The 56,314-nt window shown below is 74.1% G+C and carries 52 protein-coding genes; 26 read left to right on the top strand and 26 right to left on the bottom strand.

All coding sequences use genetic code 11. The annotated features are described in order from the left end of the window. The first annotated feature begins 183 nt into the window (after positions 1–183). The 3 genes from KLI87_RS26600 to KLI87_RS26610 all read left to right on the top strand — a co-directional run bounded on the left by KLI87_RS26600 (position 184) and on the right by KLI87_RS26610 (position 2,787). Positions 184–912: a carboxymuconolactone decarboxylase family protein gene (locus KLI87_RS26600; RefSeq protein WP_214619159.1), complete on the top strand. Its 729-nt coding sequence runs from the start codon at positions 184–186 to the stop codon at positions 910–912. After that, positions 905–1,582, top strand: a complete 678-nt coding sequence (locus KLI87_RS26605; protein WP_156216878.1) for a GNAT family N-acetyltransferase — start codon at positions 905–907, stop codon at positions 1,580–1,582. The genes KLI87_RS26600 and KLI87_RS26605 overlap by 8 nt, the downstream gene beginning before the upstream one ends. A gap of 104 nt (positions 1,583–1,686) precedes the next feature. Then, the gene (locus KLI87_RS26610; protein WP_214619160.1) at positions 1,687–2,787 is read left to right on the top strand and encodes a hypothetical protein; all 1,101 of its coding nucleotides are present in this window, start codon (positions 1,687–1,689) and stop codon (positions 2,785–2,787) included. 399 nt (positions 2,788–3,186) lie between these two features. Here the strand turns inward: KLI87_RS26610 and KLI87_RS26615 are convergent, their stop codons facing one another. Together KLI87_RS26615 and KLI87_RS26620 are read right to left on the bottom strand one after the other, a co-directional pair. Then, the gene (locus KLI87_RS26615) at positions 3,187–4,020 is read right to left on the bottom strand and encodes an isocitrate lyase/phosphoenolpyruvate mutase family protein (protein WP_214619161.1); all 834 of its coding nucleotides are present in this window, start codon (positions 4,018–4,020) and stop codon (positions 3,187–3,189) included. Between the two features lie 29 nt (positions 4,021–4,049). Continuing rightward, positions 4,050–4,550 (bottom strand): MarR family winged helix-turn-helix transcriptional regulator, encoded by a 501-nt coding sequence (locus KLI87_RS26620; RefSeq protein ID WP_214619162.1) that lies wholly within the window; start codon positions 4,548–4,550, stop codon positions 4,050–4,052. Positions 4,551–4,641: 91 nt separating this feature from the next. On the opposite strand from KLI87_RS26620, the gene KLI87_RS26625 reads away from it, so the two are divergent. Then, on the top strand, positions 4,642–5,733 hold the full coding sequence (locus KLI87_RS26625) for an amidohydrolase family protein (protein WP_214619163.1): 1,092 nt from the start codon (positions 4,642–4,644) through the stop codon (positions 5,731–5,733). A gap of 81 nt (positions 5,734–5,814) precedes the next feature. Here the strand turns inward: KLI87_RS26625 and KLI87_RS26630 are convergent, their stop codons facing one another. Beyond that, entirely contained in the window at positions 5,815–6,597 is a 783-nt protein-coding gene (locus tag KLI87_RS26630) for a phosphodiesterase (RefSeq protein ID WP_214619164.1), read from the bottom strand. A gap of 152 nt (positions 6,598–6,749) precedes the next feature. On the opposite strand from KLI87_RS26630, the gene bioB reads away from it, so the two are divergent. Further along, positions 6,750–7,883 (top strand): biotin synthase BioB, encoded by a 1,134-nt coding sequence (gene bioB / locus KLI87_RS26635; protein WP_156216873.1) that lies wholly within the window; start codon positions 6,750–6,752, stop codon positions 7,881–7,883. A 75-nt stretch (positions 7,884–7,958) separates the two neighbouring features. Here bioB and KLI87_RS26640 read toward each other — a convergent pair whose 3' ends face one another. After that, complete coding sequence (locus KLI87_RS26640) at positions 7,959–8,408, bottom strand: hypothetical protein (protein WP_214619165.1); 450 nt, start codon at positions 8,406–8,408, stop codon at positions 7,959–7,961. 134 nt (positions 8,409–8,542) lie between these two features. Here KLI87_RS26640 and KLI87_RS41125 point away from each other — a divergent pair, with 134 nt between their 5' ends. Continuing rightward, positions 8,543–8,668, top strand: a complete 126-nt coding sequence (locus tag KLI87_RS41125; protein WP_284734201.1) for a hypothetical protein — start codon at positions 8,543–8,545, stop codon at positions 8,666–8,668. Positions 8,669–8,715: 47 nt separating this feature from the next. Here the strand turns inward: KLI87_RS41125 and KLI87_RS26645 are convergent, their stop codons facing one another. Beyond that, on the bottom strand, positions 8,716–9,552 hold the full coding sequence (locus KLI87_RS26645) for an oxidoreductase (protein WP_214619166.1): 837 nt from the start codon (positions 9,550–9,552) through the stop codon (positions 8,716–8,718). Positions 9,553–9,685: 133 nt separating this feature from the next. Here KLI87_RS26645 and KLI87_RS26650 point away from each other — a divergent pair, with 133 nt between their 5' ends. After that, entirely contained in the window at positions 9,686–10,375 is a 690-nt protein-coding gene (locus KLI87_RS26650; protein ID WP_214619167.1) for a TetR/AcrR family transcriptional regulator, read from the top strand. On the opposite strand, the gene KLI87_RS26655 is transcribed toward KLI87_RS26650, so the two are convergent. The 3 genes from KLI87_RS26655 to KLI87_RS26665 form a co-directional block, all read right to left on the bottom strand. Then, positions 10,355–11,728 (bottom strand): carotenoid oxygenase family protein, encoded by a 1,374-nt coding sequence (locus KLI87_RS26655; protein ID WP_308166187.1) that lies wholly within the window; start codon positions 11,726–11,728, stop codon positions 10,355–10,357. The genes KLI87_RS26650 and KLI87_RS26655 overlap by 21 nt on opposite strands. A 121-nt stretch (positions 11,729–11,849) precedes the next feature. Beyond that, positions 11,850–12,527, bottom strand: coding sequence for a permease prefix domain 1-containing protein (locus KLI87_RS26660; protein WP_214619168.1), 678 nt, complete (start codon positions 12,525–12,527; stop codon positions 11,850–11,852). Next, on the bottom strand, positions 12,524–12,847 hold the full coding sequence (locus tag KLI87_RS26665; protein ID WP_156216868.1) for a PadR family transcriptional regulator: 324 nt from the start codon (positions 12,845–12,847) through the stop codon (positions 12,524–12,526). Before KLI87_RS26665 ends, KLI87_RS26660 begins: the two co-directional genes overlap by 4 nt. Positions 12,848–12,919: 72 nt before the next feature. Here KLI87_RS26665 and KLI87_RS26670 point away from each other — a divergent pair, with 72 nt between their 5' ends. Beyond that, complete coding sequence (locus tag KLI87_RS26670; protein WP_214619169.1) at positions 12,920–13,354, top strand: hypothetical protein; 435 nt, start codon at positions 12,920–12,922, stop codon at positions 13,352–13,354. Then, on the top strand, positions 13,351–13,623 hold the full coding sequence (locus KLI87_RS26675; protein ID WP_214619170.1) for a DUF3817 domain-containing protein: 273 nt from the start codon (positions 13,351–13,353) through the stop codon (positions 13,621–13,623). The genes KLI87_RS26670 and KLI87_RS26675 overlap by 4 nt, the downstream gene beginning before the upstream one ends. On the opposite strand, the gene KLI87_RS26680 is transcribed toward KLI87_RS26675, so the two are convergent. After that, on the bottom strand, positions 13,611–14,093 hold the full coding sequence (locus KLI87_RS26680) for a MarR family winged helix-turn-helix transcriptional regulator (protein ID WP_214619171.1): 483 nt from the start codon (positions 14,091–14,093) through the stop codon (positions 13,611–13,613). The two genes, KLI87_RS26675 and KLI87_RS26680, sit on opposite strands and share 13 nt — an antisense overlap. A gap of 85 nt (positions 14,094–14,178) precedes the next feature. Between KLI87_RS26680 and KLI87_RS26685 the strand changes: the two genes are divergently transcribed. Beyond that, positions 14,179–15,672 carry an MDR family MFS transporter gene (locus KLI87_RS26685; RefSeq protein ID WP_214619172.1) on the top strand — a complete coding sequence of 498 codons (1,494 nt, stop codon included), beginning with the start codon at positions 14,179–14,181 and terminating at the stop codon, positions 15,670–15,672. A 464-nt stretch (positions 15,673–16,136) separates the two neighbouring features. On the opposite strand, the gene KLI87_RS26690 is transcribed toward KLI87_RS26685, so the two are convergent. The 4 genes from KLI87_RS26690 to KLI87_RS41645 all read right to left on the bottom strand — a co-directional run bounded on the left by KLI87_RS26690 (position 16,137) and on the right by KLI87_RS41645 (position 19,913). Further along, on the bottom strand, positions 16,137–16,904 hold the full coding sequence (locus tag KLI87_RS26690; RefSeq protein WP_214619173.1) for an ABC transporter permease: 768 nt from the start codon (positions 16,902–16,904) through the stop codon (positions 16,137–16,139). Beyond that, positions 16,901–17,839 carry an ABC transporter ATP-binding protein gene (locus KLI87_RS26695; RefSeq protein ID WP_156216864.1) on the bottom strand — a complete coding sequence of 313 codons (939 nt, stop codon included), beginning with the start codon at positions 17,837–17,839 and terminating at the stop codon, positions 16,901–16,903. Before KLI87_RS26695 ends, KLI87_RS26690 begins: the two co-directional genes overlap by 4 nt. Positions 17,840–17,974: 135 nt before the next feature. Beyond that, positions 17,975–18,649, bottom strand: coding sequence for a response regulator transcription factor (locus tag KLI87_RS26700; RefSeq protein WP_156216863.1), 675 nt, complete (start codon positions 18,647–18,649; stop codon positions 17,975–17,977). An 82-nt stretch (positions 18,650–18,731) separates the two neighbouring features. Next, positions 18,732–19,913: a histidine kinase gene (locus tag KLI87_RS41645; RefSeq protein ID WP_308166189.1), complete on the bottom strand. Its 1,182-nt coding sequence runs from the start codon at positions 19,911–19,913 to the stop codon at positions 18,732–18,734. Between the two features lie 267 nt (positions 19,914–20,180). On the opposite strand from KLI87_RS41645, the gene KLI87_RS26710 reads away from it, so the two are divergent. Next, entirely contained in the window at positions 20,181–21,731 is a 1,551-nt protein-coding gene (locus KLI87_RS26710; RefSeq protein WP_308166190.1) for an alpha/beta hydrolase, read from the top strand. 46 nt (positions 21,732–21,777) lie between these two features. Here the strand turns inward: KLI87_RS26710 and KLI87_RS26715 are convergent, their stop codons facing one another. From KLI87_RS26715 to tkt, 8 genes are all read right to left on the bottom strand, one after another. Next, complete coding sequence (locus KLI87_RS26715; RefSeq protein ID WP_308166191.1) at positions 21,778–22,992, bottom strand: Ig-like domain-containing protein; 1,215 nt, start codon at positions 22,990–22,992, stop codon at positions 21,778–21,780. Between the two features lie 276 nt (positions 22,993–23,268). Continuing rightward, positions 23,269–24,372 carry a glucose-6-phosphate dehydrogenase assembly protein OpcA gene (locus KLI87_RS26720; RefSeq protein WP_156216859.1) on the bottom strand — a complete coding sequence of 368 codons (1,104 nt, stop codon included), beginning with the start codon at positions 24,370–24,372 and terminating at the stop codon, positions 23,269–23,271. 2 nt (positions 24,373–24,374) lie between these two features. Then, entirely contained in the window at positions 24,375–25,901 is a 1,527-nt protein-coding gene (gene zwf / locus KLI87_RS26725; RefSeq protein ID WP_214619176.1) for a glucose-6-phosphate dehydrogenase, read from the bottom strand. A 301-nt stretch (positions 25,902–26,202) separates the two neighbouring features. Next, positions 26,203–27,834, bottom strand: coding sequence for a glucose-6-phosphate isomerase (locus KLI87_RS26730; protein ID WP_214619177.1), 1,632 nt, complete (start codon positions 27,832–27,834; stop codon positions 26,203–26,205). Next, a complete protein-coding gene (locus KLI87_RS26735) occupies positions 27,831–29,498 on the bottom strand; it encodes a phosphoheptose isomerase (protein WP_214619178.1) in 1,668 nt (555 codons plus the stop codon). The genes KLI87_RS26730 and KLI87_RS26735 overlap by 4 nt, the downstream gene beginning before the upstream one ends. Before the next feature lie 86 nt (positions 29,499–29,584). Next, a complete protein-coding gene (locus KLI87_RS26740) occupies positions 29,585–31,240 on the bottom strand; it encodes a glucose-6-phosphate isomerase (protein ID WP_214619179.1) in 1,656 nt (551 codons plus the stop codon). Beyond that, a complete protein-coding gene (gene tal, locus KLI87_RS26745) occupies positions 31,237–32,352 on the bottom strand; it encodes a transaldolase (protein ID WP_156216857.1) in 1,116 nt (371 codons plus the stop codon). The genes KLI87_RS26740 and tal overlap by 4 nt, the downstream gene beginning before the upstream one ends. Positions 32,353–32,441: 89 nt before the next feature. Next, complete coding sequence (tkt, locus tag KLI87_RS26750) at positions 32,442–34,532, bottom strand: transketolase (protein WP_250904327.1); 2,091 nt, start codon at positions 34,530–34,532, stop codon at positions 32,442–32,444. A 722-nt stretch (positions 34,533–35,254) separates the two neighbouring features. Here tkt and KLI87_RS26755 point away from each other — a divergent pair. The 3 genes from KLI87_RS26755 (at position 35,255) to KLI87_RS26765 (ending at position 38,619) form a co-directional block, all read left to right on the top strand. Continuing rightward, positions 35,255–36,250, top strand: coding sequence for a heme o synthase (locus KLI87_RS26755; protein ID WP_374225485.1), 996 nt, complete (start codon positions 35,255–35,257; stop codon positions 36,248–36,250). Positions 36,251–36,332: 82 nt separating this feature from the next. After that, positions 36,333–37,544 carry a PrsW family intramembrane metalloprotease gene (locus tag KLI87_RS26760; RefSeq protein WP_156216855.1) on the top strand — a complete coding sequence of 404 codons (1,212 nt, stop codon included), beginning with the start codon at positions 36,333–36,335 and terminating at the stop codon, positions 37,542–37,544. Between the two features lie 73 nt (positions 37,545–37,617). Further along, positions 37,618–38,619, top strand: a complete 1,002-nt coding sequence (locus KLI87_RS26765; RefSeq protein WP_214619181.1) for a COX15/CtaA family protein — start codon at positions 37,618–37,620, stop codon at positions 38,617–38,619. 863 nt (positions 38,620–39,482) lie between these two features. On the opposite strand, the gene polX is transcribed toward KLI87_RS26765, so the two are convergent. The 5 genes from polX to KLI87_RS26790 form a co-directional block, all read right to left on the bottom strand. Beyond that, positions 39,483–41,201, bottom strand: coding sequence for a DNA polymerase/3'-5' exonuclease PolX (gene polX / locus KLI87_RS26770; protein ID WP_214619182.1), 1,719 nt, complete (start codon positions 41,199–41,201; stop codon positions 39,483–39,485). 39 nt (positions 41,202–41,240) lie between these two features. Beyond that, positions 41,241–42,080, bottom strand: coding sequence for a proteasome subunit beta (gene prcB, locus KLI87_RS26775; protein ID WP_214619183.1), 840 nt, complete (start codon positions 42,078–42,080; stop codon positions 41,241–41,243). Positions 42,081–42,197: 117 nt separating this feature from the next. Beyond that, positions 42,198–43,148, bottom strand: coding sequence for a DMT family transporter (locus KLI87_RS26780; protein WP_374225480.1), 951 nt, complete (start codon positions 43,146–43,148; stop codon positions 42,198–42,200). A 4-nt stretch (positions 43,149–43,152) separates the two neighbouring features. After that, a complete protein-coding gene (locus KLI87_RS26785; protein WP_156216852.1) occupies positions 43,153–43,947 on the bottom strand; it encodes an ABC transporter permease in 795 nt (264 codons plus the stop codon). Next, positions 43,944–44,870: an ABC transporter ATP-binding protein gene (locus tag KLI87_RS26790; RefSeq protein WP_214619184.1), complete on the bottom strand. Its 927-nt coding sequence runs from the start codon at positions 44,868–44,870 to the stop codon at positions 43,944–43,946. Before KLI87_RS26790 ends, KLI87_RS26785 begins: the two co-directional genes overlap by 4 nt. A 197-nt stretch (positions 44,871–45,067) precedes the next feature. Between KLI87_RS26790 and argF the strand changes: the two genes are divergently transcribed. From argF to KLI87_RS26850, 12 genes are all read left to right on the top strand, one after another. Then, on the top strand, positions 45,068–46,069 hold the full coding sequence (gene argF / locus KLI87_RS26795; RefSeq protein WP_214619185.1) for an ornithine carbamoyltransferase: 1,002 nt from the start codon (positions 45,068–45,070) through the stop codon (positions 46,067–46,069). A 47-nt stretch (positions 46,070–46,116) separates the two neighbouring features. Beyond that, positions 46,117–47,055, top strand: coding sequence for a carbamate kinase (gene arcC, locus KLI87_RS26800; RefSeq protein WP_214619186.1), 939 nt, complete (start codon positions 46,117–46,119; stop codon positions 47,053–47,055). Continuing rightward, positions 47,052–48,533: an amino acid permease gene (locus tag KLI87_RS26805; protein ID WP_214619187.1), complete on the top strand. Its 1,482-nt coding sequence runs from the start codon at positions 47,052–47,054 to the stop codon at positions 48,531–48,533. Before arcC ends, KLI87_RS26805 begins: the two co-directional genes overlap by 4 nt. Beyond that, positions 48,530–49,510: a universal stress protein gene (locus tag KLI87_RS26810; RefSeq protein WP_156216848.1), complete on the top strand. Its 981-nt coding sequence runs from the start codon at positions 48,530–48,532 to the stop codon at positions 49,508–49,510. Before KLI87_RS26805 ends, KLI87_RS26810 begins: the two co-directional genes overlap by 4 nt. 134 nt (positions 49,511–49,644) lie before the next feature. After that, positions 49,645–50,535: a metalloregulator ArsR/SmtB family transcription factor gene (locus KLI87_RS26815; protein ID WP_214619188.1), complete on the top strand. Its 891-nt coding sequence runs from the start codon at positions 49,645–49,647 to the stop codon at positions 50,533–50,535. Next, a complete protein-coding gene (sufB, locus tag KLI87_RS26820) occupies positions 50,532–51,944 on the top strand; it encodes a Fe-S cluster assembly protein SufB (protein ID WP_156216847.1) in 1,413 nt (470 codons plus the stop codon). The genes KLI87_RS26815 and sufB overlap by 4 nt, the downstream gene beginning before the upstream one ends. After that, positions 51,944–53,080, top strand: a complete 1,137-nt coding sequence (sufD, locus tag KLI87_RS26825; protein WP_214619189.1) for a Fe-S cluster assembly protein SufD — start codon at positions 51,944–51,946, stop codon at positions 53,078–53,080. Before sufB ends, sufD begins: the two co-directional genes overlap by 1 nt. Continuing rightward, positions 53,077–53,394, top strand: coding sequence for a bifunctional 3-phenylpropionate/cinnamic acid dioxygenase ferredoxin subunit (locus KLI87_RS26830; protein WP_156216845.1), 318 nt, complete (start codon positions 53,077–53,079; stop codon positions 53,392–53,394). The genes sufD and KLI87_RS26830 overlap by 4 nt, the downstream gene beginning before the upstream one ends. 15 nt (positions 53,395–53,409) lie before the next feature. Further along, positions 53,410–54,177: a Fe-S cluster assembly ATPase SufC gene (sufC, locus tag KLI87_RS26835; protein ID WP_156216844.1), complete on the top strand. Its 768-nt coding sequence runs from the start codon at positions 53,410–53,412 to the stop codon at positions 54,175–54,177. Further along, positions 54,174–55,436, top strand: coding sequence for a cysteine desulfurase (locus tag KLI87_RS26840; RefSeq protein ID WP_214619190.1), 1,263 nt, complete (start codon positions 54,174–54,176; stop codon positions 55,434–55,436). Before sufC ends, KLI87_RS26840 begins: the two co-directional genes overlap by 4 nt. 53 nt (positions 55,437–55,489) lie before the next feature. After that, the gene (gene sufU / locus KLI87_RS26845; protein ID WP_214619191.1) at positions 55,490–55,948 is read left to right on the top strand and encodes a Fe-S cluster assembly sulfur transfer protein SufU; all 459 of its coding nucleotides are present in this window, start codon (positions 55,490–55,492) and stop codon (positions 55,946–55,948) included. Further along, on the top strand, positions 55,945–56,274 hold the full coding sequence (locus KLI87_RS26850; RefSeq protein ID WP_156216841.1) for a metal-sulfur cluster assembly factor: 330 nt from the start codon (positions 55,945–55,947) through the stop codon (positions 56,272–56,274). Before sufU ends, KLI87_RS26850 begins: the two co-directional genes overlap by 4 nt. Positions 56,275–56,314: the final 40 nt, after the last annotated feature.

Here is a 56,314-nt window from a genome sequence, read left to right on the forward strand (position 1 = left end):
CGCCCACAAGAGACCGGACCGTTCCGGGCGGCGACGCGGTTCGGCCGGTTCGGATTCACCTGCCATTTCACCTGTCGTCGGAAGCGGCGCGCTGTTACGTAACCGCCATGTCCTCGTGTGCGCGGGGTTTCACATTCCGGACGGGGGTTGAGGCGACCGCGCCGACGGCCTAGCGTGCGGTAAGTGATCGACCCCGCGAACGGTGAGCACGTCAACGATCGACGCCCGGCCGGCCGGCGCGGGCGCGAGCCGGTCGCGACGCGCCTGCCGCTGTTGTTCCCCGGCTCGCTCGGCGACGAGCAGCGGGCCGTCTACGAGGCCGTGACCGGCGGTCCCCGCGCGGCCCGCCGTCCGGCGTTCCGGTTCATCGACGACGCGGGCCGGCTCCTCGGCCCCTTCAACGCGATGCTCTACAGCCCCTCGGTCGGCCTGCCGCTCCAGGACCTCGGCGCCGCGCTGCGCTTCCGCACCGCGTTCACCGGGCGGGAGCGGGAGATCGCGACGCTGGTCGTCGCCGCGCACCTGCGCTCGGACTTCGAGTGGTACGCCCACGAGCGCACCGGCCGCCGCGCCGGCCTCGGCGAGGACGAGATGGCCGCGCTGCGCGAGGGCCGCGCGCCGCTGTTCGCCGACGTCCGCGAGCGGGTGGTGTACGAGGCGGTCCGCCAGCTCGCCGCCGAGCGCGACCTCGGCGACGCCGTGTTCACCGAGGCGGTGGCGACGCTCGGCCGCGCCGCCGTCGTCGAGCTGGTCACGCTCGTCGGCTACTACTCGGCGCTGGCGCTCCAGCTGCGGGTCTTCCGGGTGGGTCTGCCGGACGGGGAGCCCGAGCCCCAGTGGCCGCCCGAGCCCGAGGCCGGGTGGCGACCGGGGGCCGGGTCGGGGTTCGCGTCGGAGGACGGGCATGAGTGAGCCGCTGCGGGCCGGGAGCGCCGTGCTGGGCCCCGGGAGCGCGGCGCCACGGGCCAGGAACGCGGTGCTGCGGACCGGACGGCTGGTCCTGCACCCGGTCGCCATGAGCGACCACCGCGCCCTGCACACGCACTGGACGGGCCCTCTCGTCCGGCGCCACCTGTTCGGCGACCAGGTGATCTCACCCGTGCAGGTCACCGGCATCATCGCCGCGAGCCAGCGGGACTTCGCGGTCGAGGGCTACGGGCTGTGGGCCCTGCGGCCGAGCGCGCCCGGCCTGTCCGGCCCGCACGGCCTCGGCGACCCGCACCGCCTGTCCGAGCCGCACGGCGCCCGGCTGGTCGGCGTGGCGGGCCTGCGCCGCCACGACGGCCCCGCGGGCGGCGCCGTCGACGTCGAGATCCTCTACAGCCTGGAGCCCGACCGCTGGGGCCAGGGCCTCGCGGTCGAGGCGTCCCGCGCGGTGCTCGGCTACGCGTTCGAGGTCGTCGGCCTGCGCCGCATCACCGCCGAGATCGACGTGAGCAGCGCCTCCTCGGCCGCCGTCGCCGAGCAGCTCGGCATGCGCCCCTGGCACGAGGGCTCCGACGGGCCGGACGGCGCGTCCTACGTCGCGGCCGAACGCACCCACTGGCTCCGGTCCCGCCGGGGGATCGACGCCGTCCCCTAGGGGCGTCGGCGCCGGCTCGGCACGTTGCGGGCCGGAGCGCAACGGGTTGGACGCGGCGGGCGGAAACGCGGCGGAATGTCGGAGGGACCTGGCATGATCCGGGCATGGTCAACACGACGTACCGGGGCCTGGCAGGCCGGCTGGTGGAGCTCGGCATGGCGTCCGAGGACGAGACCGCCGCGGCGCTCGCCGCGCTCGGCGAGCCGCCGCCCGGCCCCGACGACGAGCCGGAGGAGGCGGACGTCCTCGACGTCCTCGACGGGTGCGGCCTGGTCGTGTGGGCGCACGCGGGCGGCGTCGACGACCTGGAGGACGGCTACCGCGAGATCCTGGAGAGCGCCGCCGAGTGCGGCGGCAGCGTGCGGATCGCCGACGTCGAGCTGGTCGAGGACGAGGACGGCGAGGAGAGCCTGCACTTCCTGCGCGACGGCGAGCCGGTGTGGTGGGTCGTCGAGCACGAGTCGGGGGAGCACCTCGACCTGCTGACCGTGATGGAGTGCATCGACGACCTCGAACCCGGCGGCGCCGACCCCCGGATGTTCTACGCGCTGCCCGGCGAGGACGCCGAGGACGACGACGTGTACGTGCTCGCGACGCCCGCGCAGGCGCGCGTCCTGCACGACGAGTTCGGCCTCGACCTGGAGGGCCTCGACCGCGTGAAGCCGCCGCGCGCCGACCCGCCGACGGCCGAGGCCGGCACCCCCGACTGGTACATGCAGAGCGACCGCGCCCGCATGACCGGCCCCGCCCGCGAGTACCTCGACGACTGGACGTCGGGCATGGCCGAGGCGCTCGACCGGTGGCGCGCCGAGTTCCTGCCCGAGGCGTTCCCCTTCGACTTCTCGCCCGCCTCGCTGGACGCCCTGGAGCCGCTCGTCCTGGAGCGCCACACCGACTGGGACTCGGTCATCGTCGCGGGAACCGACCCGTTCGTGTCCGGCGCCGTCCGCTACCTGGGCGAGTCGATGCTGCGCGAGGTGCCGAGCCGCTGGGGCTACCAGGACCTCGGCCTGTCCGACTCCTACGACCGGATCCCGATGATCCGGTCGAACACGCCGCTCGGCTTCACCCAGACCGTCGTCCCGCTCCACCGCCTGGCCGCGCTGGCGAAGGAACGGGAACGCGGCATGCTCGCCGAGTCGTCCCGCTTCCTGCAGGACGCCGTCGACTCCCACAGCAAGGCCGTCGCCGCCCGCCGCGACTGACCGCGCTCCCGCCGCCCCGCGTTTCGGAAAGACCGAACCTGCCCCAACGAGCAGGCTCGGCGGTGATGCGCCGCCCGGTCGCGAGAGCGTCGCTGGTCGGAGGCGATACGGCTGTCGCGGTCGCTGGACGGACCGCGCGTGCCTCAAGGCGGCAGGGATCGGGCTGTCGGCCTCCAGGACGTCGTCGTCGTGAGGATCGTTCTCGGCACCCGCCGGCGACGACCTCGCGGGGCGTGGTGACTCATGGCGGCAGGGATCGGCTGTCGGCCTCCAGGACGTCGTCGTCGTGAGGATCGTTCTCGGCACCCACCGGCGACGACCTCGCGGGGCGTGGGCCTCAAGGCGTTGCAGGAGGTCGGTGCCACCGGCGCCGGTCCTTGAGGGCCTCGCCGACCCTTGTCACGGCGCCAGGAGGTCCTGGATCTCCTGGTAGGACGGGACGGGAAACTCCGTCCCGCTCCTGCCGTCCTCGCCCGCGCCGGGCGGGCCGGAGGCGTCCAGGACGGATGGGGCCGCGGCGACGGTCTCCAGAGCCGCGGCGACCGTGGCCTGGAGCGCCCTGCGGAACAGCAGCGACCCGAGGCTCACCCGGTGCACGCCGAGTTCCGCGAGCCGCGCGTACTCGGCCTTGCCCGGAATGAGCAGGACGTTGAGCGGCACGTCCACGGCGTCCAGCACGGCGCGGATGTCGCCGTCGGCGACGACGGACGGGACGAACACGCCGTCGGCGCCCGCGTCCGCGTACCCGCGCACCCGGCGCAGCGTCTCCGGGCGGTCGGGGTCGCCCTCGCCCAGCCAGAACGTGTCCGTGCGCGCGTTGAGGAACACCTCGGGCGCGGCCTCCTTCACCGCCTGGATGGTCTCGATCTGGTGGCCGAGCGGCGTGAGCGTCCCGTCCGCGCGCCCGTCCTCCAGGTTGACCCCGGCGACCCCGTATCCGGCGAGTTCGGCGACCAGCCTTCCGACCTCCTCGGGACGGGAGGAGAAACCGCCCTCGATGTCGACGGTGACCGGCACCGGGAGCCGGGCGAGCGACCGGGCCAGCGCGAGCGTCTCGGCGCGGGTGCCGCCCGCCGCGTCGGGCTTCCCGGCCGCGGCCGCGACCCCGAGGCTCGTCGTGCCGACCGCGGGGAAGCCCGCCCGCGCCAGCGCGGCGCCGGTCGCGAAGTCCCACGCGTTGGGCAGCAGCAGCGTGCGGTCCGCGCGGTGCAGACTCCTGAACCGGTCGTTCATCCGGTGCCCCCTCGTCTCCACGTCCCAGGCTAGGGGCGATTCGTTTCGGTGCCGGTCGAAGCGTCGTCCGCGCGGGACAGAATGCCCGTGAGCAGCGTGACGAGGCGCTCCCGGTCGGCGGGGGAGAGCCAGCCGAACAGGCGGGCGCTCAGCTCGTCCGCCGTCGCCGCCGACACGCGCGCGTGGTGGCGGCCCTCGGCGGTCAGCTCGATCGCGTAGGCGCGCCGGTCGTGCTCCGCGCGCCTGCGGACGGCGAGGCCCAGCCGCTCCAGCTCGTCCATGATCCGGACGACGGCGGACTTGTCCAGGCCGAGCAGCGCCCCGAGCCCGCGCTGGCTGGTCGGCCCCGCCCGGTCGAGGGCGACCAGGACGCCGAAGTGCCGGGTCTCGATGCCGAGCGGGCGCAGTTCGGCGTTCAGCGCGGACCGCGCCGCGTCGTGCGCGGAGGCGAGCAGCAGCCCCAGCGCCTTGTCGTCGGACCGGGGATCGCCCAGCGCCGTCGGCGCGGGTCCCGGAGGTTCGGTGGCCACGCCCCAAGTTTAGGGCGGAACGATATGGTCTCAGTCGAGACAGTCTCATATACTCCCTTTCGGGCGGCTGTCATCGACACCGAGGAGAGACATGCATGCCGAGGAAAGCGACCGGACGTCCACCGGGCCGAGCCGTCGAGGTGTGATCCGGACGACCGCCCTGGCCTCCGCGACCGCCGCCGTCACCGGCCTGGGCCCGGCGCGGGCCGCCTTCGCCGGAAACGGGCCGCGCGGGGGGCGGATCGACACCCACCACCACGCGCTCCCGCCCGCGATGCGGCGATGGGCCGTCGACCACGGCCTCCTGCCGCCCGAGGGCGGCCCGCGCTGGGGGGACTGGGACCTCTCGAAGACCCTCGACACGATGGACGCCGTCGGCATGCAGGCGGGCGTGGCCTCGGCCCCCGCGCCGCCCACGGCGTTCCGCGACCGGGAACTCGCCGTCGCCGGCACGCGCGTGTTCAACGAATCGCTGGCCGACCTGGTGCGGGACCATCCCACCCGGTTCGGGTTCTTCGCCTACCTCCCGCTGCTCCACGTGGACGTGGCGCTCAAGGAGGCCGCGTACGCGCTGGACGAGCTGGGCGCCGACGGCGTCCTGATGATGGACAACGCCGACGGCCGCTACCTGGGCGACCCGGCGTTCGAGCCGCTGTTCGCCGAGCTGGACAGGCGGGGCGCCGTCGTGTTCACCCATCCCGTCGGGCTCGCGGACGCGCGTCCCGTGCCGGGGATCGAGGAGTGGGTCGCCGACTTCATGCTGGACACCACCCGGACGGCCCTCAGCCTCATCGCCGCGGGGACCCTCGACCGCTACAAGCGGCTGTCGGTGATCCTCTCCCACGCGGGCGGCTTCCTGCCCTACATCGGCGGACGCGTCGAGCACGCCGGACGGCAGGGCGAGGGGCCGAGCCCCGAGGCGTTCCGGCGGGCGGTCCGGCGGTTCTACTACGACACCGCGACGCCCGTCTCGCCGTACTCGACCCCGACCCTGCTGGCCGCCGCCGGGCACGGGCGGCTGCTCTTCGGTACCGACTGGCCCCAGGTCCTCGCCCCCGAGGTCGCCCTGGCCACCGAGACGCTCGACCGGGACCCCGCCCTGAACGGCAAGGCGCACGCCGCCGTCAACCGCGGCAACGCCCTCCGCCTGCTGCCGACCCTGGCCAAGCGCCTGGGGGCCTGACCCGCGGAACCGCTCGACGGGACCGCCGCGCCGGGACGGCGCGGCGCGGCGGTCCGCCGCCCGGCGGTGTGCGCGGGCCGGTCAGACGGTCCGGTAGTGGGTGGTCAGCCGCAGGTCGTCGTGCAGGACGTGCAGCGCGAAGCCCGGCGGCGCCTCAAGGTCGACGATGCCCTCCTCGCCCGGCAGCCGGAGCGTGGACACGACGCCGGGCGCGACGAGCAGGGGCCGTCCGGCGAACATGGTCGCCGCGGACGTGTGCGCGTGCCCGCACAGGACGGCCACGACCTGCGGATGCCGTGCGAGGACGTCGGCCAGCCCGTGCTCGCCGAACTGCCGGATGGCGTCCACATAGGGGATGTGCAGCGGGACGGGCGGGTGGTGGAAGCAGACGAACGCCGGGACGCCGGGCCGTTCGCCGAGCGCCGCGTCCAGCCAGGCGAGCGTCTCCTCGTCCAGGAGACCGCGGTCCTCGCCGGGGACCGTCGAGTCGCACATCGCGAACACCGCGCCCGCGACCTCGTGCACCTGGTTGACAGGGCCGTTCCGGGGGGTGTGGGGGGTCGGCCCCCCACGAGAGACGGGCCCGGTCTCCGGAAGGCCGTCCATGGATTCTCCTAGCAGCACCTCCCGGTAGGGGCGCCGCCGGTCGTGGTTGCCGGGGCACATCAGCATCGGATGCGGCGATGCCAGCACCTCGCGGGCCCGCTCGTACTCCGCCGGTTCGCCGTGGTCGGCGATGTCCCCGGTCAGCAGGACGGCGTCGAGCGGCAGCGTGTCCAGGTGGGCCATGACGCGCCGGGCGCGCTCGTCCGCGCGGTCCCCGCCGTCCAGATGGGTGTCGCTGAGCTGGGCGAAAACAATCATGTCGCGAACCTAGGCCGCGCCCCGTCCCGGCTGAAGATCCACTTCCGGGGGAAAACGGCGGGGCCACTTCCAACCTCCTACAAAGCCGCCCGTCCGGGTTTGTCGGCCGTACGCCTTGGCCGGGCGCCGGGGCCCGGCGAGGATCGTCCACCATGAGCCTTCTGGAGACGATGGCCGACAAGGGACTGCGGCGCGAGCCGCCGACGCGTGCCGAGGCGCTGGCGGTGCTGGCGACCTCCGACGACGACCTGCTCGACGTGGTGGCCGCGGCGGGCCGCGTCCGGCGCCACTGGTTCGGGCGCCGTGTCAAGCTGAACTACCTGGTCAACCTGAAGTCCGGGCTGTGCCCCGAGGACTGCACCTACTGCTCACAGCGGCTCGGCTCCAAGGCCGACATCCTCACCTACACCTGGTTGAAGCCCGAGCAGGCCGCCGACGCCGCGGCGGCCGGGATGGCGGCGGGCGCCAAGCGCGTGTGCCTCGTCGCGAGCGGGCGCGGCCCGACCGACCGCGACGTCGGCCGCGTCGCCGACACGATCGCCGCGATCAAGGACCGCAGCCCGGACGTCGAGATCTGCGCGTGCCTCGGCTTCCTCGGGGAGGGCCAGGGCGAGCGGCTGCGCGAGGCTGGCGCCCACGCCTACAACCACAACCTGAACACCTCCGACGCCCAGTACGCCGACATCTGCACCACGCACGACTTCAGCGACCGCGCCGACACGGTCCAGCGGGCGCAGGCGGCGGGGCTGTCGCCCTGCTCGGGCCTCATCGCCGGGATGGGCGAGACCGACGAGGACCTGGTGGACGTCGCCTTCGCCCTCCGCGGCCTGGACGTCGACTCCGTCCCCGTCAACTTCCTCATCCCGTTCGAGGGGACCCCGCTGGCCGGGCGGTGGTCGCTGACCCCGCAGCGCTGCCTGCGCATCCTCGCGATGGTCCGGTTCGTCTGCCCGGACGTGGAGGTGCGGCTCGCCGGCGGCCGCGAGATCCACCTGCGCAGCCTGCAGCCGCTCGCCCTGCACATCGTCAACTCGATCTTCCTCGGCGACTACCTCACCAGCGAGGGCCAGGCCGGGAAGGCCGACCTCGACATGATCGCCGACGCGGGCTTCGAGGTGGAGGGCGCGGACGTGCCCACCATGCCCGGGCACCGCCGCGAGGGATCCGCCGCGCCCGAGGCCGAGGCCGAGCCGGTGTCCGACGCGGAACCGGCGCCGGCCGGTCACGCCGACCTCGTCGCCGTGCGCCGCCGCGGCGCCGGAACCGACCTGCCCCCGAACGCCTGACCGACCCCCGCGCGCCGACCGCTCGCGAACACCTGAGCCCCGGGCCGGACCCCCTCCCGCCCGGGGCTGCTTCGGTCAGCGGTTGGCGGCGATCGCGCCCGGTTGCCACCAGGTGAAGGAATGGATGTACCGGATGCCGTCGCGCGCGGGACGGCGCCCGTAGGTGAGGGCGATGATCCCGTGGCCGTCCCCGCCGGGCGCCCCCCGCTCACCGGAGCCCGGCAGCGAGGGGGCGGCGTCGCGGACCTCGGTCAGGAGCAGGCGCGCGGACGCGCGGAGCTCCAGCCGCAGCTCGATCGGTCCCCACCCCCGGACGTTCGCGCGTGCGAGGACGTCGTGGACGAGGGCCGTCAGGTGATCGGTGAGGTCGCCGGCGGCCGAGCCGACGCCCCAGCTCTGCAGGGTGTGGTGGATCGCCTGGCGGGTGTGCTTGGTCATCGCCCGCCCGCTCGGCAGGCGCCAGCGGCCCGTGTGCAGGGCCGCTCCCGGATCGGCTTCGGCACGGTCAGGCGTGGACGGGGTCACGGCGGCCATCCGTTTCGAACGGGCCCGGCCCGCGACGGGCCTGCCGGCCGGTGTCGCGGGACCGTGTGCGAGGTGGTCGTGTCGCCCCTGTTTTGCCCGGTGTCGGCATGGTCATGCGGGCAAATCCCCCGGACATGCGACGCCAGGACGAACGGCATCGAACGGCGTCGGGGCCGCGCGACGCCGGCACCGTCCGGAGCCAGGGCGGCGAGGCGCTCCGCGAGGCCGGGGCCGTGGGCGGTGGGCACGGCTCCGAGTGAGGTGACGTCCCCCTGGGCCGGGGTGACACCTGCCGGGGTGGCAGGCGTCACCCCGGCAGGCGGACACCGCGCTTCATGAGCGCGTCGTAGGCGCGGTCGCGCAGCAGCCTGCGGGTCATGATCATCGAGCCGGACCCGCGGCCGACGCGGTAGCGGGTCTTCGGGCGCCGGGCGGTCGCCGCCTCGGCGATGGCGTCGCCGACCACGGCGGGCCGCGAGGAGATGACGCCGCCCGGCCGCGAGCTTGTTTCCAGGATCCTGGCCATCGCCTCGGCCTGCTCGGCGTAGGCGCCCCGGCCGGAGGTGGCGCGCAGCCTCCCGGCCGCGATCGCGCCCCACTCGCTGCGGATGGAGGCGGGCTCGATGACGACGACGTCGATGCCGAACCGCGCCGCCTCCAGGCGCAGCGCGTCGCTGAGGCCCTCCACGGCGTACTTGCTGGCGTGGTACCACGCGCCCAGGGGCGTGGCCAGGCGGCCGCCGACCGAGCTGACGTTCACGATGGTGCCGGCGCGCCGGGCGCGCATGTGCGGCAGCACGAGCCGGGTCATGCGGGCCAGGCCGAACAGGTTCACGTCGAGCTGGGCGCGGGCCTCGTCCGGGGGGACGTCCTCCAGCGCACCGTAGGAGCCGTAGCCCGCGTTGTTGACCAGCACGTCGACGCGGCCCTCCGCCGCGACGATCTCGGCGACCGCCCGCTCGGCCGAGGTCTCGCTGGTGACGTCGAGGGAGAGCGTGCGCACGCCCGAGGCCGCCAGGCGCTCCATCCGGTCGGTGCGCCGGGCCGCGCCGAAGACGGTGAAGCCCTTCCGGTGGAGCCGGTACGCCGCCGCCTCGCCGATGCCGGAGGAGGCGCCGGTGACCAGGGCTACCTTGTTCGCCATCCCACTTCCGTCCGTCGCCGTGCTCCGCGCGGCCCGTCGCGCCGCCGGGGCGCGGACCGCCGAACAGACCGCCGGTCTCTTGCACCCTATCCCCGGGCGCATGCAAGAGACCACTAGTCTGTAATGTGGTGCTATGGCCACCTTTCAGCGCGCCAGGACCCAGGAGCAGCGCGAGGTCCGGCGGCGGAGCATCCTCGCGACGGCGGCGGCGATGCTGGGGGAGATGCCGGTCTCGGCGGTGAGCCTGAACGAGCTGAGCCGCCGCGTGGGCCTGGCCAAGTCGAACGTCCTGCGCTACTTCGAGTCGCGCGAGGCGATCCTGCTCGACCTGCTCGCCGCCCAGACCCGCGACCTGCTGGCGGAGCTGGACGACCGGCTCCCCGCGCGCATCGACCGGGCGGGGGCCGTCGGCACGCGTGCCGAGGCGCTCGCCTCAGGTCTGGCCACCTCGTTCGCGTCGCACGAGATGCTCTGCGAACTGCTCGGCGCCCAGGCCGGGATCCTTGAGCGCAACATCTCCACCGAGGCGGCGGTGCGGTGCAGACGGGAAACGCGCGAGGTTCTCGCCGATCTGGCCGCGCTGTCGCGGCGGGTTCTGCCCGAACTCGGTGACCGGCAGGCCACCGAGGCGGCCGCCATGACGCTCGTCCTCGTCGCCGCGCTGTGGACGCACACCCGTCCGGCGCCCGCCGTGCGCGCCGCCTGCGACGCCGACCCGAGCCTGGCCGTCCTCGTTCCGTCCTTCACCGCGGCGCTCGAACGCTCGCTCACGGTCTTCTTCACCGGCCTGCTCTCCGACCCCTCAGCCGTCCTCGGGGGCTGAGGCGATCCAGGAGCCGTGGAAGCCCGCCGGGACGCCTCGCGGGAGGTCCACGGCGGCGACGGGGCGGACGTCCGCCGCGTCCAGGACGAGGAGCCGGGAGGCCGCGCCGTCGCGGGCGGTGGCGATGGCCATCAGCCAGCCGTCGTCCTCGCCGCCCGGGTCGTCCCTGGGGACGAAGACCGCCTCGCCGATCATGGTGTCCGGGCCGAGGCCGTGGGAGACGGCCGCGCCCGTGGCGGTGTCGTACTTGACGATCGCGCACTCGTCCCGGCTGAGGGGCTCGGTGCCGGTGACGGCGTAGAGGTGGCGGGCGGGGCGGCCGGTCCGCCCGTCGTTCAGGGTGGGGAACTCGACGGCGCGGTCGTCGAGGGGATGTTCGGTCACGGTGCCGCGGCGGGGGTCGAGCGTCCAGCGGTGGAGGTGGGCGCGCCCGACCGGGGGAGCGTCCAGGGCCGGCATCACGGTCCGGGAGAGGACGTCCCACATGGCCGTGAACTCGGCGGGGGAGTAGCGGACGGCGTCGAGGACGATCCGTCCGTCCCGCTCGTGGGCGTTGCCGACGTGGAAGACGAAGCAGGGGTCGATGTCGAACCACTGGACCGCCGCGTCCGGGACGTCGTGCCGCATGACGCCGAGCCGCGCGCCGTACGCCTCGTCCCAGCCGTAGGGGATGGCGCGGTCGAGCAGGGCACGCTGGAAGGTCATCGGCAGGTCGAGCCAGACGACGTGGTGCTCGGTGACGGCGAAGTCGTGCATCAGCGTCGGGCCCGGCACCGCGACCTCGCGGCTGTGGACGAGGCGTCCCGACGCGTCGAGCCGATGGTAGGTGAGCAGCGGCGGGCGCATCCCGTAGCCGAAGAAGTGCAGGTCGCCGGTGGCCGGGTCCTGCTTGGGGTGCGCGGTCATCGCGGTGGACAGCGCGCCGCCGAAGTCGCAGGGGCCGACGGTGGACAGGTCGGGCGCGACCTCGTAGGGCAGGCCGATCTCCACGAGCGCGAGGATCCGGTCGGCGTGGTGGATCACGTGCGTGTTGGCGGACGGCGCGGTGAGGTCGAACGTGCCGTCCGGACGGACGAGCGAGCGCCCCTCGAAGGAACCCGTCCGCACCCAGCGGTTGCGGTACCACTCGGCGCGGCCGTCGCGCAGGCGCACGCCGTGCAGCATCCCCGGACCCACCTGGAAGTGCCTGCTGGTCGTCCCGGGCAGGGCGTTGGGGCCGTTGCGGATGTAGCGGCCGTCCAGCTCGGGCGGCAGCGTGCCGGTGACGGGCAGGTCGCGGGCCTCGATCTCGTCGGGGACGGACCTGAGGTAGCCGGGCAGTTCGAACCTCGCGACCGTTTCGGCGTCGATCACCGCAGACCCCCGTGGTCCGGTGGGACGGCGCCCCGTACGTCGTCGAGGCCACCCAGCCTCCGCCTCCGCGCGGCGGTTGTCACCAGGTTTTCGCGGCGGCGCGGCGCTCGGAGGACGGAGGCTAGGCGCGTGCGCAGTGGCGGCAGGTCCGGGCGGAGGCCGTCACCCCGGCGTGGGACACGGCGGTGAGGGCGCCCGCGACCGCCATCAAGGGCCAGTTCGCGGCCGGCGCGGCGGCGGTGAGCAGGGCGAGGGCCCCGATCCCCATCGCGACTCCGGCGGCGGTGCCGGACCAGGCGACGGCGAGGGGCAGCCGCCGGGGCGTCGGCAGCCGGCGGGCGAGCGGGCCGGTCGCGGTCAGCGCGACGGCGGCCAGCAGCGCGGCGGCGGCCGCGACGCAGCCGAGGTGCACCGACAGCAGCCGCAGCGGCCAGCCGCCGCCCGGCCCGGACGTCCAGGTCAGGAACCAGCAGCCGGCCAGGAACGGGACGGTCAGCGCCGCGACCCGGCCGGTGTGCCTGGCCTGCGCGATCGTCAGCTCCCGCTGGCAGCCGGGGACCAGCTCGTCGGCCGTGCCGAACTCCTGGACCGCCCTGCGCACGGCGTCCGGGTAGGGGACGCCCTCGCCGGTGTGCGCGGCGACCGTGTCGGCGAGGCCGTCCCGGATCTCCTCGACCATGCGGGCCTTGAGGCGGGACGGGCCGCGCAGCGCGCCCGTGAGGGCCGCCGCGTAGTCCTCGATCGGGTCGCGGGCCTCGGCGGGTCGCGCGCCCGGTGCCGTAGGGCCGGGGGCGGTCATGTCGCCGGGTTCAGGACGGAGCCGATCGCGGCCGTGAACTCGTTCCACGCGGTCCGCTCGGTGGCGAGGGCGCGGGCGCCCGCGTCGGTGAGCGCGTAGCGGCGGCGCCGCCGCTCGCCGACCGCGTCCCAGCTGCTGCTCAGCAGGCCGAGCCGCTCCAGCCGCTGCAGCGCGGGGTAGATCGTGCCCGTGCGCAGCTCCAGCGCGCCGCCGCTGCGCCGCTGCACGGCGGTGATGATCGCGTAGCCGTGCAGCGGGCCCGGTTCGAGCACGGCCAGCAGCAGCCCGTCCAGATGTCCTCGTACGGCGTCCGCCCTCATAGGTAGGCAGCCTACACAAGTTTCGCGTAGGCGTGGTATGTATTGGCAGCCAACACATATGGGGGTTCGCTGATGACCAAACTGCTGCTGTCGGTGCACGTCCTCGCGGCGATCCTGGCGATCGGGCCGATCGCCGTCGCCGCCTCGCTGTTCCCGCGGCTCGTCCGCACCGCCGCGCCCGGGGAGGGGACGCCGGCGTTCCTGCACCGGATCTGCCGCGCCTACACCGCCGTCGGGGTGGCGGTCCCGGCCTTCGGGGTCGCGACCGGCGCGCGGCTCGGCGTGCTCACCGACGCCTGGCTGATCACCTCGATCGTGCTGACCGTGATCGCGGCGGGCGTTCTCGGGCTGGCGATCCTGCCGGGGCAGCGGCGGCTGCTGGCGGTGGAGGCGCCGGACCCCGCCGCGGCGGTCCGGCTCGCCGCCGTCACCGGCGTGTTCAACCTGCTGTGGGCGGTCGTCGTCGTGCTGATGATCGTCCGCCCCGGCTCGACGACGGGGGCGTGACCGCCGTGCGCGCACTGCGGATCGCGGCCCTGGTCGAGGCCGCCTCGCTCGCCGTCCTGCTCGTCAACCTCGTCACCGTCCACCTGGGGGCGATCAGCTCGGCCACCGGCCCGCTGCACGGGACGGCCTACCTGGCGGTCATCGTGCTCACGCTGATGACACCGCCGCCCAGCGGGCGCTGGTGGTCCCTGGTGCCGGGGATCGGGGGGCTGCTCGTCCTGCGGAAGTTCCCGGACCCCCGGGAGGCCGCCGAGGGTCAGCCCTCGTAGGTCTGGACGAAGCGGGCCAGCAGGCGCGCGAACTCGGACCGCTCCGTGTCCGTCCAGCCGGACATGGCCCTGGCGAAATGATCCTGGCGGGTGCGGCGCGTGGCCTCGACGATCGAGCGGCCCGCCGCGGTGAGCTCCAGGTGGATGCGGCGGCCGTCCTCCTGGGACGCGACGCGGCGGACGTAGCCGAGCTTGACGGACTCGGCGACGATGCGGCTGCCTCGGGAGGCGTCGACGCCGAGCCGGGAGGCGACCAGGCCGACGCTCATTTCCTGGCACGCGTCGTCGGGGCCCTCGTCGATCACGTCGACGACATGCAGGACCTGCACGTCCACCGGGAGGTTGTGCTCCCGGATCGCCGCCCTGCCGAGCCGCTGGCGCGACATGCCCCGGCGCAGCTTCACCATGCTCCGCTCGACCGCGTCGAGCGGCTCGGCCGTCCCGGGTGACTCGTCCCCCTTCTCGTTCATGGAGGCAGTCTAGCGCTCCGCTTGCGCATCTCATCTATATGCTCTTAGCATCTACCTGCCTTGAGCAGGTAGATGAGGGGTGCATATGATGGTCTCCGACGAGATGGGCCACCGGGACCGGCTGGTGGTGTTCTGGGGGCTGATGCTCGCCGGGCTGATGTCCTCGCTGGACGCGACCGTGCTCGGCACCGCGCTGCCGGCGATCGTGGGCGACCTCGGCGGCCGGGACGGGCTCGCGTGGGTGTCGACCGCGTACGTGCTGGCCACGAGCGTGGCCGTCCCGCTGTCGGGACGGCTCGGCGACCTGTTCGGGCGCAGGGTCGTGCTGCTGACCGGGCTGCTGGCGTTCCTCGCCGGTTCGGCGGCGTGCGGCGCGGCGCCGTCCATGGGGTGGCTGATCGCGTTCCGCGCGGTCCAGGGCGTGGGCGGCGGATGCCTGATGAGCTCGATGTTCGCGCTGACCGGCGAGCTGTTCGAGCCCCGGGAGCGGGCCCGCTACCAGGGCTACTCGGCGCTGGTCTTCGCGGTGTCGAGCGTCGCGGGGCCGCTGGCGGGCGGGTTCCTCACCGACCACGCCTCCTGGCGGTGGGTGTTCTACGTGAACCTGCCGCTCGGCGTGGCCGCGCTCGCGACGACGGTGCTGTTCCTGCGGCTCCCCAGGCCGGAGCGGGCGCCGCGGATCGACTACCTCGGGATCGTGCTGCTCGGCGCCGCCGTCACCTGCTTCACGCTGTTCACGAGCTGGGCCGGGACGCGGTACGCGTGGGGCTCACCGGTCGTCCTCGCGCTCGGGGCCGGCGCGGTGGCGCTGTTCGCGGTGTGGGTGCTCGCGGAGCGGCGCGCGGCCGAGCCGGTCGTCCCGCCGAGGCTGTTCCGCGACCGGTCCTTCGCCGTGGCGTGCGCCGTCGCGGCCGTGGGCGGCGCGACCGGCTTCGGGCTGGCCACCTACCTGCCGATGTTCTTCCAGGTTGTCGGAGGAGCGGGGGCCACCGAGTCAGGGCTGTTGCTGCTGCCCATGATGCTCGGCCTGCTCGCCTCCTCGATGGGCGCCGGGCGCTACATCGCCCGGACGGGCCGCTACCACCGGCTGCCCGCCGCGAGCATGGTCGTCAGCGCGGCCGGGGTGGCGCTGCTGGCCACGATGGACACCGGTACCACTCCGGCCACCGCCGGGGTCTACATGGCGGTGCTGGGGTTCGGCGCCGGGCTGTCGCAGCAGGTCGTGCTGCTCGTCGCGCAGAACGCCGCGCCGCGCGCCGACCTCGGCGCGGCGAGCGCGGGCGTGTTCGCGACCCGGATGCTCGGGACGGCGGCGGGCATGGCGGTGTTCGGCGGCATCGTGTCCAGCCGGTTCGCCGAGGAGATCGGCCGCCGCGTCCCGGCCGGGGGCGCCCCGCCGTTCGAGGACGCCGTCCGGCCCGGGGTGCTGGACACGCTCCCCGGACCGGTCCGCGACGGCGTCGCCGAGGCGTTCGCGGCCGCGTTCTCCGACCTGTTCCTCACCGCCCTGCCGCTGCTCGCGCTGGGCACCGCCGCCGCGACGCTCCTCCGACACGTCCCCCTGACCCCCCACAAATGAAGCCCCCACAGATCCCGCGCCCCCCGCAGGTCCCCCTCCGCCCCGCGTTCCGCGTCGACCGCCGGTTCCCCCTCCGCCCCGCGTTCCGCGTCGACCGCCGGTCCCTCTCCGCCCCGCGTTCCGCGTCGACCGCCGGTTCCGCCTCCACCGCGGGTTCGGCGCCGGCCACGGATCCGGCGTCCACCGCGAGTTCCGCCTGAGTCGCGAGGTCTGCGCTCTCCGCTGGTTCTGCGTCCCCTGCGGGTGCGGCGTCGACCGCGGGTTCCGCCTCCGTCACGAGTTCTCCGGCCGCTACGGGTTTCGCGCCCCCGCGGGTTCTGCCTCCGTCGCGGGTTCCGCGCTCACCGTGCGTTCGTGTCCGTCGCGTGATCGGCATCCAGCGCCGGCTCTGGGTCCACCGCAGGGCCTGCGGGCGCCGTGTGCGCTGCGGGTGCCGTGGGGTTCGTGTCTGGTAGGGGGTGGTGCTACTTCACCTCTCGGCGGGTCAGGCGGAGCATCCCGATGGCCAGCGGGATCGCCAGCCACACCGTCACGGACGTGGCGACGCGGGCCCAGGCGCCGCCGCTGACGTCCGGGTCCAGCAGGGCGATGAGGGTCTTGTTGGTGTCGAGCCAGCCCGCCGGGCCCCGGAGCTTGGCGACCATCTCGCCGAGCGTCGACCAGAGCGTCGGCAGCAGGAAGAACATGACGATCGCCAGCGGGGTGTTCATCAGGAGCGTTCCGAACGCCACGCCCATCGACACCCAGATCGCCGCGAGCAGCAGCGCGGTGCCGAGGAGGGACATCGGCATCGTCCACGACCCGGACGAGCGGCCGAGGACGGCCCCCGCGGCGCGTCCGGCGAAGGAGAGCAGCACGCCCGCGCACGCGAACGCCACGCCGAGCGCCACGCCGCCGAGCAGCTTGGCCGCCAGGACCCGGCCGCGCCCCGGGACGAGGGCGAACGTCGCGAGGGCCGTGCGCTGCGACCACTCGCTCGTCACCGACAGGATCCCGAGGACGGGCAGCAGCAGCGCCACGCCCGTCTGGGACGCGACGAACATCTCGGGGACGCCCCGCTCGTCCTTCGGCGCCGCGAACAGCACCACCGGGACCATCGCGAGGGCGGCGACCCCGATGAGGACGAGCAGCCAGCGGCCCGCGCGGGTGTCGACCGTCTTGCGCAGCTCCACGGCGGTCAGCCGGGCCAGGGACGGGCGCGCGGGCTCCAGCAGGGCGGTGGCGGCGGTCACAGCGACGCTCCTTCGAGACCATGGGGGGAGGGGACCGGCGTGCCCGATGGCCTGCCGCCGGACGCGGTGAGGGACAGGAACAGCTCCTCCAGGCCGCCCCCGCCCGCCTCGCGGAGCTCCAGCAGCACGACCCCGGCGGACGCGGCGGCGCGTCCCACGGCCTCCGCCGGGGCCTCCACCAGGAACGCGCCGCCGGTGTCCGGGCGCGGCCGGAGGCCGGCCCCCGCCAGCGCGGCCCCCAGCGCGGCCCCGTCCACGCCCCGGACGAGCGTCCGGCCGGGCGCGGCGAGCAGTTCCTCCTTGGTGCCCCGCGCGGCGATCCGCCCGCCGGCGATGACGACGAAGCGGTCGGCCACGGCCTCGACCTCGCGCAGCAGGTGGGAGGACAGCAGGACGGTCCCGCCGCGGTCGGCGAAGTCGCGCAGCAGGCCGCGCATCCAGAAGATGCCCTCCGGGTCGAGGCCGTTGGCGGGCTCGTCCAGGATCAGCACGCTCGGGTCGCCGACCAGCGCCTGCGCGATGCCGAGCCGCTGGCGCATGCCGAGGGAGTAGCCCGCGACGCGGCGCCGCGCGGGGCGGCCCGACAGCCCGACGAGGTCGAGCATCGCGCCGGCGCGGTCCCGGCCGACGCCGGTGAGCATCGCGGTGAGCGCGAGGGTCTCGCGGCCGGTGCGCCCCGCGTGCTGGGCGGCGGCGTCCAGCAGCACCCCGACATGCCGCCCGGGGTTCGCGATGCGGCCGTAGGGGACGCCCTGCACCGTCGCCGTCCCCGACGACGGCGGGGTCAGCCCGCAGATCATCCGCATCGTGGTGGACTTTCCGGCGCCGTTGGGCCCGAGGAATCCGGTGACGGTGCCCGGCGCGCAGTGGAACGAGACGTCCTCCACGGCCGGGACGTCCCCGTAGCGCTTGGTCAGACCTTCAACACTGATCATGCGTCCAGCCTCGCGGGCGGGACGGGGGTGCGGCAGCGGCCTAAGGTCCACGGTGCGGGCTACCGAAGTCGGTGCCCGATCAGCCGCCTGGCCGGGCGAGATGGCCGTCCGGCCATCCCGCGCCGGCCGTCCGGCTCAGCCGGCGGGGTCGGTGATGCCCGCGTCGTGGACGAGCAGCGCGATCTGCACCCGGTTGTTCAGCTCCAGCTTGGTCAGCAGCCGCGACACGTACGCCTTCACGGTCGCGACGCTCAGCGACAGCTCGCGGCCGATCTCGCTGTTGGTGCGGCCGCGGCCGACCAGGGCCGCGACGGCGCGCTCGCCCTCGCTGAGCCGGGCGAGCAGCTCGCGGGCCCGGTCGCGGCGCGGGTCGACCCCCGAGTCGGCGACGTAGGACATCATCTTGCGCATCACCGCCGGGGAGACCATCGGCTCGCCCGCCGCGACCTGCCGGATGGCCCGGACGATGTCGGGCGGCGGGGTGTGCTTGAGCAGGAACCCGCTCGCCCCGGCGCGCATCGCCCGCAGGATGTGGTCGTCGGTGTCGAACGTCGTCAGGATGATGATCTCGGGCGGCTCGCGGCGGGAGCGCAGCAGCTCGGTGGCCGCGAGGCCGTCCAGCCGGGGCATCCGGATGTCCATCAGGACGACGTCGGGGCGGTGCTCGTTCACCGCCGGCACGACCTCCGCGCCGTCGGCGACGTCCCCCACCACCTCCAGGTCCTCGGCGCTCGCCAGCATCATCGACAGGCCCGCCCGGACGAGGGCGTCGTCGTCCACGATGAGCACGCGGACGGGTGGTGAGTCCATCCCGCCACTCTACGGGGCCGCGGGTCCGCGGACCGACCGGTTCGGGCGCCCCGGCGGCCCTGTCGCGGGGGCGCCGCCGGGGTCAGGCGGGCAGCGGCAGGCGGGCCCGCAGGCGGAAGCGGCCGTCGCCGGTCCGGCCGTGCTCCAGCGTCCCGCCGAGGGTGTGGACCCGCTCGCCCAGTCCGACCAGCCCGGCCCCGGCGCCGGGCAGCGGACGCGGCGGCGGGCCCGGCGGCAGCGGGTTGGAGACCTCGATGGCCAGCGCCGTGCCGCCGGGGAGGTCCAGCGCGACCCGCACGTGGGCGCCGGGGGCGTGCTTGCGGGCGTTGGTCAGCCCCTCCTGGACGATCCGGTAGGCGTGCCTGCCCACCCGCGCCGGGACGGCCTCCGGGTCGGGGACGCGGTCCTCCAGCGTGACGTGGGCGCCGGCCCGCCGCGACTCCTCGACCAGCGCCGCGACGTCCTTCAGCGTGGGCTGCGGGCGCTCGGGTCCGGGGCCGCCGGCGTCGCCGGCGGCGGCGTCCCCGGCGACGCCGCCGCGCAGGACGCCGATGACCTCGCGCAGGTCCTCCATCGCCTCGTAGGCGCTGGCCCGGATGATCCCGGCGGCCTCACGCTGGTCGGCGGGCGCGTCCGGGCGGAACTCCAGCGCGCCCGCGTGCACCGCCAGCAGGGAGATCCGGTGGGCGAGGACGTCGTGCATCTCGCGGGCGATCCGCTCGCGCTCCAGCAGCCGGGCCTCCTCGACGCGCAGCCGCTGCTCGGACTCGGCGACGCGGGCGCGCTCCTTCAGCGACGCGATGAGCATCCGCCGGGACCGCACGAGCATGCCCGAGCTCAGCAGCACCGCGTACAGCAGCCCGAACACGACGAGCCCCTCGCGGAAGTCCGGCTCCGAGAGCGGCGCGATCCAGAACTGCGCGACGACCACGGCCATGTTCAGCGCGCCGAGGCACAGGCTCGTCCGCCAGGGCCGCAGCACCGCGACCGAGAACAGCGCGACGGCGGCGGTGCCGAGCACGGTCGAGGCCGCGACCTGCGCGAGGGTCATCGCGAGCATGACGGCGACCGGATGGCGGCGGCGCCACAGCAGCAGGACGGCCCAGGAGGCCGCGCCGATCGCGAGGTCCCGGGGGATCGAGATGTCCTCGCCGTTGGGGAGGTCCTCCACCGAAGCCTTGAGCATGAGCAGGCCGAGCAGCACCGCCGCCGCGGTGACGCCCGCGTCACCGAGCCGGTCACGCCATGATCGCCGGAGGTCCACCGTTCAACGCTACCGACCCGGGGCGCGTCCGGCAGCGGACGCAGGTCGCCGCCGCCCCGACTTTGGTCGCCTCCGCCCACCACCGAGGTCGGCCGAACGCCGAGGTGAGGCCGCCGGACGCCCGCCTCCAGGGGGCCAGCCCCACCAGGCGCCCCCCAGCCTGCCCCACCCCGGCTCGGGTGAGCGCCGCACTGTGCCCGCCGGTCGCGGAACCTAGCGTTGGAGAACATGACACAGGAGGACGTGACACGGACACGATGGCGGCGCGTGGCCGCCAGACGGGCCGTCGCGGTGCTCGCGACGGGCGCCGCGGTCGCGGGCGCCGCCGCCGTCCCGGCGCCCGCGCGGGCGGACGGGCGGACCCCCGGGGCGCACGCGGGCGGCGGGCTCGCGCGCTTCTACGCCCAGCATCTCCGCTGGAAGGCGTGCGCGCTCGGCCCGGACGACGAGGTGGGGAAGCAACTGGACAAGGCGGGCGCGCGGTGCGCGGACGTGACGGTCCCGCTCGACTACGCCAGGCCGGGCGGCCGCACGATCAAGATCGCGATCTCGCGGCTCCCCGCCTCCGACCGCGCGCACCGGATCGGCACGATGATCCTCAACGGCGGCGGCCCCGGGCCCGCCATCGACATGCCGCCCTTCATGCGCGAGGTCATGGGCGAGGCGGGGCCGCGCTACGACCTGGTCGGCATGGACCCCCGCGCCCTCGGACGCAGCGCGCCCGTCGACTGCGGCTGGCCCAGCGGCACCTGGATCACCTCGGCGGGGCAGAGCAGGGCCTCCTTCGAGCGCTCCGCCGCGTTCGCCGAGGACCTCGCGGGACGCTGCGCGCGCGCCGGCGCCGGCGTCCTGCCGCACATCAGCACCCGCAACATCGCCCGCGACATGGACGTCGTCCGCGGCGCGCTCGGCGAGAAGAAGGTGTCCTACAACGGCGCGTCCTACGGCACCTACCTCGGTTCGGTCTACGCGACGATGTTCCCCGGACGGCTCGACCGCGCCGTGCTGGACAGCTCGGTCGACCCCGCGGCCTGGGGACCCCGCCTGCTCGGCGGCACCGAGGTCGCCAACGACCACGCCCTCGTGGGCTGGGCGGACTGGGCGGCCGAGCGCGACGCGACCTACGGGCTCGGCGGGAGCCGCGCCGCGGTGCTGGGCACCGTCGGCGAGATCATCGCGGCGTCCGCGCGCGAGCCGCTGCGCGTGGGCCGGTTCAGGGTCGACGACCGGACGGTGCCGCTCGTGCTGTTCGACAACCTCGGCACCGACGAGGAGCGGCCCCGGGCCGAGTTCGCCACCTCCGTCCAGGTGCTGAAGAAGGCCGCCGAGCAGGGGTCCGCCGAGCCCACCGGGCCGCTGGAGGAGGAGCTGACCTTCCTGCTGACCGGCGGCGAGTCCGCCTACGGCAGCGGGCAGAGCGCGATCGTCTGCGGCGACGCCGCGGCGCCCCGCGACCCGGAGGCGTACTGGCGCGAGATCGAGCGGAACCGGCCGGGCAGCCCGGTGTTCGCGCCGCTCACCCACAACATCAACCCGTGCGCGTTCTGGCCGGCGCGTCCGGCCGAGCGGCCCACCAAGGTCGGCGGGCACGTCCCCGTGCTGATGGTCGCGGCGACCGGTGACACCCGCACCGACTACCCGTCCAACCTCGCCCTGCACCGGCTGCTGGACGGCTCCCGCATGATCACCCTGCCCGCCGACGTCCACGCGCCCTACCAGCGCGGCTACCCCAACACGTGCGTGAACCGGAAGGTCAACGCCTACCTGGTGACCGGGCGGCTGCCCGCACGCGACGAGACCTGCCCCCCGGAGTCGTGACGGACGAGGGCGGCGCCCCGGCCGGGGCGCCGCCCGCGCGGAGCCGTCAGTTCAGGGGCTTGCCGGTGACGGGGGCGCCGAGGGCGCTGCCCTGGAGCCAGGCGTCCCAGGACTTGGCCCACGGCGTCGGGCCGTTCCCGAACTGGAGCCGCCGCGTCGTCCCGGTCACCTTGATGACGTCGCCGCGGTTGGTGAACTCGTAGAACCACTTCGCGTCGCCGGGGGAGGCGTTCACGCAGCCGTGGCTGACGTTGTCGTTGCCCTGCGAGTCCGTCGACCACGGCGCCGAGTGCACGAACGTCCCGCTGTAGGTCATCCGGACGTTCCACTTGGTGGGGATCCGGTACTCGCCGGGGTCGCCGGTGGTCGCGGAGTCCATGACGATGTGCGCCGCCTTCTCCTGCGCGATCATGGTGCCGCTGTAGCTGTCGTGGCCGGGCTTGCCGAGGCTGACCTTCATCGTCCGGACGGTGGCGCCGCCGTTGGTCACGGTCGCGCGGTGCCGCTTGGCGTCGATCGTGGTGATGTGGCTCGGGCCGACGGTGAAGTTCAGCGTCCGGTCCTTCATGCCGTACATGTCGGCGCCCACCTTGAGGCCCGCGAGGTGCGCGACGACCCGCACCTTCTCGCCGGACGGCCAGTACTCGCGGGGCCGGAAGTCGACCTCCCGGTCGCTGATCCAGTACCAGGCGCCCTCCACCGGCCTGGACATCCGCACCTCAAGGGCCTTCTCGACGGTGGCCCGGTCCTGCTTGGTCGGCACCGGCTTGGACAGCAGCACCTGCACCGGCATCCCGACGCCGACGGTCTCGCCCTCCAGCGGCGACATGCCCGTCTCCAGCTTCTTCCGCGGCGTCAGCGTGGTGAAGGTGGAGGTCGCGGTGACCGGCTTGCCGTCCTTCCCGCTGCCGCGCGCCGTCACCGTGTAGGTGGTGGCCGGACGCAGGTTCGACACCGACCGCCACGAGTGCCCGTCGGGCGAGAGGGCGCCCGCCGCCTTCCCGTTCTTGCCGTAGGTGAGGGCGACGTCCGTGAGCTTGCCCTTGTCGGCCGTGACGGTGACGGGCTGCTCGGGCCTGACCTGCCTGGTCCCGGTCGCGGGCGCGATGGCGAGCCGCGCGGCGTCCGGCGCGGCGCCGCCCGCCTTCCCGCCGTCCTTGGCTGCGCCGCCGTCCCCGTCGCCGGACGAGCACCCCGCGGCGGCGACCGCCACCGCCGCGACGGTCACGACGAACGCCGATCCTGCCCGGGTCTTGAGCACCTCGGAACTCCTCATCGCTCGACACGGGTTCTTCCGTCGCCAGGGTATGCACGCTTTCGCGGAAGAGATGCGCGAGTCCGGGGACAGATCGCCGTTCGGGCGTCCGGCGGCGCCGCGCGGCACGGGGCCCATCCGTCGGCTGACGTGGGCATGTGCGCCGCGCGGCGCTCACACTGATCCGGGGGGATCGGGCTCAGAGAATCCGGCCCCCGGAGAGGCCGATCTCACACCGCGGCCGTCCGGGGGGCGGAGGTCCGAGTGCCGCGCCGGACGGTGTCACGCGTCCCCGGCGGACTTGCCCCGGGACGGCTTCTTCGCCGGGGCCTTGCGCGTCCCCGACGACTTGGAGGGGGTCTTCGACGCGGCGGGGCGTTTCGACTCGGCCGCCTCCTTGCCGGCGGCCTCGGTCTTCGCCGCGTCCGCCGTCGCCGACACCGGCTCGGTCGCGAGGCCCTCGCCGGTCGTGCCGCCCGCCAGGTCCTTGGCGAACCGGGCCGCCGCCTCCTGGTAGACCTCGTCGGGGTCGAGCCGCCGCAGCTCCTCGGCCAGCAGCTCCGACATCGGGCGCCGCATCAGCGACACCTGCCGGTCGGGCTGCTCGGGGCGGCACAGCGTCGCGACCCGCCCGTCGGGGCGGTCCACGACGATGTCGCCGCCGGTCGTGGTCAGCTTCACGCCGGTGATGCCGGGGCCCTCGGAGACCGTCCGGTCGACGGCGACGCCGAGCCGGATCGACAGCCACGCCGCCAGCAGCTCCGCGCTCGGGCTGTCGGGCTCGGCGACGACCTCGCCGGACACGATCTCGTCGTGGTCCTGGTCGAGCGCCGCCGCCAGCAGCGACCGCCACGAGGTGAGCCGCGTCCAGGTGAAGTCGGTGTCGCCCGGCCGGTAGCCGTCGGCGAGCTGCGCGAGCGTGCCCAGCCGGTCGCGGGCCGCGTAGGAGTCGGTGACGCGGCGCTGCGCGAGCTGGCCGAGCGGGTCTTTGGCGGGCACCTTGGGCACCTTGCCGCCCGGCCACCACGTCACCACCGGGGTGTCGGGCATCAGCAGCGGGACCACGACCGAGTCGGCGTGCTCGGCGAGCGGCCCGTACATGCGCAGCAGCACGGTCTCGCCGGGCCCGGTCTCGCCGATCCGGATCTCGGCGTCCAGCCGGGAGGAGCTGCCGCGCGGGTCGCGGGAGATGACGGTCAGCACCCGGCACGGGTGCTCGCGCGCCGCCTCGGTGGCCGCGCGGACCGCGTCGTACTGCGCCGACTCGTCGGTCACGATGATCAGGGTGAGCACCATGCCGACGGCGGGGCCGCCCATCAGGTGCCGCGCCTGCGTCAGCGCTTCCTGTATCCGGCGCGTGGAGGTGCCGGTGAGATCGATGTTCATCGTCAGAGTCGCCTCCAGGTACGCCCGTCGCGGGCCATCAGCTCGTCGGCGCTGTCGGGGCCGTAGCCGCCGGACTTGTACTGGTCGAGGCTGCCCCGGCTCGCCCAGTACTCCTCGATCGGGTCGAGGATCTTCCAGGACAGCTCGACCTCCTCCTGGCGCGGGAACAGCGGGGGGTCGCCGATCAGCACGTCCAGCAGGAGCCGCTCGTAGGCCTCGGGGGAGGCCTCGGTGAACGACTCGCCGTAGGCGAAGTCCATGTTGACGTCGCGGATCTCCATCGAGGTGCCGGGCACCTTCGAGCCGAACCTGACCGTGATGCCCTCGTCCGGCTGCACCCGCATGACCAGCGCGTTCTGCCCGAGCTCCTCGGTGTCGGTGTGCGAGAACGGCAGGTGCGGCGCCTGCTGGAACACCATCGCCACCTCGGTCACCCGGCGGCTGAGCCGCTTGCCGGTGCGCAGGTAGAACGGGACGCCCGCCCAGCGGCGGTTGTCGATGTCCAGCTTGACCGCCGCGTAGGTCTCGGTGCGGGAGTCGGCGGGGATGCCGTCCTCCTCCAGGTAGCCCTTGACGCTCACGCCGCCCTGCCAGCCCGCGGCGTACTGGCCGCGCGCGGTGGACTGCGCGAGGTCGCCGGGCACCCGCACCGAGGAGAGGATCTTCGCCTTCTCCGCGCGGACGGCCTCGGCGCTGAAGGACGTCGGCTCCTCCATCGCCGTCAGCGCGAGCAGCTGGAGCAGGTGGTTCTGGATGACGTCGCGGGCCGCGCCGATGCCGTCGTAGTAGCCGGCGCGCCCGCCGATGCCGATGTCCTCGGCCATCGTGATCTGCACGTGGTCGACGAACGAGCGGTTCCAGATCGGCTCGAACATCGCGTTGGCGAACCGCAGCGCGAGGATGTTCTGCACCGTCTCCTTGCCGAGGTAGTGGTCGATCCGGAAGATCGACTCCTCGGGGAACACCCGGTGGACGGTGTCGTTCAGCTCCTTGGCGCTCGCCAGGTCGTGCCCGAACGGCTTCTCGATGACGACCCGCCGCCACGAGCCGTTGTCGCGGTCGGCGAGCCCGCTGCGCTGGAGCTGCTCGACGACCTGCGGGAAGAACTTCGGCGGTATCGACAGGTAGAAGGCGTAGTTGCCGCCCGTCCCGCGGGTGCCGTCCAGCTCCTTGACCGCCATCGCGAGCGCGTCGAACGCGCCCGGGTCGCTGAACTCGCCGGGGACGAAGTGCATGCCCTCCGACAGGTGCGTCCACACGTCCTCGCGGAACGGCGTCCGCGCGTGCGCCTTCACCGCCTCGTAGGCGATCTGCCGGAAGTCCTCGTTCTCCCAGTCGCGGCGGGCGAACCCGACGAGGGAGAACCCCGGCGGCAGCAGCCCCCGGTTCGACAGGTCGTAGATCGCCGGGAGCAGCTTCTTGCGCGCGAGGTCCCCGGTGACGCCGAACAGCACGAGCACGCACGGCCCGGCCACCTGCGGCAGGCGCTTGTCGCGCGGGTCCCGGAGCGGATTGGCTGTGGTGGTCACCTGGCGGCCCCCTCTGTCGCTACGTGGACCGTTCTTGCCCACTGTCCCGTCCTCGTATCGCGGCCCGCCCCGGGGGGACGGCCCGCCCTGTGTTCCTTGATATGGCCGTGCTCACTCATAAGACCGTGCTCACTCATAAGACCCGGCATACCGCTCGGGCCGGTCATATCGATAAGGCCGTGCATCGTGATCTGACCACGCATCCTGTGTTGACCCGTGTCCGTGACACATGTCCGTGGCGCCGTCGCGGGAGGTCGACGGCGTCGGGCGCGAGGCGGGTGGCCTCGCCGGCGGCGCGCGCTCATGCCCCTCCTCGGGCGCGGTCGAGCAGCCGGGCGAACCCCGCCCAGCGGTTCTGCAGATGCAGCCGGACCACCGGACGGCCGTTCCCGCGCGCCGCGCGGGCGTCGCCGAGGGCCTGCGCGAGTTGCAGCATGCCCAGCCGGTGGTGCCGGTCCGGGACCGGAACGTCGCGGTCGACGCTTCCGGTCACCATCAGGTATACGCCCTTCTCCTGAAGATCATTCCCGAACGCGGGGTAACGGAAGCCCCAACTGACGGTGACGGGACGCGCGCACCGCGCGGCCAGCAGCGCCGCCAGCCGCCGGACCCGCGCGCCCTGCCCGTCCCCGGCGTCCGCGTCGAGGTAGGCGACCAGGGACAGGTGCTCGTCGGGGCCGACCCGCGCGGCCAGCGCGTCCAGCAGCGGCGCCAGCCCGCGCGCCTCGCCGAGCGCCGGGTCGGCGGTGTGGGCCTCGACGGCGCGGCCCTGCTCGCCGTCGGTGAACAGCGGCTCGCCCGTCCCGTCGTCGAGGGTCGGCGCGGCGGCGCGGGCGGGCGGCGCCGTCGGGTCCAGGCCCAGCAGGTAGGCGGCGACGGCGGCGGCGTACTCCCACACGGCGAGCTGCGCGGCCAGCGGCCCGGAGACGGTCGCGTCGTCCTGGTGCGGACGGCCGTCCAGCGTCACCAGGAACATGTCGTCGGCGGGCACCAGCGGGAGCCCGCCCTCCTGGACGACCGGCACGAGCCGCCCCTGGACGGCCTCGTTCAGCAGCACCGCGATCCAGTCGGCGAGCCCCGTCGCCTGCGTGGCGTAGCCGCCGAGCACGACCGTCCCGCGCCCGGCGCGCACGGCGCCGCCGAGGATCGCGCCGAGGATCAGCCCCGGGTTGTGCTCGGGCCGGGTGAGCGAGGGCAGGACGGTCGCGGCCTCGTCCAGCAGCGCCGAGGTGTCGGCCCCCGCGAGCGCGGCGGGCACCAGCGCGTAGGGCGACAGCGCCCCGAACGCGGTCGGCGCGGGCGCCTCGATCAGCGTGTGCCCGGCCTCGGCGGCGAACTTGGCCGGAGCCGTGCCCGGCGCCGCCACCGTGACGCACCGCCGCGCGATCTCGGTGGGGGACAGCCCGGCGTCCGCCAGCATCCCGAGCAGGACGCGGCGCAGCGCCTCGGTGCCGGGATCGTCGCCGGTGATCACGATCAGCGTCCGGGCCAGCCGGTCGGGGTCGCCGGCGGCGCGCAGCAGCGGGCCGGGGTCGGGGCCGTCCAGGACGGTCAGCGGACCGGCCTCGGCGGAGTGCCGGACGATCACGTCGGCGGCCCGCGCCGGGGCGCCCCGGCCGAGCAGCACCACGTCGGTCAGCCCGCTCTCCAGGGCGTGCGCGCGCATCTCGCCGACGCGCACCAGCACCGCCCGCGCCGGGCCCGGCTGGCCGGGCCAGCACACCGCCCGGCCGTCCTCCGGCGCGCGGTCCTCCTCGTCGTGGCCCGCCGCTCCGGCGGGGGCGGGCGACCACAGGCTCGCGTCCTCGGACGCGAGCCGGACGGGCACCTGGTCGATCCACAGGCGGCCGAGCGCGCGCTCGGCCACCTCCCGGAGCATCCCCCGGGCGGTGATCGCCGTCTCCCCCGAGACGACCCTCGTGAAGCCTGTCACCTGCCGCGTCCCGCTCCCGCCACCGCGCGCACGGCCTCGGTCAGCAGCCCGGCGCCCTCCACCGGATCGCGCAGGTGCATCCGGAGGGTGGGCAGCCCGCGGGCGCGCAGCGACCGCACCTCGGCGAGGGCGCGCGCGAGCCGCAGCTTCGCCAGGCCGTAGGGACGGCCGGGGACGGGGTGCGCGGCGAGCGCGTCGCCCGGCGCGGGGTCACCGGTGATGACCAGGAACGCGCCGTTGCCCGGCCCCTCCTTGTGGATCGGTCCCGTGGCGTGCGGGTAGGCCGGCCCCGGCCCGTAGACCACCGGGCGCCCCGACGCGCGCGCGAACGACGGCGCCAGGTAGCGGCCGGAGAAGTCCCCCGACAGGTACGTCACCACCGACAGGTAGCCGTCCGCCGGGACCGCCGCCGTCAGCCCGCCGAGGACCGTCCGCAGGTCCGCGCCGGGCGGCCACGGGAAGTCGGCGTGCACCTCGATGCCGTCCTCGACGTAGACCGGCGGCTCGTCGGGCAGCGGGCCCCGGCCCGCCGCGCGCAGCAGCGTCGCGGCGTCGTCCTCCGCCTCCTGGACGGACGTGCCGCCCGGCTCGAACGGGTTGACGCCGAGCAGCCAGCCCGCCACCGCCGTCGCGTACTCCCAGAGCAGGAACTGCGCGCCGAGCGGCGCCAGCACGGAGGTGTCGGCCTCCTCCTTCCCCGGGGACGGCGGGTTCAGCGCCACGCCGTGCACGTCCGGGAACGCGCCCCTGGCCCCGGGCGGCTCCACCGCCAGCAGCCCGCCGCCCTGCTTGCCGGTGCCGACCGCGAGGAGCTGGGAGATCCACGCGCTGAGCGCGCCCTGCCCGCCGGGCTCGCGCAGCATCACCTTGTCGCGCGCGACGCCGCCGGTGCCCTGCTGCGCGCAGCCGCCGAGGATCGCGCCGAGCAGCAGGCCGGGGTTGTCGTCGTCCTTGGACAGCGAGGGCGCCAGCGCCGCCGCGTCCTCCAGCAGGCGCCGCGCGTCGGCGCCCGCGAGCACCGCCGGGACGAGCCCGTAGGCCGACAGCGCGCCGAAGTGGCCCGGCAGGTACGGGTCGGTCAGCCCGAGCCGGTACCCGCACTGGCGGGCGAAGTCGTGCAGCGGGCTGCCGTGGTCGGTGACGACCAGGAACCGGCCCGCGATCTCCCGCTCGGACAGGCCCCGCTCCCGGAACGCGCCCGCGAAGATCCGCCGGTAGGCGTCGCCCTCAAGCGACACCCCGACCTTGCTGGCCAGCACGACGAGGGTCCGGTCGAGCCGCTCCAGCGCGAACGCGAGCGGGGCGGTGTCGCTGCCGTCCAGGACGGTCAGCTCCCCGGTCGGCCGGTCGGCGCCCGCCCGCCCCTGCGCCTCCATGACCGCCTGCGCGGCGAGGCTCTCCGCGCCGACCCCGATCAGCACGATGTGGTCGAGGCCCGAGTAGCGCGCCTCGGCCACCAGCGCGTCCACCTGGCTCAGCAGCCCGCGCGAGGCGAACGGCAGGTCGAGCCAGCCGAGCCTGCCGTGGTCGGCGGCGCTGTGCCCCCACAGCCGCGGGTCCTTGGCGGCCAGCGCGCCGGGGACGCCGCCGCTCACAAGGTGCTCCCTCGCGCGCAGCGCCGTGTCCAGCACGTCGCCGCGCGTCAGTACGTCGAATCCGGCCACCGATCCCTCCCGCCCCCATCGTTCCAGGAGAGAAAGGGCATTCGCGACCATCTCCGGCGATCACTTTCGTTCGGTCAGGCGTTCGGTCAGGTGAGGGCGCCGACGAGCTGGGAGAGTCCCTCCGCGCGGTCGCGCAGATGGACCCGGACGGCGGGTCGCGGCAGCGACCGCAGCACCCGCAGGTCCCCGAACGCCTGCGCCAGTTGCAGCTCGCCCAGCGTGTACGGGCGGCCGGGGACCGGCACGTCGCCGGACACCGCCCCCGTGATCTGGAGGAACGCGCCGTTCGGCGGGCCGCCCTTGTGGTACTGGCCGGTCGCGTGCAGGTGGCGCGGGCCCCAGCCGAACGTCACCGGCGCCGCCCGCTTGCGCAGCCGGCCGCCGCGCTCGGCGAGCAGCGGGCGCAGGTCCGCCGCGCGCGCGTCGCCGGAACGGTCCAGGTAGGCGAGGACGGCGAGGTAGCCGTGCTCCGGGACGGCCTCCAGGAGCGCCTCCAGGACCTCCGTGAGCGTCCGGGCGCCCTTCAGCAGCTCCTCCGGCGCGTGGACCTCCACCGCGTCCGAGACGAGCGCGGGCGGCCGGTGCACGACGGTCGGCGCCGCGCCCTCCTCCGAGCGCAGCAGCGCGGCGGTGCTGTCGAGCGACTCGCCGACGTCGGGCTCGGCGAACGGGTCGACGCCGATCACCCGGGCCGCGACCACCGCCGCGTATTCCCACAGCAGGAACTGGGCGCCGAGCGGACCCGCGACGCTGACCCCCGCCTCGCGGCCGGGGCCCGGCTCGTCCGGACGGCGGCCGAGGATGACCCGGCGCAGCTCGTCGGTCAGCTCGAAGCCGGGGGAGTCGACGCCCTCCACCACGATCGGCAGCAGGCCCTTGCCCTGCTTGCCGGTCACGCCCGCCACGAGCTGCTCCGCCCATCCGGCGAAGCCCGCGAGCCCCGAGCCGTGGTCGGCGATCACCAGCTTGTCGCGGTGCCCGAGCGCCGAGGCGCCGAGCGCCGCGCCGAACGCCAGCGCCGGGTTGTCGTAGGGCTGGCGGAGCGCGCCCGCCAGCCGGTACGCCTCGTCCAGCAGCGCGTCGACGTCCGCGCCCGCGAGCGCGGCGGGCACGAGCGCCGCGGCGCCCAGCGCGCCGAACCGGTCGCCCACGTCCGGCTCGGACGGGACGACCTCCCAGCCCGCCTCGCGCGCGGCACCCTCCAGCGCCGACCCGGCCTCCGCGACGGCGACGAAGCGCCGCGCCGCCGCCTCGCCCTCGACGCCCGCCTCGGCGAACGCCCGCGCGAGGACGCGCCGCAGCGCGTCCGCCTCCAGGCTCTCGCCCGCCGTGACGACCAGCGTCCGCTCCAGGCCCGCGGCGAGGACCCGCGCGACCTCATGCGGGTCGGCGGTGTCCAGCACGGTCAGCTCCACGCCCGCCGTGCGGCAGATCGCCTCGGCCGCCGGCGCGGTGCCGCCCGCCCCGGCCAGCACGACCCGGTCGAGCCCGTCGTCGCGGGCCCGCGCCGCGAGCCCGGCCAGCCGGGGCAGCAGCGACCGCGAGGTCTCCGGCAGCCCCAGCCAGCCCAGCCTGCGGGCGGCGAGCGGGGCCGCGTCCGGCCCCCACAGCTTCGCGTTGCGCGAGGCCAGCGCCCCCGGGACCCCGTCGTAGACGAGCCGGTCCAGCACCGTCTCGCTCTCGTCGAGGACGGGCCCGCGGATGGTGACCGAGATCCCCCCGGCGGTCACCACCGAGGTCACGCGCCGGCCCTCTTGGACTCCAGCTCGCCGGAGATGGAGCCGAGCAGCTCCGTCCAGGACGCCTCGAACTTCTCGACGCCCTCGTCCTCCAGCACCTGGACCACGTCGTCGTAGTCGACGCCGACGGCCTTCAGCGCCGCCATGTGCGCGCGGGCGTCGTCGTAGGCGCCGCGGACGGTGTCGCCGCGGACCTCGCCGTGGTCGGCCTCGGCCTCCAGCGTCGCCTCCGGCATCGTGTTGACGGTGCCGGGGGCGACCAGCTCGTCCACGTACAGCGTGTCCTTGAGGTCCGGGTCCTTCACGCCGGTCGAGGCCCACAGCGGACGCTGCGGGCGGGCCCCCGCGTCCTTGAGGGCCTTCCAGCGGTCGGTGGCGAACTTCTCCTCGTACAGCGCGTACGCGAGCCGCGCGTTGGCGAGGCCCGCCTTGGAGCGCAGGCCCTTCGCCTCGTCCGAGCCGATCTTGTCGAGCCGCTTGTCGATCTCGGTGTCGACCCGGCTGACGAAGAACGAGGCGACCGAGGCGATCTTCGACAGGTCGTGGCCGTTCGCGCGCGCCTGCTCCAGGCCCGCGAAGAACGCGTCGACGACCTCGCCGTAGCGCTCCAGCGAGAAGATCAGCGTCACGTTCACGCTGATGCCCTCGGCGAGCGTCGCGGTGATCGCCGGCAGCCCCGCCGGGGTCGCCGGGATCTTGATGAACAGGTTCGGCCGGTCCACCAGCCACCACAGCGCGCGCGCCTCGGCGACCGTCCGCTCGGTCTCGCGGGCCAGCCGCGGGTCGACCTCGATCGACACGCGGCCGTCCAGGCCGTCCGTCCGGTCGTAGACGGGGCGCAGCACGTCGCAGCCCCAGCGGATGTCGTAGGTGGTGATCGCGCGGGACGCCTCCTCCACGTCCACGCCCCGCAGCGCGAGGTCGCGGACCTGGTCGTCGTAGGCGGTGCCCTTGCTCAGCGCCTTGGCGAAGATCGTCGGGTTGGACGTGACGCCGACGACGTTGCTGTCCTTGACCAGGGCCGCGAGGCCGCCCGTCCGCAGCCGTTCCCGGCTGATGTCGTCGAGCCAGATCGACACGCCCTCGTCCGAGAGCCGCTTCAGGTTGTCGCTCATCGCTTTCTCCTCGTCATCGAGTTCGCGGGGGGCGGCCCCGGGGCCCGCCGAGACGGGCCCCGTGAGCCGGTGGTTCGATTGTCGGGGGTTCAGTTGCCGGTGGTCTCGCCGCGGCCGGCGTCCTTGACACCGGCCTTGATCAGGCTGGCCTTCGCCGCCGCGACGACCCGCTCGGCGGTGATCCCGAACTGGAGGTACAGCGTCTTGTAGTCGGCGGACGCGCCGAAGTGCTCCAGGCTCACCGACTCCCCGGCGTCGCCGACGTAGCCGCGCCAGCCGAGCGCGATCCCGGCCTCCACCGACACGCGGGCGCGCACGCCGGGCGGCAGCACCTCCTGCCGGTAGGCGTCGGTCTGCTCCTCGAACCACTCCACGCACGGCATCGAGACGACCCGCGTCGGGGTGCCCTCCGCCTGGAGCGCCTCGCGCGCCTCCAGCGCCAACTGCACCTCGCTGCCGGTCGCGATGATGATCACCTCGGGCCGGCCGCCCTCGGCGTCCACCAGCACGTAGCCGCCCCGGGCGACGCCGTCCGCGGACGCGATCGCGCCGCCGCGCTCCAGCGTCGGCAGCTTCTGCCGGGTCAGCGCCAGGCCCGCCGGGCGGTCGCCGTGCTCCAGGACGGTCCGCCACGCGACCGCGGTCTCGTTCGCGTCCGCCGGGCGCACCACGTCCAGGCCGGGGATCGCGCGCAGCGCCCACAGGTGCTCGACCGGCTGGTGGGTCGGGCCGTCCTCGCCGAGGCCGATCGAGTCGTGCGTCCACACGTAGGTGACCGGCAGCTTCATCAGCGCGGCGAGGCGCACCGCCGGGCGCATGTAGTCGCTGAAGATCAGGAACGTGCCGCCGTAGGGGCGGGTGCCGCCGTGCAGCGCGATCCCGTTGCAGATCGCGCCCATCGCGTGCTCGCGGACGCCGAAGTGCAGCGTGCGGCCGTACCGGTCGCCCGGGAACTCCTTGGTCTGGAACTCCTCGGGGATGAAGGACGGCTCGCCCTTCATCGTCGTGTTGTTGCTCTCGGCCAGGTCGGCCGAGCCGCCCCACAGCTCCGGCAGCACCGGCGCCAGCGCGGTCAGCACCTCGCCGGACGCGGCGCGGGTCGCCAGCGCCTTGCCCGCCTCGAAGCCGGGCAGCGCCGCCTCCCAGCCCGCCGGGAGGGTGCGGGTCGAGATCCGGTCGAACTCGGCGGCGCGAACGGCGTTCGCCTCGCGCCAGGCCGCGAACGCCTTGTTCCACTCGCCGTGCTCGGCGCGGCCCCGCGCGGCCACCCCGCGGGCGTGGTCGAGGACGTCCTCGGGGACCTGGAAGGTCTTCGCCGGGTCCATGCCGAGGATCCGCTTGGTCGCGGCGACCTCCTCGGCGCCCAGCGCGGACCCGTGGATCTTGCCGGTGTTCTTCTTGTTCGGCGCGGGCCAGCCGATGATCGTGCGCAGCGCGATGAACGAGGGGCGGGCCGTCTCGGCCCGCGCGGCGGCGAACGCCTCGGCGAGCCGGCCGACGTTCTCCTCGTAGTCGCCGTTCTCGGTCCAGTCGACGGTGTGCACGTCCCACCCGTAGGCCGCGTACCGGGCCCGGACGTCCTCCGACAGCGCGATCGCCGTGTCGTCCTCGATCGAGATGTGGTTGTCGTCGTACAGCAGCACCAGGTTGCCGAGCCGCTGGTGGCCCGCGAGCGCGCTCGCCTCGTGGCTGATGCCCTCCTCGATGTCGCCGTCGGACGCGAACGCCCAGACGGTGTGGTCGAAGGGGGACGCGCCGCGCGGCGCGTCCGGGTCGAACAGGCCGCGCTCGCGGCGCGCCGCCATCGCCATGCCCACGGCGTTGGCGATGCCCTGGCCGAGCGGCCCCGTGGTCGTCTCGACGCCCGCGGTGTGCCCGAACTCGGGGTGGCCGGGGGTGAGGCTGCCCCACTTGCGCAGCGACTTCAGGTCGTCCAGCGTCAGCGGGTAGCCCGACAGGTAGAGCTGGATGTACAGGGTCAGGCTGGAATGCCCGCACGACAGCACGAACCGGTCCCGGCCGGGCCAGTGCGGATCCGTCGGGTCGTGCCGGAGGAACCGCTGGAAGAGAAGGTAGGCGGCCGGCGCGAGGCTCATCGCGGTGCCGGGGTGACCCGAGCCCGCCTCCTCGACCGCGTCCATGGCGAGGGCGCGGATCACGTCCACCGCCCGCCGGTCCATGTCGGACCATTCAAACGTGCTGTTGTCCCCACTCACGGAACGCCAGGCTCCTCTCGCACTGCTGCTATTAACTGCCTGTATGAAACTGCTCGTGCGACGCCGGTCGCACGAACCCGTCGTATGGACTGCCCGCGTTCGGCAGTGCTTGTCGCCGGTGCACCGGCGACGTGCCCCCAGGGACGGGGGAGACGCCTCGCGGCGGGTCCCACTGGCATAACGTCCGGCGGCGCCGTGCGTCTTCCGTGCGGGCCCCCCTCACGACCGCCGTCCGCGTGACCGGCGAAGATCACTCCGTGCCCGTCGCGAGCCTATCGCGCGGCCGGGCCGCCGCAGGCTGGAGCGGGGACGCGGCGCTTCCCCGACACCTCGTCCGGTTCGCGGAGAGGCCCTCCTCGGCCCGCCACGTCCCGGCACCCGGTCCCCAGCCCCCTGCCCGATCGGGTTCGCGACTAACCCCGCGCGCCGGTGAACGCGCGCCGACCCCCGCGCGGCCTCCCGGTATGCGGCGGGACCGGCCGGCCGGCGCCTCCGGCGGGCCCGCCGGGCGACCCGGTGAGCGACCCGCGGAGGGGGCGGACTACAGTGATTGCGCGGCTGACGGCAGCGGCCGCGGTATCTTCACCAAGCCGAAGTCGCGGCCACGCCGAGGCGGGCCCGGATCGCGGGGGGCCGGCGCGGACGGCACGCGACTTCCCCATCCCTAGTTGGACGTGGACCCGATTGTGACGGTGCTCAGCAACAAGCGCGGGGTCGAGCTCGACGAGCAGGTGCCGGGGGCGCCCGCGGCCCCCCTCGAAGCGGCGGTCGAGGCCGGCGCGGCGCCCGCCGAGCGGTCGCTCGGCGCGAGCGTGCGCGCCTACGTCGCGCTCACCAAGCCGCGCGTGATCGAGCTGCTCCTGATCACCACGATCCCGGTGATGTTCCTCGCCGAGCGCGGCGCCCCGCCGCTGCCGGTCGTCCTGCTGACGCTCGCCTTCGGGACGATGTCGGCCGGCGCCGCCAACGCGATCAACTGCTACATCGACCGCGACATCGACGCCAAGATGCGCCGCACCCGGCGCCGTCCGCTGGCCCGCCACCAGGTCACCCCCGCCCGCGCGCTGATCTTCGGGATCACGCTCGCGGCGCTGTCCACCGCCGGGTTCCTGGTCGCCGTCAACCCGCTGGCCGCGGCGGGGTCGCTGTTCGCGATCCTGTTCTACGTCTTCGTGTACTCGCTGCTGCTGAAGCGCCGCACCTCGCAGAACGTGGTGTGGGGCGGCATCGCGGGCTGCATGCCCGTCCTCATCGGCTGGGCCGCGATCACCGGCGAACTCGCCTGGACGCCGCTCGTGCTGTTCGGCGTCGTGTTCCTGTGGACGCCGCCGCACACCTGGACGCTCGCCATGCGCTACCGCGAGGACTACGCGGTCGCCAAGGTCCCGATGCTGCCGGTCGTCGCCACCGAGCGCCGCGTCGTCACCGAGAGCCTCGTCTACACCTACGCCACCGTCGCGTGCTCGCTGCTGCTGTGGCCGGTGGCCGGGATGGGCCCGGTGTACGGCGCCGTCGCGGTCGTCCTCGGGCTGGTGTTCCTCGCCGAGGGGCACCGGCTGCTGCGGGCCGTCCGCGCCGGGGTGACCGGCGTCCACCTGCGGCCGATGCGCTTCTTCCACCTCTCCAACGTGTACCTGGCGCTGCTGTTCACCGCGGTCGCCGTCGACCCGCTGCTGCACTGACCCCGCGTCCGGGCGGCGCCCGATCACCGCGGGTGACGGGTCGGCCGTACCGCTCCGGCGGGCCTGCCGTTACGCTCACGTCATGGCGCGAGTCGATCCCAAGGCGGTGCTCGAAGGGCGGATCCCGGGCAGGCCCCCGGTCGCACTGATCGCGGGACTGACCGTCTCGGGGCTGTGCGCCGTCGTCGCGCTCGCCATCGACGCCCTCTACGGCGGCGCGGGGTTCTGGGTCGGGGTGCTGCTCGCGATCATCCCGATCCCGCTGCTGGTCGCGCTCGCGCTCATGCTGGACCGGCTGGAGCCCGAGCCGCCGCGCGCCCTGGTCTTCTCGTTCATGTGGGGCGCGGGCGTCGCCGTCCTCGGCGCGCTGATCCTCAACACACTCGGGCTGCTGTACGTCACCGTCCCGATCTTCGGGGAGCAGAAGGGGCACTTCGTCAGCGCCACGTTCGGCGCCCCGCTCATCGAGGAGTCGCTGAAGGGCGCCGCCCTGTTCGGCATGCTGTGGTTCCGCCGCAACGAGATCGACGGCTTCGCGGACGGGCTGATCTACGCCGCCATGGTCGGCCTCGGCTTCGCGATGATGGAGAACATCACCTACTACATGCGCGCCTACGACGACGGCGGCGCGCAGCAGCTCCAGGCGGTGTTCGTGCTGCGCGGCCTGGTCGCGCCGCTCAGCCACCCCCTGTTCACCTCGATGACCGGCCTCGGCGTCGCCTACGCCGCCACCCACCGCAGGGGGCAGATCCTCGCGCCGGTCGCCGGGCTGCTCGGCGCGATGCTGCTGCACGGGCTGTGGAACGGCGCCACCACGTTCGGGCTCGGCGGCCTCGGCATCGTCTACGTGCTGGACTTCTGCGTGCTGGTCGCGCTGATCGTCATCGTCGCCGTCGAGCGGCGCCACACCGTCCGGCGCATCGAGACCTACCTGCCCATGTACGCCGGGACCGGGCTGGTCACACCCCAGGACGTGCGGATGCTGCGCTCCATCCCGTCCCGCCGGGCCGCCCGGCGGTGGGCGCGCGGTGTCGGCGGCGCGCCCGCCGGACGCGCGATGACCGACTACCAGCTCGCCGCCACGGAGCTGGCGCTGCTGCACAAGCGCGCCGACCGGGGTGTGGCCGAGCCGCACTGGTTCGAGGCCCGCCGCGACGCGCTGCTCGGCCTGATGGCGCTGGCCCGGCAGGCGTTCCTGCGCACCCCGCCGCGGCACCGGGCGGGCCCGCCGTGGGCGCCGCAGGGGCCGTCGGGGTTCCTCGTGCCCGGACGTCCCGGCCCCTACGGCGGGTGAGCGCCGGGGTCACCGGAAACGGGCCGCCGGGTAACCGGGGGGCGGGTCAAGGCCCCGGGGACCCGCCCATACGATGGTTGCCGTGGCCGACCGATCCCCGAACCCTCTGACCCGCATGCGCGACGCCGTCTGGCATCCCACCCCCGGGTCGCTGCGGTTCCTGGCGCTGCTCGGCGTGATCGGCAACGCGCTGATCGTCGCGACCGGCGGCGCCGTCCGGGTCACCAAGTCCGGGCTCGGCTGCCCCGAGTGGCCCCGCTGCACCGGCGACAGCCTCGTGCCGACCCACAGCGCCGAGCACCCCGCGCTGAACATGTCGATCGAGTTCGGCAACCGGCTGCTCACGTTCGTGGTGCTGGGCGTGGGCGTGCTGGTCTTCGTCGCGGCGGTCCGGCTGCGGCCCCGCCGCGGGTCCCTCGTGCGCTGGGCGCTGGCACAGCCGATGAGCGTCGTCGCGCAGGCGGTGATCGGCGGCATCGTCGTCCTCACCGACCTGCACCCCGCCTCGGTGGCCCTGCACTTCCTCGTCTCACCCGCCCTGCTGGTCTTCTGCGTGATCCTCTGGATCCGCGCCGGCGAGGGCGACGCGCCGCCCCGCGCGCTGGCCGCCCCCCGCGTCCGCCGCCTCGCCGCCGCGCTCGTGGCCGCCTGCGGCGTGGTGCTCGTCGCGGGCACCGTCGTCACCGGCACCGGCCCGCACGCGGGCGACGCCGACTCCCGCCGCTGGGGTTTCAACATCGAGGACGTCACGCGCGTGCACAGCGGCCTCGCCTGGGTCACGGTCGCGCTGACGATCCTCGCCGCCGTGGTGCTGCACCGCACCGACGCCCCGCCGGCGGCCCGGCGCCGCGTCCACGAGCTGATCGGCCTGGAACTGACCCAGGGCGCGCTCGGCTACGTCCAGTACTTCATGGGCGTCCCGGGGCCGCTGGTCGTCCTGCACATGCTCGGCGCCGTCCTGCTGTGGATCGCCGCCTGGCGCCTGGCCCTCGCCCTCCGCGACCGGGGCCCCGTCCCGTCCGCCACGGCCCCGGCCCCCGAGCCGACGACGACCGAGGCCCCCCAACCCGCCTGACCTGCCCGCCGGGGCAAGGGGGTACCGAGCCCCTCCGCTCCCGCCGAGGCCGACGAGCCGGGACACGCGCCCCCGCCAACCAGGAAGCCCCCGGGCGGCCAGGAAGCCGACGCCCAGGTAGCGCTCCTCGCCGACCGCTCGTGGGCCTTCGGGCCGAGCTGCCTCTGCTTGGTTCGGCCCAGAAGATGCCCCCGTTCCCGGAGGGCGCGTAGCCGTGCGGTGAGTCTCGCCGCTCCCCTGTGGGCACTGCGCGCCGGGCTGCTTCTGGGTGGTTCGGCTTAGGGGGTGCGCCTGTTCTCGGAGGGCCTGTAGGCGTGCGGTGAGCCTCGCCGTTCGCGTGTGGGTACCTCGCGGCGGGCTGCTCCTGGGTGGTTCGGCTCAGGGGGTGCGCCTGTTCTCGGAGGGCCCGTAGGCGTGCGGTGAGCCTCGCCGCTTGCCTGTAACTTTTCGCACCGGGCCGCTTCTGGGGGCGGCTCAGGGGGTGCGCCCGTCTCCCGGAGGGTCCGGAGCCGTACAGTGAGCCTTGCCGCTCGCCTGGGGGTCTTCGCGCTGGGCTGCTTTTGAGAGGCGGCTCAGGGGGTGCGCTTGTTTTCGGAGGGTCCGTAGGCGTGCGGTGAGGCTCGCCGCTTGCCGGAGCCCGAGGGTGCGCCGTGCGGTGAGTTCCGCGAGTGCGTCGTGTCTCCCGGATACGGACGCGCAGGTCCGGTGGCTCGACCGGACCAGGTGCTGCCCTCTTGGGCCGGGCCTTCGAGAGGCCCCAGACCTCCCGAGGACGCAGTGGGGGCGGGGCAAGTCTTGGGCGAGCTATGCCCTACAGGGGCCTCCGGGGTTCTGCGGGTTCGGGCGGCGGGGAGTGGTCGAGTTCAGGTCTTCTTGAGGAAGGCGCGGAGGCGGGGGAGGGGCCAGGTGTTGATGACGTCGTCGGGGGTCAGCCAGCCGCGCTGGGCGGTGCCGACGCCGTAGCGGATGTTGCGGTGGTGGCCGAGGGAGTGGGCGTCGGTGTCGATGGAGAAGCGGCAGCCGAAGCGCTTGGCGCGGCGGATCAGGTCGGCGGGCAGGTCGAGGCGGTCGGGGAAGGAGTCGATCTCCAGGGCGGTGCCGGTGCGGGCGGCGGCGCGGAAGACCTCGTCCCAGTCGGCGTCGACCGGGGGGCGGCGGCCGATGCTGCGGGCCGTGGGGTGGCCGATGACATGGACGTGCGGGTTCTCGCACGCGCGGACGAGGCGCCGCGTCATGGCGGCCTGGTCCTGGGTGAAGTGGGAGTGGACGGAGGCCACGCACACGTCGAAGCCGGACAGGAAGTCGGCGTCCCAGTCGACGCCGCCGTCGGGGTCGATGTTGAGTTCGGTGCCGTGCAGGAGCACGAGGCCCGGGTACTCCTTCTGGAGTTCGGCGATCCGCTCCCGCTGCGCCAGCGTCTTCTCGTCGGTCATGCGCTGCATGACCAGGTCGGGCGCGTGGTCGGTGATCGCGTAGTACTCCAGGCCGCGGGACGCGGCCGCGGCGGCCATGGCCTCCAGGGACGCGGTCCCGTCGGTCAGGTCGGTGTGGCTGTGCAGGTCGCCGCGCAGGTCGGCCTCGGTGACCAGGTCGGGCAGCGTGCCGTCGAGGGCGGCCTCGATCTCGCCGGTGTCCTCGCGGAGGGTCGGGTGGATCCAGGGCAGGCCGAGGCGGTCGTAGACCTCCTCCTCGGTCGCGGAGACGATCGGCTCGTCCGAGCCGGCGTGGAACAGGCCGTACTCGGAGAGCTTGAGCCCGGCCCGCACCGCGATCTCGCGGGTGCGGATGTTGTGCGCCTGGGAGCCGGTGAAGTACTGCATCGCGGCGCCCCACGACTCGGGCGGGACGACCCGCAGGTCGACCTGGAGGCCGGTGGCGGTGCGGATCGAGGTCTTCTTGTCGCCGCCCGCGACGACCTCGGCGACGACGGGCAGCGCGGTGAACGCCTCCATGATCGGATGCGGGTCGCGGGACGCGGCGAGGACGTCGACGTCCCCGATCGTCTCGCGCATGCGGCGCAGCGACCCGGCGTGCGCGCAGCGCTCCACCTGGGGCAGCGCCGACAGCGCCGCGACGATCTCGTCGGCGACGCTCGCGGCCGCGTCGACCAGGACGCGCCCGCCCGAGGCGCGCATCAGCTCGATGCCACGCAGGATGTTCTCCTCGGTCTTGGCGCCGAAGCCCTTCAGGCCGCTGAGCCTGCCCTCCTCGATCGCGGTGGCCAGCTCGTCGACCGAGGAGACGCCGAGCTCCTCGTAGACGGTCAGGGCCTTCTTCGGGCCGAGGGTGGGGATCGCGGTGAGGGCGCGGACGCCCGCGGGGATCCGCAGGCGCAGCTCCTCGACCTGCCGGATCGTGCCCGTGGCGTTGTAGTCGGCGACCTTCTTGGCGATCGCCGAGCCGACCGACGGGATCGCGCGGAGCCCGGCGAGGTCGAGCTCGGCGATATCGCCGGGGTGCCCGGCGATCGCGCGGGCCGCCTTCTCGTACGCCCTGATCTTGAACGCGTCGCCGCCCGTGATCGAGAGCAGGTCCGCCAGTTCCTGGATGAGGGCCGCAGCCTCGTCGTTCGCCCGTGCCATACGGCCGAGTCTACGAGCCGGGTACGACGTTTCCGGCGCTCAGCGCAGTGGCGCTACGGGCCCGCGGGGCGCGCTCCGGCGCGCGTCGAGGACCTCCCCGGCGATCTCGGCGACCTCGTCCTGCGGCAGGGCGCGGTAGCCGTCCTCGGTGACGACCGCGACGGTGGGGTAGATGCGCCGCGACCGGTCGGGGCCGCCGGTGGCGGAGTCGTCGTCGGCGGCGTCGTAGAGCGCCTGGACGCTGACGGTCGCGGCGTCCCGGATCGACAGGTCGGGCCGGTAGAGCTTCTTGAGCGAGCCGAGCGCGTAGGGGGAGCCGGAGCCGTCGGCGTGGAAGCCGCGGGTCTCCTGCGGGGCGCCGGTGATGTCGTAGGAGTAGATCCGCCCGGTCTCGGCGCCCGGCTCGTACCCGGCGAACAGCGGGACGACCGCGAGGCCCTGGAGCGCCTGCGCGAGGTTGGCCTGGATGACGGCGCCGAGGCGGCGGGCCTTGGCCGGCAGCGACAGCGGGACGGTCTCCATCTTCTCGTAGTGCTCCAGCTCCACCTGGAACAGGCGGACCATCTCCAGTGCGATCCCGACGGTGCCGGCGAACGCCACGGCGGAGTACTCGTCGCCGCGCTGCACCTTCTCCAGCTCGCGGTAGGCGATGCGGTTGCCCTGGGTGGCGCGCCGGTCGCCCGCCATCATGACGCCGCCCGGGAACGTCAGCGCCAGGACGGTCGTGCCGTGCGGCAGCTCGGGGACGGCCCCGGCGTCCGGCAGCCGGTTGACGGGCAGCAGGCCGGGGGAGTGCAGGCGCAGGAAGTCGACGAACGACGCCGTCCCCACCTCGAAGAACTCGGGCGGGATCCCCTGGTCCTCGGTGCTGCCGGTCACGAAGGCTCCTCTCGGCTCGACGGTCGCCTGCCCCGATCCTCGCACGGCGCCGCGCCCGTCCGCGACGTCCCGGACGTTTCCGGCGCTTCCCGCGTCACGCGGGCCGCGCTTTCGGCGTCACGCCTCCGGTGCCTCGGGCGGGTTCCGCTGGCCCAGCGTGGCGCCCGCGCAGGCGACGATCACGCAGCCGATCGCGGCCCACTGCCGGGCGCCGAGGACCTCGCCGAGGATCGTCACGCCGACGAGCGCGGCGACGGCGGGCTCCAGGCTCATCAGGATGCCGAAGACGCGGGCGGGCATCCGCCGCAGCGCCTCCAGCTCCAGCGAGTAGGGGATCACCGACGACAGCAGCCCGACGCCGAGGCCGATCAGCAGCAGCTTCGGGTCGAGCAGCGCGGTGCCGCCGGAGGCGACGCCGAGCGGCAGGACCAGCGCCGTCCCGACGATGCTGGCGACGGCGAGCCCGGTCGAGCCGGAGAACCGCTTGCCGGTGGCGGCGGTCAGCAGGATGTAGGCGGCCCAGCACGCCCCGGCGAGCAGCGCGAACCCGACGCCGACGAGGTCCATGTCGCCGCCGCCCTCGGCCAGCATCACCACGCCCGTGCCCGCCAGCGCCGCCCACACGAGGTCGCGGGGACGCCGGGACGCGGCGAGCGCGACCAGCAGCGGCCCGAGGAACTCGATCGTCACCGCGACGCCGAGGGGGATCCGGGCGAACGACTGGTAGATCGAGAAGTTCATCAGCGACAGCGCCAGCCCGAACCCGGCCGCGATCGCCAGGCTCGTGCGGGAGTGGTCGCGCAGGACCGTCCGCAGCGCGCCCCGGGCGAGGAAGCCCAGCACGATCGCCGAGGTCAGCAGCCGGATCGACACGACGGCGCTCGGCGGCAGCCGGTCGAAGAGGTTCTTGGCGAGCCCGGCGCCGACCTGGAGCGAGATGATGCCGAACAGGATCAGCGCGGGCGGCGGCACCGACCCCAGCGACAGCGAACCGAGCGAGAACCTACCGGGCGAGGACGCGCGTCCGGAACGCCGCAGGGGCGGGCCGGGTGCCTCGGTGAGCGCCACCGTCTCACTCCCACCTGAAGAATCGGGCCGCGAGGACGAGCCCCGCGGCGGCCCACACGGCCAGGACGAGGAGCGGCTTGCCGGGGAACGCGGCCCCGTCCTGCAGGACGCGGCGCAGCCCGTCCGCCAGCGCGGAGATGGGCAGCAGCTCCAGGGCGTCCCGGACACCGCCGGGGAACTTGTCGAGGGGGAACACCACGCCGCCGACCGCCAGCAGCAGGATGTAGACGAGGTTGGCGGCGGCGAGGGTCGCCTCGGCCCGGAGCGTTCCCGCCATCAGCAGCCCGAACCCGCTGAACGCGGCGGTGCCGAGCAGGAGCAGCGCGAGCACCGAGGCGGGGTCGCCGTGCGGGTGCCAGCCCAGCGCCAGCGCCACGGCGCAGATCACCGCGGCCTGGAGCGCCTCGACCGCGACGACCGTGAGGGTCTTGGCGGCGATCAGCCCGCCGCGCGGCAGCGGCGTGGCGCCGAGCCGCTTCAGCACGCCGTAGCGGCGCTCGAAGCCGGTGCCGATCGCCTGGCCGGTGAACGCGGTGGACATCACCGCCAGCGCGAGGATCCCGGGCGCGAGGAAGTCGACGCGGCGGCCGGAGCCGAGGTCCAGCAGCGAGGTGGCGCTGAACAGGGTGAGCAGCACGACCGGGATGACCAGCGTCAGCAGCAGCTGCTCGCCGTTGCGCAGCACCGTGCGGAACTCGTAGGCGGCCTGGGACAGGACCATGCGCGGCAGCGGGACGGCGCCCGGCGCGGGCGCGAGGTCCAGCTCGGCCGCCGCGGGTCCGGGCGTGGCCGTGGTCATGGGCGCAGCTCCCGTCCGGTCAGCTCCAGGAAGACGTCCTCCAGCGTGCGGCGCTCGATGCGCAGGTCCTCGGTGAGGACGCCGTGCGAGGCGCACCAGGCGGTGACGGTCGCCAGCAGTTCGGGGCGCACGTCCGCCTCGATCAGGTAGTGCCCGGCGGGCGACTCCTTGGCGGCGCTCCCGGCGGGCAGCGCGGAGATCAGCTCCTCCAGCCCGAGCCCCGGGCGGGCGCGGAAGCGCAGCTGCCGCTCGGCGCCGGTCAGCTCGACCGGGGTGCCCTCCGCGACGACCCTGCCGTGGTCGACGATGACGACCCGGTCGGCGAGCCGCTCGGCCTCGTCCATGTTGTGGGTGGTGAGCACGACCGACGCCCCGGCGGCGCGCAGCCCCTCGACCAGCTCCCAGGTGGCGTGCCTGGCCTGCGGGTCGAGGCCGGTGGTGGGCTCGTCGAGGAACACCAGCTCGGGGCGTCCGACCACGGCGACCGCCAGCGACAGCCGCTGCTGTTGCCCGCCCGACAGCCGCCGGAACGGGGTGCGGGCGTGCTCGGTGAGCCCGAGCCGCGCCAGCAGCGCGTCCAGGTCGAGGGGGGTGGCGTGGAAGGAGGCGACGAGCTTCAGGAACTCCCCGGCCCGCGCCGTGCCCGGCACGCCGCCCGACTGCGGCATGACGCCGACGCGGGGTTTGAGGGCCCGCGCGTCGGCGACGGGGTCGAGGCCGAGGACGCGGACGGTCCCGGCGTCGGCGCGGCGGAACCCCTCGCAGATCTCGATCGTCGTGGTCTTGCCCGCCCCGTTGGGCCCGAGCAGCGCCGTGACGGCGCCCCGGGCGGCGGTCAGCGACAGGCCGTCCACGGCCGCCGCCGTGCCGTAGCGCTTGACGAGCGAGCCCAGCTCGACCGCGCCGTCTCCGGGGGGTGTCATGCAGATGAGTCTAGGTCCGGGCCCGGACGGGCCCGCGTCCGGCACCGCCGCTCGGCGCGCCCGCCCGGCTCCCGCGACCGCGCGGGGAGGCGTTTCGTCGATCGGGCGCCGGGTAGCTCCCGGGCCGTAAGGGTCGTACGCCGCATGGCTCGTCCCCACGACCACGGATGACGTCACGAGGGACGGAGGCCCGGCGCATGGCGTACAACCTGCGGGGGCGCAGCCTGCTCCGCGAGCTGGACCTCGCACCGAGGGAGTTCGGCTTCCTGCTCGACCTGGCGGCGGAGCTGAAGGCCGCCAAGCGCGGCGGGACCGAGCGTCCCCGCCTGACCGGCAGGAACATCGCGCTGATCTTCGAGAAGACCTCCACCAGGACGCGCTGCGCGTTCGAGGTCGCCGCGCACGACCAGGGCGCCCACACCACCTACCTCGACCCGGGCCACGCGCAGATCGGCCACAAGGAGTCGATGAAGGACACCGCGCGCGTCCTCGGGCGGATGTTCGACGCCATCGAGTTCCGGGGGGCCAGCCAGCGGCACCTGGAGGACCTGGCCCACTACTCCGGCGTGCCGGTCTACAACGGGCTGACCGACGACTGGCATCCGACGCAGATGCTCGCCGACATGCTCACCATGCGCGAGCACGGCGGCAAGCCCGCGCACGAGATCACCTACGCCTACCTGGGCGACGCCCGCAGCAACATGGGCAACTCCTACGTGGTGGCGGGCGCGCTGCTCGGCATGGACGTCCGGATCGTCGCGCCCCGTGCCCTCTGGCCGGACGAGACGGCCGTCGTCAAGCCCGCCCGCGCGGTCGCCGCCGCGACCGGCGCGCGGATCAGCGTCCTCGACGACGTCGCGGAGGGCGTCCGGGGCGCCGACTTCGTCCTCACCGACATCTGGGTCTCGATGGGCGAGCCCGAGGACATCTGGGAGGAGCGGATCGCGCTGCTGCGCCCCTACCAGGTGAACGCGGCCGTGATGGCCGCGACCGGGAACCCGCGCGCGAAGTTCATGCACTGCCTGCCGTCCTTCCACAACCGGGAGACGTCGGTGGGGGAAAGGGTCTTCCAGCGGACCGGGCTGGAGGAGTTGGAGGTGACCGACGAGGTCTTCGAGTCGGACGCCTCGGTCGTCTTCGACGAGGCGGAGAACCGGATGCACACGATCAAGGCGGTCATGGTCGCGACGCTCGGCTGACCGGGGCGTCGCGTCCTCCGGCCGCCGGGAGGGGACGGGCGAGGGGTATGCGCGTACTGGTCGCGCTCGGAGGGAACGCGCTGGTCAAGCGGGGCGACACGCCCGACGCCGACCTGCAGCGGGCCAACGTCGACACGGCGGTGCGGGCGCTCGCGCCGCTCGCCGAGCGGCACGAGCTGATCCTCACGCACGGCAACGGGCCGCAGGTCGGGGTGCTGTCGCTGGAGAGCGTGAACGACGCCGCGCTGACCCGCCCCTACCCGCTGGACACGATCGGCGCCGAGACCCAGGGCATGATCGGCTACTGGATGCTCCAGGCCCTGCAGAACGCGCTGCCGGGCCGCCAGGTCGTCGCCATGATCAACCAGACGCTGGTGTCGGCGGTCGACCCGGCGTTCGAGCGCCCCACCAAGTTCGTCGGCCAGGTCTACCCGCGTGCGGAGGCGGAGCGGCTCGCCGCCGAGTACGGCTGGACGGTCGCCGAGGACGGCGGCGCCGGGTGGCGCCGCGTCGTGCCCTCGCCGCGGCCGCAGCGGGTGATCGAGACCCGGCTGATCCGGCTGCTCGTGCGGAGCGGGGCGGTCGTGGTCTGCGCGGGCGGCGGGGGGATCCCGGTGTTCCGCAACGACGTCGGACGGCTGGAGGGCGTCGAGGCGGTGATCGACAAGGACCTCACCGCGTCCGTGCTGGCCGAGACGCTGGAGGTGGACGCGCTGCTGATCCTCACCGACGTCCCGCAGGTCATGCGGAACTTCGGGACGTCCCGCCAGGAGGGGATCGGGCACACCACCCCGCACGAGCTGCGCGCCGAGGAGTTCCCCGCCGGGTCGATGGGGCCGAAGGTCGAGGCCGCCGCCGGGTTCGTCGAGCGGACCGGCGACATGGCCGCGATCGGGCGGCTCGACGAGTGCGAGCGGATCCTGGAGGGGGCGGCCGGGACGATCATCACGCCGAACGCCACCTGGCCGCTGGAGAGCACGCTGTGACCGCCACCGCGAGCCCCACGGGCGGCACCCCCCACGGCCCGGGGCGCGGGCTGGTGCGGGAGCTGCTGCGGACCAAGCCCGTCGACCGGATCGTCGCCGAGGGCGGCCAGGGCGAGGGCGGCGAGCTGCGGCGGTCGATGAGCCTGCTCCAGCTCACGCTGTTCAGCGTCGGCGCGACGCTCGGCACGGGCATCTTCGTCGTGCTGGGCGAGGCGGTGCCGAAGGCGGGCCCGGCCGTCGTGCTGGCGTTCGTCCTCGCGGCGGTCACCGCGCTGTTCTCCGCCCTGTCCTACGCCGAGCTGGCCGGGACGATCCCGGTGTCCGGCTCGTCCTACTCCTACGCCTACGCGACGCTCGGCGAGCTGGTCGCGTGGGTGTGCGGGTGGTGCCTGCTGCTGGAGTACGCGGTCTCGGTGTCGGCGGTCGCGGTCGGCTGGGGCTCCTACCTGAACGAGTTCTTCGCCAAGGCGTTCGACGTCACGATGCCCGCGGCGATCAGCAACTCGCCGGGCGAGGGCGGCGGCGTCCTCAACCTGCCCGCCGTCGCCGTGGTGGCGATCGCGACGTTCCTGCTGCTGCGCGGCACGTCCGAGAGCGCCACCGCCAACACGGTCATGGTGTTCCTCAAGATCGCCGTGCTGCTGTTCTTCTGCGCCGTCGCCTTCACCGCGTTCCGGGGCGGGAACCTGACCCCGTTCGCGCCGATGGGCTGGGCCGGGATCAGCGCCGCCGGGTCCAAGGTGTTCTTCTCCTACATCGGCTTCGACGCCGCGTCCACCGCCGGGGAGGAGGCCCGCGACCCCCGGCGCGACCTGCCGCTCGCCATCGTGCTGTCGCTGGCGATCGTGACCGCCGTCTACGTGCTGGTCGGGCTCGCCGCCGTCGGCGCGATGCACTGGACCCGGTTCGAGCTGTCGGGCTCGGAGGCCTCGCTCGCGCGGGTGCTGGACGAGGCGACCGGGCGCTCCTGGCCGTCCATGATCCTCTCGCTCGGCGCGGTCGTCGCGATCGCCAGCGTCGTGCTCACCGTCATGTACGGGCAGACCCGCATCCTGTTCGCGATGTCGCGGGACGGCCTCGTCCCGCACGTGTTCCAGAAGGTCAGCCCGCGCCGCGCCGTGCCCGTCGCCAACACCCTGATCGTCGCCGCCTTCATCGCGGTGCTCGCCGCGGCGGTCCCGCTCGGCCGCCTCGTGGACGCCACCAGCATCGGCACGCTGTTCGCGTTCTCGCTGGTCAGCGTCGGCGTCATCGTGCTCCGGCGGACCAGGCCCGACCTGCCGCGCAGCTTCCGGACACCGCTCTACCCGGTGACACCGCTGCTCGGCGTCGGGTTCTGCGTGTACCTGATGGTCGGGCTCGGCGGCGTCACGTGGATGGTGTTCCTGCTGTGGACGCTCGTCGGGCTCGCCGCCTACGCCCTCTACGGGCGGCGCCACTCGCGGCTCGCCCCCGGCAACCGGAAGGAGAACCGATGAGCGACCGGGACGGAATGCGCGTCCTCGTCGGGTACGCGCCCGACGACCGCGGCGACGACGCGCTGGCCCTGGGGGCGCGGTTCGTCCGGGCGGCCGAGGGCTCGCTGACCGTGGCCAACATCCACCCGCCCGCCTGGCCCGCGCGCGGGCCCGGCTCGGTCGACGCCGAGTGGGTGTCCTACCTGCGCGAACGCTCGGACGCCGCGCTCGACCAGGCCCTGGACCACCTCTACCCCCTCTCGCTCCGGGACGGGGTGACCCGGCGCGTCCACGCGCACCGGGGCAGCGGGCGCGGGCTGATCGAGGTCGCCCGCGACACCGGCGCCGGGCTGATCGTGATCGGCTCCGCGCCGCGCGGCCGCCGCGGCCGGATCGCCATCGGCAGCACCGCCGACCAGCTGCTGCACGGCTCGCCCGTGCCCGTCCTGCTCGCGCCGCGCGGCTACGCCGAGGAGGCGCCGCCCCGGTTCGAGCGGCTCACCATCGCCTACTGGCGGCACCGCGACGCGGGCGGGCCGCTCGCCTCGGCCGCCGGGTTCGCGCGGGTGCTCGGGCTGCCGATCCGGCTCCTCACGCTGGTGCTGCGCCCGCCCGGCCTCGCCGCCCGGTTCCGCGGCGCCGACGAGCTCATGGCCCGGCAGCTCGCCCAGGCCGAGGAGGGCCTCGCCCAGGCCGCCGCCCTGTTCACCGACGACCCGGACGGCCAGGGCGGGGGGAGCGGCGCGGGCGGCTCCGGCGGCCTCGGGAAGGCCGCCGTGGAGACCGAGGCCGTGGTCGGGACCGGTGTCGCCGCGGCCCTCGGCTCCTGCGACATGCTGCCCGGCGAGGTGCTGGCCTGCCTGTCCAGCAACGACGGCCCGCTGCGCAAGGTGTTCCTCGGCGAGGGCTCCGGCAAGATCGTCCGCGCGGCGCCGTGCCCGGTGCTCGTCCTGCCCCGGGGCGCGGTGCCGTCGCTCCCGTCGGAGCCGCAGGGCTGATCACGCCGGTCCCGCCGCCCCGGGCCACACCCGGCGAAGGTCAAGGTTAGGTAAGGCTTGCCTGCGTGAGGTACGACATCGGGATTCCGGTGTTTCGCAGGAAGGAATTACGGCACACTGATGTTGTGAAAAACGTGAGCCAGGATCGGACGAACGCGGAGGCCGCCGTCGCGCGGCCCTCAGGCGTGCCTTCCGTCCCTGGTCACGGCGGTGGAGGCGGGCTCGCAGGCGGGCGGCAGGCGGGCGGCGACACCGAGCGCGACACCCGCGCCCGCGTCGCCCGGCTCATCCTGGAGCACGGCCCGGTCACCGCGTCCACCCTAGGGGAGCGCGTCGGCCTCACGCCGGCCGCCATCCGCAGGCACCTGGACGCGCTGCTGGCCGAGGGCATGATCGAGGTCCGCAAGGCACGGACGCAGGCCCGGCGCGGCCGGGGCCGTCCCGCCAAGTGGTTCGCCATCACCGACGCCGGGCGCAGCGCGTTCGTCCACGCCTACGACGACCTCGCCTCCAGCGCCCTGCGCTTCCTCGCCGAGCGGGCGGGCGACCACGCGGTCGCCGAGTTCGCCCGGCGGCAGATCGCCGACCTGGAGCGGCGCTACCGCCCCGTCGTGCAGGCGGCCCCGCCCCAACAGCGGGTCCGCACGCTCGCCGAGGCGCTGTCGGGCGACGGCTACGCGGCCGCCGCCGCCAAGGCGCCGCAGGGCGCGGGCGAGCAGCTGTGCCAGCACCACTGCCCGGTCGCGCACGTCGCCGCGGAGTTCCCGCAGCTGTGCGAGGCCGAGACCGAGGCGTTCAGCCGGCTGCTCGGGACCCCGGTCCAGCGGCTGGCCACGATCGCGCACGGCGACGGGATCTGCACCACCCACGTCAGCTCCCGCTCGCTGTGCGGGCCGGGCGCGGGTGGGCCCGCCCCCGAGGGGGACGCGGGGGAGCGCTCCCCCGAGCCGCCGGCCTCCGCAACGACGCCGGCCCCTGAAAAGACATCGCACACTGACGAGGAGTCCGGGAGGACGTCCCTATGACTACTGCAGCCCACCCCGAGCTGGAGGGGCTCGACAGGTACAAGTTCGGCTGGGCCGACTCCGACGCCGCGGGTGCCTCCGCGCGCCGGGGTCTGAACGAGGATGTCGTCCGCGACATCTCGGCCAAGAAGGGCGAGCCGGACTGGATGCTCGACCTCCGTCTCAAGGGGCTGCGGCTGTTCGCCAAGAAGCCGATGCCCACCTGGGGCTCGGACCTGTCGGCGATCGACTTCGACAACATCAAGTACTTCGTCCGCTCCACCGAGAAGCAGGCGGCGTCCTGGGAGGAGCTCCCCGAGGACATCAAGAACACCTACGACAAGCTCGGCATCCCCGAGGCGGAGAAGCAGCGCCTCATCGCCGGCGTCGCCGCCCAGTACGAGTCCGAGGTCGTCTACCACAAGATCCGCGAGGACCTTGAGGAGAAGGGCGTCATCTTCCTCGACACCGACACGGGCCTGAAGGAGCACCCGGAGATCTTCCAGGAGTACTTCGGGTCGGTGATCCCCGTCGGCGACAACAAGTTCGCCGCGCTGAACACCGCCGTGTGGTCGGGGGGCTCGTTCATCTACGTCCCGCCGGGCGTGCACGTGGAGATCCCGCTCCAGGCCTACTTCCGGATCAACACCGAGAACATGGGCCAGTTCGAGCGGACGCTGATCATCGCCGACGAGGGCTCCTACGTCCACTACGTCGAGGGTTGTACCGCTCCGATCTACAAGTCGGACTCGCTGCACTCGGCCGTCGTGGAGATCGTCGTGAAGAAGGACGCCCGCGTCCGCTACACCACGATCCAGAACTGGTCGAACAACGTCTACAACCTGGTGACCAAGCGCGCCGTCGCCTACGAGGGCGCGACGATGGAGTGGGTCGACGGCAACATCGGCTCCAAGGTCACGATGAAGTACCCGGCGGTGTACCTGCTGGGCGAGCACGCCAAGGGCGAGACCCTGTCGATCGCGTTCGCCGGCGAGGACCAGCACCAGGACGCGGGCGCCAAGATGGTGCACGCGGCGCCGAACACCTCCTCCACCATCGTGTCCAAGTCGGTGGCGCGGGGCGGCGGCCGCACGTCCTACCGGGGCCTCGTGCAGATCCAGGAGGGCGCCGAGCACAGCAAGTCCACGGTCAAGTGCGACGCGCTGCTCGTCGACCAGATCAGCCGGTCCGACACCTACCCCTACGTGGACGTCCGCGAGGACGACGTGGAGATGGGCCACGAGGCCACCGTCTCCAAGGTGTCGGAGGACCAGCTGTTCTACCTGATGAGCCGCGGCCTCACCGAGGACGAGGCGATGGCGATGATCGTGCGCGGGTTCGTCGAGCCGATCGCGCGCGAGCTGCCGATGGAGTACGCCCTGGAGCTGAACCGGCTCATCGAACTGCAGATGGAAGGAGCCGTCGGCTGATGGGGCTCGACACCAGGCCTCTGTCGACGCTGCACGACAAGGCGTCCTACGAGGTGGCCGACTTCGACGTGCCCACGGGCCGCGAGGAGGAGTGGCGGTTCACGCCGCTGCGGCGCCTGCGCGGCCTGCACAACGGCACCGCCGAGGCGCACGGCAAGGTCGTGCTGGAGGCCGAGGCGCCGCCGGAGGTCACCGTCGAGACGGTCGGCCGCGACGACGCCCGCCTCGGCACGGCCTACGTGCCCGCGGACCGCGTCAGCGCCCAGGCGTGGGCCTCGTTCACGCACGCCACGGTCGTGACCGTGCCGAAGGAGGCCGTCGCGTCGGCGCCGACCGTCCTGCGGCTGCGCGGCGAGGACGACTCGTCCGCCGCCTACGGGCACACCACCGTGATCCTGGAGCCGTTCGCCGAGGCGACCGTCGTGCTCGCGCACCGCGGCTCGGCGACCTACGCCGACAACGTCGAGTTCGTCGTCGGCGACGGCGCGCGGCTCTCGGTGATCAGCCTGCAGGACTGGGCGGACGGCAGCGTCCACGTCTCCCACCAGCACGCGCGGCTCGGCCGCGACGCCCGGTTCGTCTCGCACAACGTCTCGCTCGGCGGCGACCTCGTGCGGATCTCCCCGTCGGTCGGCTACGACGCGCCCGGCGGCGACGCCGAGCTGTACGGGGTGTACTTCGCCGACGGCGGCCAGCACCTGGAGCACCGCCTGCTGGTCGACCACACGGTGCCGAACTGCCGCAGCCGCGTCGACTACCGCGGCGCCCTCCAGGACGAGGACGCGCACGCCGTCTGGATCGGCGACGTGATCATCCGCGCGGAGGCCGAGGGCACCGACACCTACGAGCTGAACCGCAACCTCGTCCTCACCGACGGGACCCGCGTCGACTCGGTGCCGAACCTGGAGATCCTCACCGGCGAGGTCGCCGGCGCGGGCCACGCGTCCGCGTCCGGGCGGCTCGACGACGAGCACCTGTTCTACCTCCAGGCCCGGGGGATCACCTTCGACGAGGCGCGCCGCATGGTGGTGCGCGGGTTCCTCGGCCAGCTGATCGAGCGCATCGAGGTCGCCGAGGTCCGCGAGAAGGTCCGGGAGGCCATCGAGGCCGAGCTCGACCGGGGTGCGGCCCGATGACCTACGTGAAGGTCTGCCCGCTCGCCGACGTCCCCGCCGACGGGGCGCTGGCGGTCGAGGTCGGCGACACCCCGGTCGCGATCGCCCGCAGCGGCGAGGACCTCTACGCGCTCAACGACATCTGCTCGCACGCCGAGGTCTCGCTGTCGGAGGGCGAGGTCTACGACGGCACGATCGAGTGCTGGCTGCACGGGTCCTGCTTCGACCTGCGCACCGGCAAGCCCACGAACCCGCCGGCGACGCAGCCGGTCGCCACCTACAAGGTCAAGGTCGAGGACGGCGACGTCTACGTCTCGCTCGGCTCCGACGACTAAGGAACAGCACGCATTATGGCCACGCTAGAGATCCGCGACCTCCACGTCTCCGTCGCCGACGGCTCCGACGGGACCAAGGAGATCCTGCGCGGGGTCGACCTGACCGTGCAGGCCGGTGAGACCCACGCGCTGATGGGGCCGAACGGCTCCGGCAAGTCGACCCTCGCCTACGCCGTCGCCGGGCACCCGAAGTACGAGGTGACCGCCGGCACCGTCACGCTGGACGGCGAGGACGTGCTCGGCATGTCCGTCGACGAGCGCGCCCGCGCCGGGCTGTTCCTCGCGATGCAGTACCCGGTCGAGGTCCCCGGCGTCTCGGTGTCGAACTTCCTGCGCTCGGCCGTCACCGCCGTCCGCGGCGAGGCGCCGAAGCTGCGCGAGTTCTCCAAGGAGATGAAGAAGGCGATGGACGACCTGTCCATCGACCCCGCGTTCGCGCAGCGCAGCCTGAACGAGGGCTTCTCCGGCGGCGAGAAGAAGCGGCACGAGATCCTCCAGCTGGAGATGCTCAAACCGAAGATCGCCGTCCTGGACGAGACCGACTCCGGCCTCGACGTCGACGCGCTCAAGGTCGTCTCCGAGGGCGTCAACCGCTTCTCCTCCGGCGCCGGCACCGGCGTCCTGCTCATCACCCACTACACGCGCATCCTGCGGTACGTGAAGCCCGACTTCGTGCACGTGTTCTCCGGCGGCCGCGTCGTCGCCGAGGGCGGCCCGGAGCTGGCCGACGAGCTGGAGAACGAGGGCTACGAGAAGTACGCGAAGGCGGGCGCGGCGCTATGACCCTGTTGCCCGAGGAGCTGAAGAAGGACTTCCCGCTCCTGCAGCGCACCGTCCGGGACGGGCGCCAGCTCGTCTACCTGGACTCGGGCGCGACGTCGCAGAAGCCGCTCCGCGTCCTGGACGCCGAGCGCGAGTTCTACGAGCGCTACAACGCCGCCCCGCACCGGGGCGCGCACCAGCTCGCCGAGGAGGCGACCGAGGCGTATGAGAACGCGCGCGCCTCGATCGCCCGGTTCATCGGCGCCTCGCCAGGCGAGATCGTGTTCACCAAGAACGCCACCGAGGGCATCAACCTGGTCGCGTACGCGATGAGCAACGCCGCCACCGCCGGCGCGGAGGCCGAGCGCTTCCGGGTCGGCCCCGGCGACGAGGTCGTGGTGACCGAGATGGAGCACCACGCCAACCTCGTCCCGTGGCAGGAGCTGTGCCGCCGCACCGGCGCGACCCTGCGCTGGTTCGGCATCACCGACGACGGCCGCCTGGACCTCGACGACCTCGACACGCTCGTCAACGAGCGCACGAAGATCGTCGCGCTGACGCACCAGTCGAACGTGCTCGGGACCGTTCCGCCCACCAAGCGGATCGCCGCGCGGGCGCACGCGGTGGGCGCGCTCGTCCTGCTGGACGCGGCGCAGTCCGTCCCGCACCAGCCGGTCGACGTCGGCGAGCTGGACGCCGACTTCCTGGCGTTCTCGGGCCACAAGATGCTCGGCCCGACCGGCATCGGGGTGCTGTGGGGCCGCCGCGAGCTGCTGGAGACGATGCCGCCGTTCATCACCGGCGGGTCGATGATCGAGACCGTCCACATGGAGTCGACGACGTTCATGCCGCCGCCGCAGCGGTTCGAGGCGGGCGTCCCGATGACCGCGCAGGCCATCGGCCTCGGCGCGGCCTGCGACTACCTCGCCGACATCGGCATGGACCGCGTCCACGAGCACGAGCGGACCCTCACCGGCTACTCCCTGGAGCGGCTCGGCGAGATCCCGGGCGTCCGGATCATCGGCCCCGGCACCACCGAGGCCCGCGGCGGCGCCGTCGCGTTCACCGTCGAGGACATCCACCCGCACGACGTCGGCCAGGTGCTGGACGACCTGGGCGTCGAGGTCCGGGTCGGGCACCACTGCGCGTGGCCGATCTGCCGCCGCTTCGGCATCCCGGCGACCACCCGCGCGACCTTCTACCTCTACAACAACCTCGCCGACGTGGACGCGCTCGCCGACGGGGTCCGCCAGGCGCAGAAGTTCTTCGGCACCGCCTGAGGAACAGCCCGGCGGCGGCCCCGGTTGAAGCGAGAAAGGCACGAAAGGACGACATGCAGCTGGAGGCGATGTACCAGGAGGTCATCCTGGACCACTACCGCAACCCCCACCACAAGGGGCTGCGGGAGCCGTACGAGGGCGAGGCGCACCACGTCAACCCGACCTGCGGCGACGAGGTGACGCTGCGCGTGCACCTCGACGGCTCGGGCCAGGACGCCATGGTCGCCGACGTCTCCTACGACGCCATGGGCTGCTCGATCAGCCAGGCCAGCGCCTCGGTGATGGCCGACCTGATCATCGGCAAGCCGGTCAAGGAGGCCATGGCGGTCGGCGAGGAGTTCCTGGCGCTGATGCAGTCGCGCGGCCAGGACATCGCGCCCGACGAGGACGTCCTGGAGGACGCGATCGCCTTCGCCGGGGTCTCCAAGTACCCCGCCCGCATCAAGTGCGCCCTGCTCGCCTGGATGGCGTGGAAGGACGCGACCGCCCGCGCTCTCGGAGAGGCATCATGACCGAAACCACCGACACGGCCGTCCCCGCGGAGGACGAGATCCTTGAGGCGCTCAAGGACGTCGTCGACCCCGAACTCGGCATCAACGTCGTGGACCTCGGCCTGGTGTACGGCGTCAACCTCGACGCCGAGGTCGCGACCCTGGACATGACCCTCACCAGCGCCGCCTGCCCCCTCACCGACGTGATCGAGGACCAGGCCCACAGCGCCCTGGAGGGCCTCGTCAAGGACGTCAAGATCAACTGGGTCTGGCTCCCGCCGTGGGGCCCCGACAAGATCACCGACGAGGGCCGCGACCAGCTCCGCGCCCTCGGCTTCAACGTCTGACCCACGCACCCCCGAAGGCCGCGTCCCGCCCACGGACGCG

The organism is Actinomadura sp. NEAU-AAG7 (assembly GCF_018603865.1).
In the GTDB taxonomy this organism is placed as follows: Bacteria; Actinomycetota; Actinomycetes; order Streptosporangiales; family Streptosporangiaceae; genus Spirillospora; species Spirillospora litoris.

Bases quoted from the DNA above. Each gene is read 5' to 3' on its own strand.
- KLI87_RS26840 (WP_214619190.1), top strand. From the start codon at position 54,174: ATGACCCTGTTGCCCGAGGAGCTGAAGAAGGACTTCCCGCTCCTGCAG.
- KLI87_RS26670 (WP_214619169.1), top strand. From the start codon at position 12,920: ATGACCAAACTGCTGCTGTCGGTGCACGTCCTCGCGGCGATCCTGGCG.
- tal (WP_156216857.1), bottom strand. From the start codon at position 32,352: ATGAGCGACAACCTGAAGCGGCTCTCGGACGAGGGCGTGTCGATCTGG.
- sufU (WP_214619191.1), top strand. From the start codon at position 55,490: ATGCAGCTGGAGGCGATGTACCAGGAGGTCATCCTGGACCACTACCGC.
- arcC (WP_214619186.1), top strand. From the start codon at position 46,117: ATGCGCGTACTGGTCGCGCTCGGAGGGAACGCGCTGGTCAAGCGGGGC.
- KLI87_RS26605 (WP_156216878.1), top strand. From the start codon at position 905: ATGAGTGAGCCGCTGCGGGCCGGGAGCGCCGTGCTGGGCCCCGGGAGC.
- sufB (WP_156216847.1), top strand. From the start codon at position 50,532: ATGACTACTGCAGCCCACCCCGAGCTGGAGGGGCTCGACAGGTACAAG.
- KLI87_RS26625 (WP_214619163.1), top strand. From the start codon at position 4,642: ATGCATGCCGAGGAAAGCGACCGGACGTCCACCGGGCCGAGCCGTCGA.
- KLI87_RS26830 (WP_156216845.1), top strand. From the start codon at position 53,077: ATGACCTACGTGAAGGTCTGCCCGCTCGCCGACGTCCCCGCCGACGGG.
- KLI87_RS26615 (WP_214619161.1), bottom strand. From the start codon at position 4,020: ATGAACGACCGGTTCAGGAGTCTGCACCGCGCGGACCGCACGCTGCTG.
- tkt (WP_250904327.1), bottom strand. From the start codon at position 34,532: ATGGACCGGCGGGCGGTGGACGTGATCCGCGCCCTCGCCATGGACGCG.
- KLI87_RS26765 (WP_214619181.1), top strand. From the start codon at position 37,618: ATGGTTGCCGTGGCCGACCGATCCCCGAACCCTCTGACCCGCATGCGC.
- KLI87_RS41125 (WP_284734201.1), top strand. From the start codon at position 8,543: ATGCGACGCCAGGACGAACGGCATCGAACGGCGTCGGGGCCGCGCGAC.
- polX (WP_214619182.1), bottom strand. From the start codon at position 41,201: ATGGCACGGGCGAACGACGAGGCTGCGGCCCTCATCCAGGAACTGGCG.
- sufC (WP_156216844.1), top strand. From the start codon at position 53,410: ATGGCCACGCTAGAGATCCGCGACCTCCACGTCTCCGTCGCCGACGGC.
- KLI87_RS26760 (WP_156216855.1), top strand. From the start codon at position 36,333: ATGGCGCGAGTCGATCCCAAGGCGGTGCTCGAAGGGCGGATCCCGGGC.
- KLI87_RS26645 (WP_214619166.1), bottom strand. From the start codon at position 9,552: ATGGCGAACAAGGTAGCCCTGGTCACCGGCGCCTCCTCCGGCATCGGC.
- KLI87_RS26790 (WP_214619184.1), bottom strand. From the start codon at position 44,870: ATGACACCCCCCGGAGACGGCGCGGTCGAGCTGGGCTCGCTCGTCAAG.
- KLI87_RS26630 (WP_214619164.1), bottom strand. From the start codon at position 6,597: ATGATTGTTTTCGCCCAGCTCAGCGACACCCATCTGGACGGCGGGGAC.
- bioB (WP_156216873.1), top strand. From the start codon at position 6,750: ATGAGCCTTCTGGAGACGATGGCCGACAAGGGACTGCGGCGCGAGCCG.
- KLI87_RS26665 (WP_156216868.1), bottom strand. From the start codon at position 12,847: ATGAGGGCGGACGCCGTACGAGGACATCTGGACGGGCTGCTGCTGGCC.
- KLI87_RS26610 (WP_214619160.1), top strand. From the start codon at position 1,687: ATGGTCAACACGACGTACCGGGGCCTGGCAGGCCGGCTGGTGGAGCTC.
- KLI87_RS26680 (WP_214619171.1), bottom strand. From the start codon at position 14,093: ATGAACGAGAAGGGGGACGAGTCACCCGGGACGGCCGAGCCGCTCGAC.
- KLI87_RS26700 (WP_156216863.1), bottom strand. From the start codon at position 18,649: ATGGACTCACCACCCGTCCGCGTGCTCATCGTGGACGACGACGCCCTC.
- KLI87_RS26720 (WP_156216859.1), bottom strand. From the start codon at position 24,372: ATGAACATCGATCTCACCGGCACCTCCACGCGCCGGATACAGGAAGCG.
- KLI87_RS26785 (WP_156216852.1), bottom strand. From the start codon at position 43,947: ATGACCACGGCCACGCCCGGACCCGCGGCGGCCGAGCTGGACCTCGCG.
- sufD (WP_214619189.1), top strand. From the start codon at position 51,944: ATGGGGCTCGACACCAGGCCTCTGTCGACGCTGCACGACAAGGCGTCC.
- KLI87_RS26650 (WP_214619167.1), top strand. From the start codon at position 9,686: ATGGCCACCTTTCAGCGCGCCAGGACCCAGGAGCAGCGCGAGGTCCGG.
- argF (WP_214619185.1), top strand. From the start codon at position 45,068: ATGGCGTACAACCTGCGGGGGCGCAGCCTGCTCCGCGAGCTGGACCTC.
- KLI87_RS26810 (WP_156216848.1), top strand. From the start codon at position 48,530: ATGAGCGACCGGGACGGAATGCGCGTCCTCGTCGGGTACGCGCCCGAC.
- KLI87_RS26695 (WP_156216864.1), bottom strand. From the start codon at position 17,839: ATGATCAGTGTTGAAGGTCTGACCAAGCGCTACGGGGACGTCCCGGCC.
- KLI87_RS26685 (WP_214619172.1), top strand. From the start codon at position 14,179: ATGATGGTCTCCGACGAGATGGGCCACCGGGACCGGCTGGTGGTGTTC.
- KLI87_RS26660 (WP_214619168.1), bottom strand. From the start codon at position 12,527: ATGACCGCCCCCGGCCCTACGGCACCGGGCGCGCGACCCGCCGAGGCC.
- KLI87_RS26850 (WP_156216841.1), top strand. From the start codon at position 55,945: ATGACCGAAACCACCGACACGGCCGTCCCCGCGGAGGACGAGATCCTT.